Source organism: Mobilitalea sibirica (genome assembly GCF_015999265.1).
GTDB lineage: Bacteria > Bacillota > Clostridia > Lachnospirales > Lachnospiraceae > Mobilitalea > Mobilitalea sibirica.
Genome location: NZ_JAEAGR010000014.1, coordinates 57,672 through 115,342 on the forward strand (window position 1 = coordinate 57,672; position 57,671 = coordinate 115,342).

The 57,671-nt window shown below is 36.1% G+C and carries 55 protein-coding genes (2 of these 55 cut by a window edge); 4 read left to right on the forward strand and 51 right to left on the reverse strand.

Going from position 1 to position 57,671, the window contains the following annotated elements:
- On the forward strand, nt 1–748 hold the 3' portion of the coding sequence (locus I5677_RS12880; protein ID WP_197662040.1) for a LysM peptidoglycan-binding domain-containing protein. Its footprint begins 5 nt before the window's first position; 748 of the gene's 753 nt are visible here — the last part of the coding sequence; its start codon lies off the left edge, out of view; its stop codon occupies nt 746–748.
- Nucleotides 749–932: 184 nt separating this feature from the next.
- On the opposite strand, the gene I5677_RS12885 is transcribed toward I5677_RS12880, so the two are convergent.
- The 15 genes from I5677_RS12885 to I5677_RS12955 form a co-directional block, all read right to left on the reverse strand.
- Entirely contained in the window at nt 933–1,553 is a 621-nt protein-coding gene (locus I5677_RS12885) for a 50S ribosomal protein L25 (RefSeq protein WP_197662041.1), read from the reverse strand.
- A gap of 537 nt (nt 1,554–2,090) precedes the next feature.
- On the reverse strand, nt 2,091–3,233 hold the full coding sequence (locus I5677_RS12890; protein ID WP_197662042.1) for an aldo/keto reductase: 1,143 nt from the start codon (nt 3,231–3,233) through the stop codon (nt 2,091–2,093).
- 265 nt (nt 3,234–3,498) lie between these two features.
- Nucleotides 3,499–4,401, reverse strand: a complete 903-nt coding sequence (locus I5677_RS12895) for a dihydrodipicolinate synthase family protein (RefSeq protein WP_197662043.1) — start codon at nt 4,399–4,401, stop codon at nt 3,499–3,501.
- Between the two features lie 31 nt (nt 4,402–4,432).
- Nucleotides 4,433–6,151, reverse strand: coding sequence for a dihydroxy-acid dehydratase (gene ilvD / locus I5677_RS12900; protein WP_408632542.1), 1,719 nt, complete (start codon nt 6,149–6,151; stop codon nt 4,433–4,435).
- Between the two features lie 449 nt (nt 6,152–6,600).
- Nucleotides 6,601–7,293 (reverse strand): DUF421 domain-containing protein, encoded by a 693-nt coding sequence (locus I5677_RS12905; protein ID WP_197662045.1) that lies wholly within the window; start codon nt 7,291–7,293, stop codon nt 6,601–6,603.
- Nucleotides 7,294–7,529: 236 nt separating this feature from the next.
- The gene (gene purE, locus I5677_RS12910) at nt 7,530–8,036 is read right to left on the reverse strand and encodes a 5-(carboxyamino)imidazole ribonucleotide mutase (RefSeq protein WP_197662046.1); all 507 of its coding nucleotides are present in this window, start codon (nt 8,034–8,036) and stop codon (nt 7,530–7,532) included.
- Nucleotides 8,037–8,057: 21 nt separating this feature from the next.
- Entirely contained in the window at nt 8,058–9,218 is a 1,161-nt protein-coding gene (gene purK / locus I5677_RS12915; RefSeq protein WP_197662047.1) for a 5-(carboxyamino)imidazole ribonucleotide synthase, read from the reverse strand.
- A 142-nt stretch (nt 9,219–9,360) separates the two neighbouring features.
- Nucleotides 9,361–10,542, reverse strand: a complete 1,182-nt coding sequence (locus I5677_RS12920; RefSeq protein ID WP_197662048.1) for an MFS transporter — start codon at nt 10,540–10,542, stop codon at nt 9,361–9,363.
- 407 nt (nt 10,543–10,949) lie between these two features.
- The gene (locus tag I5677_RS12925; protein ID WP_197662049.1) at nt 10,950–11,591 is read right to left on the reverse strand and encodes a DUF3793 family protein; all 642 of its coding nucleotides are present in this window, start codon (nt 11,589–11,591) and stop codon (nt 10,950–10,952) included.
- Between the two features lie 36 nt (nt 11,592–11,627).
- Nucleotides 11,628–12,059, reverse strand: coding sequence for a flavodoxin (locus tag I5677_RS12930; protein WP_330617921.1), 432 nt, complete (start codon nt 12,057–12,059; stop codon nt 11,628–11,630).
- A 21-nt stretch (nt 12,060–12,080) separates the two neighbouring features.
- Nucleotides 12,081–12,377, reverse strand: coding sequence for a DUF2325 domain-containing protein (locus I5677_RS12935; RefSeq protein WP_197662050.1), 297 nt, complete (start codon nt 12,375–12,377; stop codon nt 12,081–12,083).
- A gap of 276 nt (nt 12,378–12,653) precedes the next feature.
- Nucleotides 12,654–13,610: an alpha/beta hydrolase family protein gene (locus tag I5677_RS12940; RefSeq protein ID WP_197662051.1), complete on the reverse strand. Its 957-nt coding sequence runs from the start codon at nt 13,608–13,610 to the stop codon at nt 12,654–12,656.
- Complete coding sequence (locus I5677_RS12945) at nt 13,600–14,160, reverse strand: helix-turn-helix domain-containing protein (RefSeq protein WP_197662052.1); 561 nt, start codon at nt 14,158–14,160, stop codon at nt 13,600–13,602. Before I5677_RS12945 ends, I5677_RS12940 begins: the two co-directional genes overlap by 11 nt.
- Before the next feature lie 305 nt (nt 14,161–14,465).
- Nucleotides 14,466–15,344, reverse strand: a complete 879-nt coding sequence (locus I5677_RS12950) for a DUF1295 domain-containing protein (protein WP_197662053.1) — start codon at nt 15,342–15,344, stop codon at nt 14,466–14,468.
- A 372-nt stretch (nt 15,345–15,716) separates the two neighbouring features.
- Complete coding sequence (locus tag I5677_RS12955) at nt 15,717–16,265, reverse strand: flavodoxin family protein (protein WP_197662054.1); 549 nt, start codon at nt 16,263–16,265, stop codon at nt 15,717–15,719.
- A 129-nt stretch (nt 16,266–16,394) separates the two neighbouring features.
- Between I5677_RS12955 and I5677_RS12960 the strand changes: the two genes are divergently transcribed.
- Entirely contained in the window at nt 16,395–16,736 is a 342-nt protein-coding gene (locus I5677_RS12960; RefSeq protein ID WP_197662055.1) for a winged helix-turn-helix transcriptional regulator, read from the forward strand.
- 82 nt (nt 16,737–16,818) lie between these two features.
- Here I5677_RS12960 and I5677_RS12965 read toward each other — a convergent pair whose 3' ends face one another.
- The 7 genes from I5677_RS12965 to I5677_RS12995 all read right to left on the reverse strand — a co-directional run bounded on the left by I5677_RS12965 (nt 16,819) and on the right by I5677_RS12995 (nt 23,554).
- On the reverse strand, nt 16,819–17,676 hold the full coding sequence (locus tag I5677_RS12965) for an SDR family oxidoreductase (protein ID WP_197662056.1): 858 nt from the start codon (nt 17,674–17,676) through the stop codon (nt 16,819–16,821).
- Between the two features lie 83 nt (nt 17,677–17,759).
- Complete coding sequence (locus I5677_RS12970) at nt 17,760–18,356, reverse strand: TetR/AcrR family transcriptional regulator (protein ID WP_197662057.1); 597 nt, start codon at nt 18,354–18,356, stop codon at nt 17,760–17,762.
- 47 nt (nt 18,357–18,403) lie between these two features.
- Nucleotides 18,404–19,243 (reverse strand): EFR1 family ferrodoxin, encoded by an 840-nt coding sequence (locus I5677_RS12975; RefSeq protein WP_197662058.1) that lies wholly within the window; start codon nt 19,241–19,243, stop codon nt 18,404–18,406.
- Between the two features lie 980 nt (nt 19,244–20,223).
- Nucleotides 20,224–20,826: an ABC transporter permease gene (locus tag I5677_RS12980; protein ID WP_243456600.1), complete on the reverse strand. Its 603-nt coding sequence runs from the start codon at nt 20,824–20,826 to the stop codon at nt 20,224–20,226.
- A 143-nt stretch (nt 20,827–20,969) separates the two neighbouring features.
- Nucleotides 20,970–21,707 carry an ABC transporter ATP-binding protein gene (locus tag I5677_RS12985; protein WP_197662059.1) on the reverse strand — a complete coding sequence of 246 codons (738 nt, stop codon included), beginning with the start codon at nt 21,705–21,707 and terminating at the stop codon, nt 20,970–20,972.
- Entirely contained in the window at nt 21,704–22,624 is a 921-nt protein-coding gene (locus I5677_RS12990; protein WP_197662060.1) for an ABC transporter substrate-binding protein, read from the reverse strand. Before I5677_RS12990 ends, I5677_RS12985 begins: the two co-directional genes overlap by 4 nt.
- A gap of 354 nt (nt 22,625–22,978) precedes the next feature.
- On the reverse strand, nt 22,979–23,554 hold the full coding sequence (locus tag I5677_RS12995; protein WP_330617922.1) for a uracil-DNA glycosylase family protein: 576 nt from the start codon (nt 23,552–23,554) through the stop codon (nt 22,979–22,981).
- Between the two features lie 243 nt (nt 23,555–23,797).
- Between I5677_RS12995 and I5677_RS13000 the strand changes: the two genes are divergently transcribed.
- Nucleotides 23,798–24,394, forward strand: a complete 597-nt coding sequence (locus I5677_RS13000) for a winged helix-turn-helix domain-containing protein (RefSeq protein ID WP_197662061.1) — start codon at nt 23,798–23,800, stop codon at nt 24,392–24,394.
- 395 nt (nt 24,395–24,789) lie between these two features.
- Here the strand turns inward: I5677_RS13000 and I5677_RS13005 are convergent, their stop codons facing one another.
- From I5677_RS13005 to rlmD, 11 genes are all read right to left on the reverse strand, one after another.
- Nucleotides 24,790–26,007 carry a hypothetical protein gene (locus I5677_RS13005; RefSeq protein WP_197662062.1) on the reverse strand — a complete coding sequence of 406 codons (1,218 nt, stop codon included), beginning with the start codon at nt 26,005–26,007 and terminating at the stop codon, nt 24,790–24,792.
- 851 nt (nt 26,008–26,858) lie between these two features.
- Complete coding sequence (locus I5677_RS13010; protein WP_197662063.1) at nt 26,859–28,301, reverse strand: M20/M25/M40 family metallo-hydrolase; 1,443 nt, start codon at nt 28,299–28,301, stop codon at nt 26,859–26,861.
- Nucleotides 28,302–28,376: 75 nt separating this feature from the next.
- Nucleotides 28,377–29,033 (reverse strand): hypothetical protein, encoded by a 657-nt coding sequence (locus tag I5677_RS13015; RefSeq protein WP_197662064.1) that lies wholly within the window; start codon nt 29,031–29,033, stop codon nt 28,377–28,379.
- Nucleotides 29,034–29,044: 11 nt separating this feature from the next.
- Complete coding sequence (locus tag I5677_RS13020) at nt 29,045–29,770, reverse strand: DUF5058 family protein (RefSeq protein WP_197662065.1); 726 nt, start codon at nt 29,768–29,770, stop codon at nt 29,045–29,047.
- A 316-nt stretch (nt 29,771–30,086) separates the two neighbouring features.
- On the reverse strand, nt 30,087–30,875 hold the full coding sequence (locus tag I5677_RS13025) for an APH(3') family aminoglycoside O-phosphotransferase (RefSeq protein ID WP_197662066.1): 789 nt from the start codon (nt 30,873–30,875) through the stop codon (nt 30,087–30,089).
- A 106-nt stretch (nt 30,876–30,981) separates the two neighbouring features.
- Nucleotides 30,982–31,587 (reverse strand): lactate utilization protein, encoded by a 606-nt coding sequence (locus I5677_RS13030; RefSeq protein ID WP_197662067.1) that lies wholly within the window; start codon nt 31,585–31,587, stop codon nt 30,982–30,984.
- A gap of 443 nt (nt 31,588–32,030) precedes the next feature.
- Nucleotides 32,031–32,564 carry a nitroreductase family protein gene (locus I5677_RS13035; protein WP_197662068.1) on the reverse strand — a complete coding sequence of 178 codons (534 nt, stop codon included), beginning with the start codon at nt 32,562–32,564 and terminating at the stop codon, nt 32,031–32,033.
- Nucleotides 32,565–32,836: 272 nt separating this feature from the next.
- Nucleotides 32,837–33,478 (reverse strand): HAMP domain-containing protein, encoded by a 642-nt coding sequence (locus I5677_RS13040; protein ID WP_197662069.1) that lies wholly within the window; start codon nt 33,476–33,478, stop codon nt 32,837–32,839.
- 283 nt (nt 33,479–33,761) lie between these two features.
- On the reverse strand, nt 33,762–34,484 hold the full coding sequence (locus tag I5677_RS13045) for a DUF4386 domain-containing protein (RefSeq protein ID WP_197662070.1): 723 nt from the start codon (nt 34,482–34,484) through the stop codon (nt 33,762–33,764).
- On the reverse strand, nt 34,468–35,355 hold the full coding sequence (locus I5677_RS13050; RefSeq protein WP_243456601.1) for a helix-turn-helix domain-containing protein: 888 nt from the start codon (nt 35,353–35,355) through the stop codon (nt 34,468–34,470). Before I5677_RS13050 ends, I5677_RS13045 begins: the two co-directional genes overlap by 17 nt.
- 336 nt (nt 35,356–35,691) lie before the next feature.
- Nucleotides 35,692–37,308: a 23S rRNA (uracil(1939)-C(5))-methyltransferase RlmD gene (rlmD, locus tag I5677_RS13055; RefSeq protein ID WP_197662072.1), complete on the reverse strand. Its 1,617-nt coding sequence runs from the start codon at nt 37,306–37,308 to the stop codon at nt 35,692–35,694.
- A gap of 416 nt (nt 37,309–37,724) precedes the next feature.
- Here rlmD and I5677_RS13060 point away from each other — a divergent pair, with 416 nt between their 5' ends.
- Nucleotides 37,725–38,354, forward strand: a complete 630-nt coding sequence (locus tag I5677_RS13060) for a formate/nitrite transporter family protein (RefSeq protein WP_197662073.1) — start codon at nt 37,725–37,727, stop codon at nt 38,352–38,354.
- Nucleotides 38,355–38,440: 86 nt separating this feature from the next.
- Here the strand turns inward: I5677_RS13060 and I5677_RS13065 are convergent, their stop codons facing one another.
- The 18 genes from I5677_RS13065 to I5677_RS13140 all read right to left on the reverse strand — a co-directional run.
- Nucleotides 38,441–39,226 carry a hypothetical protein gene (locus I5677_RS13065; RefSeq protein ID WP_197662074.1) on the reverse strand — a complete coding sequence of 262 codons (786 nt, stop codon included), beginning with the start codon at nt 39,224–39,226 and terminating at the stop codon, nt 38,441–38,443.
- A 3-nt stretch (nt 39,227–39,229) separates the two neighbouring features.
- Complete coding sequence (locus I5677_RS13070; RefSeq protein ID WP_197662075.1) at nt 39,230–39,949, reverse strand: ABC transporter permease; 720 nt, start codon at nt 39,947–39,949, stop codon at nt 39,230–39,232.
- Entirely contained in the window at nt 39,949–40,806 is an 858-nt protein-coding gene (locus I5677_RS13075) for an ABC transporter ATP-binding protein (protein WP_197662076.1), read from the reverse strand. Before I5677_RS13075 ends, I5677_RS13070 begins: the two co-directional genes overlap by 1 nt.
- Nucleotides 40,806–41,447, reverse strand: a complete 642-nt coding sequence (locus I5677_RS13080; protein WP_197662077.1) for a TetR/AcrR family transcriptional regulator — start codon at nt 41,445–41,447, stop codon at nt 40,806–40,808. Before I5677_RS13080 ends, I5677_RS13075 begins: the two co-directional genes overlap by 1 nt.
- A gap of 21 nt (nt 41,448–41,468) precedes the next feature.
- Nucleotides 41,469–41,594 (reverse strand): hypothetical protein, encoded by a 126-nt coding sequence (locus I5677_RS17365; RefSeq protein WP_279380765.1) that lies wholly within the window; start codon nt 41,592–41,594, stop codon nt 41,469–41,471.
- Between the two features lie 306 nt (nt 41,595–41,900).
- A complete protein-coding gene (locus I5677_RS13085; RefSeq protein WP_197662078.1) occupies nt 41,901–42,755 on the reverse strand; it encodes a DUF368 domain-containing protein in 855 nt (284 codons plus the stop codon).
- Between the two features lie 76 nt (nt 42,756–42,831).
- On the reverse strand, nt 42,832–44,034 hold the full coding sequence (locus I5677_RS13090) for an aldo/keto reductase (protein WP_197662079.1): 1,203 nt from the start codon (nt 44,032–44,034) through the stop codon (nt 42,832–42,834).
- A gap of 257 nt (nt 44,035–44,291) precedes the next feature.
- Nucleotides 44,292–45,317, reverse strand: a complete 1,026-nt coding sequence (locus tag I5677_RS13095) for a threonine aldolase family protein (RefSeq protein ID WP_197662080.1) — start codon at nt 45,315–45,317, stop codon at nt 44,292–44,294.
- A 185-nt stretch (nt 45,318–45,502) separates the two neighbouring features.
- Nucleotides 45,503–46,363, reverse strand: a complete 861-nt coding sequence (locus I5677_RS13100; protein WP_197662081.1) for a cell division protein FtsX — start codon at nt 46,361–46,363, stop codon at nt 45,503–45,505.
- A gap of 29 nt (nt 46,364–46,392) precedes the next feature.
- Nucleotides 46,393–47,067 carry a cell division ATP-binding protein FtsE gene (locus I5677_RS13105; RefSeq protein ID WP_197662082.1) on the reverse strand — a complete coding sequence of 225 codons (675 nt, stop codon included), beginning with the start codon at nt 47,065–47,067 and terminating at the stop codon, nt 46,393–46,395.
- A gap of 124 nt (nt 47,068–47,191) precedes the next feature.
- Nucleotides 47,192–48,331 (reverse strand): coiled-coil domain-containing protein, encoded by a 1,140-nt coding sequence (locus I5677_RS13110; RefSeq protein WP_197662083.1) that lies wholly within the window; start codon nt 48,329–48,331, stop codon nt 47,192–47,194.
- Between the two features lie 165 nt (nt 48,332–48,496).
- Nucleotides 48,497–49,573, reverse strand: coding sequence for a GGDEF domain-containing protein (locus I5677_RS13115; RefSeq protein WP_197662084.1), 1,077 nt, complete (start codon nt 49,571–49,573; stop codon nt 48,497–48,499).
- A 483-nt stretch (nt 49,574–50,056) separates the two neighbouring features.
- Complete coding sequence (locus I5677_RS17450; RefSeq protein ID WP_330617924.1) at nt 50,057–50,545, reverse strand: DsrE/DsrF/DrsH-like family protein; 489 nt, start codon at nt 50,543–50,545, stop codon at nt 50,057–50,059.
- Nucleotides 50,546–50,565: 20 nt separating this feature from the next.
- The gene (locus tag I5677_RS13120; protein WP_330617925.1) at nt 50,566–52,548 is read right to left on the reverse strand and encodes a CoA-disulfide reductase; all 1,983 of its coding nucleotides are present in this window, start codon (nt 52,546–52,548) and stop codon (nt 50,566–50,568) included.
- Between the two features lie 23 nt (nt 52,549–52,571).
- Complete coding sequence (locus tag I5677_RS13125; protein WP_197662085.1) at nt 52,572–52,874, reverse strand: ArsR/SmtB family transcription factor; 303 nt, start codon at nt 52,872–52,874, stop codon at nt 52,572–52,574.
- Between the two features lie 187 nt (nt 52,875–53,061).
- The gene (locus tag I5677_RS13130) at nt 53,062–53,313 is read right to left on the reverse strand and encodes a YkgJ family cysteine cluster protein (RefSeq protein WP_197662086.1); all 252 of its coding nucleotides are present in this window, start codon (nt 53,311–53,313) and stop codon (nt 53,062–53,064) included.
- Nucleotides 53,314–53,734: 421 nt separating this feature from the next.
- On the reverse strand, nt 53,735–55,771 hold the full coding sequence (locus I5677_RS13135) for an NADH-dependent [FeFe] hydrogenase, group A6 (RefSeq protein ID WP_197662087.1): 2,037 nt from the start codon (nt 55,769–55,771) through the stop codon (nt 53,735–53,737).
- A 49-nt stretch (nt 55,772–55,820) separates the two neighbouring features.
- Nucleotides 55,821–57,671, reverse strand: partial view of an NADH-ubiquinone oxidoreductase-F iron-sulfur binding region domain-containing protein gene (locus I5677_RS13140; protein WP_197662109.1) — the 3' portion only. Its footprint extends 1,188 nt past the window's final position; 1,851 of the gene's 3,039 nt are visible here — the last part of the coding sequence; its start codon lies off the right edge, out of view; it ends in the stop codon at nt 55,821–55,823.

The window sequence follows — 57,671 nt, forward strand, 5'->3', positions numbered from 1 at the left end:
CATTATTAAAAAGTCTCTATCCGTTGCAGCAAGTGTTCTTCTTTCCATTACTATATTTTCATCGACTGCGCATGCTGCTGTTTACACAATCGTTCCTAATGACTCATTATATAAGATAGGCCAATTATTTAATACATCCATCAGCACCCTAAAAACAGACAATAATCTTAGCTCAGATTGGATTTTTCCGGGCCAGACCTTAAATGTAAGGGCAGAAAGCTATACGGTACAAAACGGCGACTCAATCTATCTGATAGCCAAGAAATTTGGTGTTCCTGTTACTTCCTTAAGACAGGCAAATAATAAATGGGACAACTTAATTTACCCCGGGCAGCAAATCACCATTCCTACTGTCAAACCGGTTGGTGGTACCGTAATCCCCTACACAAATGCTGAGGTTGATTTATTAGCCCGTCTAATTATGGCAGAGGCCGGCGGTGAAGAATATGCTGCTATGGTAGCTGTCGGCGGAGTTGTAGTTAACAGAGTTCAAAGTCCGGATTGGCCATCTACCATTACTTCCGTAATATATCATGTTTCAGGTGGTTATCATCAGTTCACTCCCGTAAAAAACGGTTTTATTGAGAAACCTGCTTCAGATGCTTCAATTCGAGCTGCATGGGCTGCACTTTATGGTAGTGATCCAAGCAAGAACGCAATGTTCTATTTTGATGACAGTTCAACCAATCAATGGTTATGGTCTAAAACTATAACTGCTAGAATTGATAATATGGTTTTCGTAAAGTAAAATCAGATATCCTGCCTTGAAGGCTTTTTATGTAAAACATTAAAAGAGGCTTGAAAACATCTCACCGAAAGTTATCATACTAATATTCATAACTTTCCTACAATGTTTTCCAAGCCTCTTTTTATTGATATATGATTCGGACGAAATTTTATTCAATACTTTTTATTGAAAATTGCTTTATTAATTACTCACTGATACTCATAGCAATTTCACTGGTTACTAATGTTTCCTCTTCTTCTGTTTCTTCTTTCATCTTAGATTCACTTACCGTTGCTACTACATGGGTAGAATCCACTTCGGTTGTAATACCCGAATTAAGTTTCAGATCACTCACATGGATGGTATCACCAACGTTTGCATGTGAAATATCACATTCGATTGCTTGGGGAATGTCCTGAGGTAAACCTGATATTAGAAGTGAATCCATATGTCTGTTTAAAATCAGTCTTGTGTTTTCAAAATACTCTAATCCAAGGAATTTAATTGGAACCTCTGCCTTCACTGTTTCTGTAAGGGATACCTGTTGAAAATCCACATGATAATATTCATATTTTAGGGGAGTTGTTTGGATATTCTTTATCATTACATTATAACTCTTCCTGCTTACTTTTAATTTCATCACAGAGTTTCTGCCATTTTCCTTCATGGTTTTCCTAAGATCTTCTTTCTTAACTGCCACAGGATTGGATTCCAAACCTTTACCGAATATAACTCCGATTATATATCCTTCTCTCAATAACCTCTTGTTCTCGGCCTTTGTTACATTCTTTCTCATTTCACATTTTAATGTAGCTGCTTCAGTCATCCTAAGTATCCTCCTATTTTCATATTAATATGAGTTCATTTACATTTTTGTATGATTAATATACGTTAAGCAAAACACATTATCACTTATCAAGTACCGTATATCTTATCTGCTTATATAACATTATCAATACAATTGTAAACAAACCTTTATATTTATTGTATATAAATATAGACAAATGTCAAGTTTTTAGGATTTTATTGTGAAATATATTGATTTTAAATATATTTTTACATCAATCACAACATTGATATTTAATTTGTATGTAAATATCAGATTAACATTCTTTATTATAAATTTGGTATGTACTATTACAAATACAATATTGTTTAAAGCATATACATTTTAGATAAGTAACCATAACCATCTTAACCGAATATATACATTTCTACTTTTGTTTCTCAAAACCAAAACCATATTTTTAAACAAAAAAATAACCTCCTATAAGTTAGATTTCTAGATCTAACTTATGGAGGTCGTTTCAATTCCCAGCATATCCTTTAACACTTTTATTAATATCTTTTATTTGTTTTAGTACTATGATTGTGTAAAAGCCAGATGAGCTTCCTTAAGAACGTCAGCTATCTGTATATTCTGAGGACAATGGCTTTCACAAAGTCTGCAGGCGGTGCAATTGGAGGCATCCTTACCGGAAGTGGAAGCTATCAGGTGATAGAATGTCTTTCCAAATTCTGACCAGTCAGTAAGTTGAGAATCATTATAGATCTTAAATATCTCCGGAATATTAACATCGGATGGACAGGGCATACAATAACCACAACCGGTACAGCCTACCTTTACTTTTCTGCGATAGATATCCTGAATTCCGGTGATTAGTTCCATGTCTTTCTCGCTCATAACACCACTTTCAGCCTTGGAAAAGATTCTTAAATTATCCTCCAGCTGCTGCATGTTACTGACACCACTAAGGATCACTTTAGCTTCTTTATAATGATAAAGCCAACGAAATGCCCATTCGACCAGACTTCTCTTATCATCATAATTATCTAAAAGCTGATCTACTTCCTCCGGTACCTTAGTACCGATCATGCCACCCTTTAAAGGTTCCATTATTACTACCGAAATCCCTCTATCTGCTGCATATTTAAGCCCCTTTAATCCGGCTTGATGGTTTTGATCCAGAATGTTGAGCTGTATCAGACAGGTATCCCATGAATAGGCATCAACAATTTCGGTAAACAACTCATAATCTGCATGAAAGGAAAAGCCTATATTCTTAATTTTTCCTTCCTTTTTCAGCTTTTCCATGAATTCAAAACCACCGTTTTTCTTGACTTTCTCCCAATTACTACGGTCAAGACAATGAAAGAGATAAGTATCAATATAATCTACTTGCAGACGTTCTATCTCCTCATCAAAGAATTTTTGGAAGTCCTCAGGGCAATTAATTGCCCAAGATGGGCTTTTTGTTTCAATCATAACTTTTTCCCGATAACCATCCTTTAATGCCTTTCCTAAAACAACTTCACTACCGGGATACGAATATGCTGTGTCCATATAATTAACACCATGATCTATCGCATACCGAATCATCTTAATTGCTTCTTTTTCGTCAATGATTTCAGAGCCGTCTTCTGCCTTCGTTCTGGGAAATCTCATACATCCCATTCCGAACCTTGATATCTGCCTATTTGACTTACCAAAGTCTATGTATTGCATGATTATCACTCCTTCTATTACATTTACTGTATAAGTTACCATATTATACCTGTGTAGTCAATTTTATAAATAAATCTCTACAATTTTATAGATAAGTGTAATAAATAGTAATATATCAAAGACTACCTCATGATATAATTGACAGAGCATAGGGTTTCACTAACATTCGAATACATCCCTATATTTCGGCTCGTATCAGCAATACATATTTTTTAATCATTACGTATCTTAATCCATTCAACATTTTTTAACTTATTTTATTCCGTTACTCAATAAATGTTATATTAACTTTACGCAAAATCTCTTTGATCTTTACCGTCTGCTCCTCACTTGCCCTTAATAGTGGAGGTGTACAGTAATCCTCCATCTCTATTCCACGTAACATCATGGCTTTTTTTACAAGTGGAACAAAGGGTACCCCAAATTCAAACAAACCGGCTAAGATATCCATCTGCTTTTGAAAAAATGCCATGCCCATGGCATCATTATTACGAAAAGCCTTTACCCAACCGGTGCTTACTTCCGGTGCAACGTTTGATAAGCCACCTATGGTACCGCTGCCTCCGCTTAAAACATTGTGAGCAAAAAAATCATCATAGCCAGATAAGACTTCAAACTTTGGGAAATCCGGTAAAACCTTTTTTATAATTTCTCTGGTATGTGCCATATTTATGACAGTATCCTTACAACCTACGATATTTTTGTTCTTTCTGCATAGGTTTAAGATGACATCCGGTTTCAGATCATAACCGACCCTTTCCGGATAGTTATACAGATAAATGTTAATATCAACTTCCCTAGCTATCTGACAAAAGTAATCTTCAACGCATTGATCCGGTAAAGAAAAATAGTAAGGGGGAACTAATATAACAGCATCTGCCCCCTGTTCCTTCGAAAACTTGGTTAACTCTATGGTCTCATTAAGTTGCATGCAGCTTGTGCCAACAATCAAGGGAACCCTGTGATTAATATGCTTTGCTGCCGCTATAATTAATTCTTTTCTCTGCTCTAAAGGCATAGCAAAAAACTCTCCGGTACTACCCATCAGAATGATTGCATCTACGCCACCTTTAATAACAAAATCCCATATATTTTTATTCGCCTGTAGATCCAGATTACCGTTCTTGTCAAACGCTGTAACAACAGGTGTGATAAATTTCGCTTCCATTGATACCCAAATCTCCTTTGCTTATTTTGATTTATTCGTAGCCTGCTCCTTTCATGGCAGAAAGAGCTAAAGAGGTATATCTCTTTAATAAACCTTTTCTATCCGGTCTCGGTATAATCCCTTCTTTCGATCTCTCTTTTAGTATCTGTTCTACTTCTTCCGGAGACATTTCCTTACCGGCTATTCCCACACAGTTAATTGTTCTTAGGGGAATGTTATATTCTATAATGTCCCCGTCTTTCAGAAACGCAATCGGTCCGCCCACCGCTGCCTCAGGGGAGATATGTCCGATCGCCGCACCTCTGGTGGCTCCGGAGAATCTTCCGTCGGTAATAAGAGAAACCTTGCCGTTTAATCTTTTATCGCATACAATTGCTTCCGTGGTCATAAACATCTCAGGCATACCGGAGCCTCTGGGTCCTTCATAACGAATGACTACCACATCCCCTGGATTAATCTTACCGGTTACTACTGCCTTATGGGCTTCTTCTTCTGAATTGAAGACTCTTGCTGGCCCTTTATGAATATGAAGTTCTTTTACGCATGCGGAATATTTTACAACAGAACCCTCCGTTGCAATATTACCCTTAAGGAACGCAATTGACCCTTTTTCCTCCGCTTTCTCCGGCGGAAATATCACTTGATCTCTAGTCAATCCGTAATTCGCCAGATAACCCAGATTACGGCCATAGAAATTATCTTTTTCCATGTCTTCAAGATTTTCACCTAAAGTCTTACCGGTTACGGTAAGGACATCTAGGTTAAGATAATCTTTTAACAGATATTGAACCATAGGTACGCCACCTGCAAACCAGAACGCTTCTGTTTCATGCTCTCCGCTGGGTGTTACATTACCCAGATGAGGTATCTTATGATTAATTTCATCAATTTCTGATGGATCTATTTCGATTCCTAATTCTCTTGCTATGGATGGAAGATGTATCATGGCATTTGTTGAGCCTCCAATGGCACTATGTATAATAAAGGCATTCATAAATGCATCTCTTGTCATAATTTTTCCGGCAGTAAGATTAAGTGAAATCAAATTCATAATCTTACGTCCCGCATCTCTGGAATACTGCAGGATATCTCTCATGGTAGCTGGTGCCAGTGCAGAACCGGGTAACGCTAGTCCTAAGGCTTCCGCCATACATTGCATTGTACTGGCTGTTCCAAGAAATGCACAAGCTCCACAGGAAGGGCAGCCGGTGATCTTATAATCTCGAATTTCCTGATTGGTTATCTCCCCTTCTCTTTTTTGCCTTAGGGAGATATCTCCTGCAACCATAGAAGTAGTCATGTATGGACTGGGACGCATGCTTCCTCCCGGTATAAATATGGTCGGGATATCTAATCTAGCTGCAGCCTTAAGATGAGCCGGAACGGATTTATCACAAGAAGCAGATAAGATCAATCCATCCCATGGGGTTACAGACCCATGTAACTCAACCATATCACAAATAGCTTCCCTGGAAGCCAGAATATAGTTCATTCCATCATGCCCCTGCGCACAACCGTCACAAAGATCTGTTGTATGAAATTGTGCAGGAAAACCTCCACTTTCAAACACTCCGTATTTTGCCTGTTCCGTCAGCTGGTTCAAATGTACACTACCCGGATGGCTGTCTCCATAGACATCTTCGATTAGTATCTGAGGTTTTGTAATGTCTTTCTCATCCCATTTCGTACCCAGCTGAAGGGCATCAAACTGAGCCCATAATAGTCTCTCCGGGGTACTTTTTTGTTTTATGTTATGCATCATATCCTCCTAGCTGTAATCACATTCTGTATATCATCTGTCATCAGACAATTATATACAAAAAATTATCGTTTTTGTTTGTTCAGAAACTAAATCCATCTTATTCAGATATTTGATTGTATATTGTACTAAATATCGTTGAATATTAGTAACTCTGTTTATTACAGGGATACTATAATACTAAAAGTATATCATATCAGTAGTTTAAAATATAGGTGTTTTTCAACTTGAATGCAGATATTTTATTTGCTATATTGTTAAAAAGGTGGTTAAATATCTTAGGAACGAAGGGATATGTTCGATTACATAAAAATCTCTGCAATAAGTAAGTAAAACACGTTCAAAAAAACCTAACTCTTTTTATGAACGTGCTCCACTTATATCCATTTTACTATCTTTTATTCTATTACATCTTAATGCTATTTTCTTATTATACACAGTTACATCTTGTTTCTTGGTACTACGTGTATACCCTCATCCTTTTTCCACTCCGCATAGAATACATCTTCTATTCTTTGCATTCCATACTTATGCAGCTGCTTTATTAACCAATCCTCATCAAAACCTATAGCTTTTAAATTATCTTTTAAAACCTCTCCATCAAGAATTAGATTAGTCGGAAGGTTTACCGATTTTGTTGGTAAATTCATATCCTCCAATGTAGGTTTATCATACTTTGGTTTTTTAATTATACTTAATGCACCGTTTTGTTCTAAAATACCATACTCAACTTCTCTTACGGTAAAAACATCTTTTTGTCTCAACATACTCTGCAGTTCATTAATATCTAATTTTTCTCTTTTCATTACTTGATAATCAAACTGCCCGTTTCGAATTATGATTGCAGGCTCACCTTCAAAAACTTTTCTAGACTTTCTAAACTTTTGAGTAATTAATTCAATTAATAGCATTAGTATAGTCCATAAAATGAAGGAATAAAGAATACTCCATATCTTTACCTTTTCATCATATACTGCATTACCAAGTAATTCTCCTAATACAATTGAGGATATAAAATCAAACGGAGATACCTGATTAATTTGGGTTTTTCGTATCACTCTGCTTACAATAAATAATCCTACAAGACCAAAAACAAGATCAATGGTATGTTGTATAAATCCTGATGATAACATACTTCACTCTCTTTCATTTTATTTTTTGATAAATTGAGATATCTAGTTTTGGTATTCCCTTTTTATCGCAAAATATTAGTGAATATTTTATATGACCTTTCGTATTTATCATCATGTTACGGGCAAAGAAAAAAAGCCAAACAAAATCTTAAGTGTATTCATTAAAACACCATCTTTGATTTGATTATGGCTTTTCTTATATTTTTTATTCGTTCTATTGTAACTCGTCTCGTTCTCTACAACTTAACTTCTGAATGGCTTTTTTCCATAGCCTCTGCTTTGCCTAGAACCATTGTTTCCAGTTCCTTTTTATAATTACATACCGTATTATATAGATGTTCATCAGCTATTCCAAGTATCTGTGCGGCTAAAATACCTGCATTTTTAGCTCCGTTAATCGCTACGGTTGCAACCGGTATACCCGGTGGCATCTGTACAATGGAATATAACGAATCTACGCCGCTTAAGTTACTACTTTTTACAGGTACTCCTATGACCGGTAGAGATGTTAGAGATGCTACCATTCCCGGTAGATGAGCTGCTCCGCCGGCACCGGCGATAATCACCTTAACTCCTCTTCCCTTTGCCTCCTTTGCATAGGAATATAGCCTGTCAGGTGTTCTGTGTGCTGACACAATCGTTATTTCATAGGGAACTTTAAATTGCTTTAAGATATTTTCTGCCTCCTGCATAACCGGCAGATCCGAATCGCTCCCCATAATAATTCCAACTAAAGGGTTCATGTAATCATCCTTCCTTTTTCATTACTGTGATATTATTCTAACCAAAGCACCGGCTTCTTTTGCTTTTATCTTAGCTTCCTCCAAAGAAGGGGCTGTAACAGTCAGATGTCCCATTTTTCGTTGATACTTAGTTTCTGTTTTTCCGTAAATATGAAGCTTTAATCCCTCTATCTTAAGAGTCTCCTTCACTCCCTGAACATAAGGTTGACCCTGATATCCTTCTTCACCCAGTATATTACGCATAACAGTCGGTCTGATTAAAGCCGTACTACCTAAAGGAAGACCTATAACCGCCCTTATATGATTTTCAAATTGGGATGTAACACAGCCTTCAATGGTATAATGACCCGAGTTATGAGGTCTTGGAGCTACTTCGTTAACCAGAATTTCACCTGTTTTAGTTAAAAACATTTCCACACAGATAATACCAACACTTTTAAATACAGCACAAACCCTTTTCGCTATATCTAATGCATCTTTTTCATTCTTTTCTGTGATAGCTGCAGGTACACAGGTTTCAAAAAGGATACTGTCTTTATGAACATTTTCCGCCACGGGGTATACAACGATTTCACCATCGATGCTCCTACAACATAGAACCGATATTTCTTTTTCAAAGGGAATAAATTTCTCTACGTATAATGGATTTTTATCTCCTTGCAGTTTTTCATAAGCGGCTTCTATATCCTCTAAATTTCGGATTAAATAATTCCCTTTCCCATCATAACCCCCCAGGCTACTTTTTAACATAATTGGATAACCGTATTGTTGACCTGCAATTTTAATACTGTCAACACCCTCCACTTTCATAAAATCACCGATAGGAATATTATGATTTTGTAACTCTTTTTTTTGATGAAATTTATTCTGAATAATACTTAAAACCTGGGAACCGGGATATACCTTATGTCCTTTCTCTTCAAGAGTTTTTAATGCTTTGGTTGATATATGTTCGAATTCACAGGTAAGAACATCTACCTTCTGTGCCAACTTGATCAGGGATTTCGTATCATCAAATCCTGCAACTATTTTATCATTCGCCAGATAGCCCGCCGGACACTCAATACTTGGATCTAAAATCATGGTATAAATTCCCATCTTAGCAGCCTCATTAATCATCATCTTACCTAATTGTCCACCGCCGATAATGCCAACTTTTTTTGATAGTAAATTATTATCCATAATTTTTAATCCCTTTCTTTCTCTGTTGTAATTATTCAAGTTGAATTTTTATTCATTCTAATTTAACAACTTCCATATGTCAATACTTTTTAGGATTTATTGTCTAATTCATGTTATGCAGTGCTTCTGTATTAAATAACAACTAATTTTCCATTTTACGACTAGCTATCATACGATTTAACCTCTCAGTCATAATTAACATCAAAACCAGTAACATACCTAAATAAATTGGGTATATAGCAATTGTAGTATAATCCGCTAACAAGCCAAAGATAGGTGGCATAAATGTGGTTCCGGTATAGGCACTGGCCATCTGAATACCAATGATTGCCCCTGAATTTTCCGCTCCAAAATTGCTTGGTGTCTCATGTATAATACAAGGATAAATAGGTGCACAGCCTAAACCAATGAAAACCAAACCAACTAAAGTTACAAAACCTAAGTTTATGGGTAAAATCACTGCAATCAGTCCAATGCCTATGATCGCCAATCCAACCCGTATCATATTGCGGTTTCCGAATCTATCCGCAACAAAACCATTTAAAAAGCGTCCAAACGTAATGCCTAAATAGAATAAAGAAGCCCATCCGGCTGCAGTTTCAGCTTCAATCCCCCTGTGCAAGACTAAATAACTACTCGCCCACAAGCCTGTAGTCGTCTCAAGGGCACAATAAGCGAAAAAGGCCAATAACACCTGCTTTACCCCTTTGATACGCAGTGCCTCATGAATTTTCAAATGTTTAACTGTACCCGTCTGACTTGTTCTCTTATTCTGAGCCTGCTTTTTCCATACAGGTAAACTAATCATTAGAATGATAGTTAATATAATTTGAAATACTCCAACACTAGAATAACCGCTCTCCCAACTATTCTTTACCGCTAGACTATAACTCATAATATAGGGCCCGATGGATGCTCCTACACCCCAAAAACAATGCAACCAACTCATATGTCTGGAAGCATAATGTAGAGCAACAAAATTGTTGAGAGCTGCATCTACTGCACCGGCACCAAGACCATAAGGAATAGCCCACAGGCATAGCATCCAAAAAGAGTTTGAAACGGAAAAGCCTAATAGCGAAATCGCTGTCATCAATACACTTATTGCTGTCAAAAAGCCCGTACCAAATTTACTAGTTAGCCGGTTCGCATTTAAACTTGATACAATCGTTCCCCCTGCAATAATCATAGAGAGAATACCGGCATAAGAAACAGGTACATTAAGTATAGGATACATGGTCGGCCAGGCCGAGCCCAAAAGCGCATCCGGTAATCCCAGACTGATAAAAGCCAGATAAATCAATGCTAATAGCAACGAATACATAATTTGCTCCTTTATATTTACTTTTTAACCCTTATAGCAAATTATACCACAGGTGTGTTTTTTGTCTATTACTGTTTCCATGTCCCACCAACAATATAAGATGTACAGGGAAAGCCCTAACATTCCAAGAAGATTCAGACTTAAATAATTAGCATAATTTATAGTATTGATTGTTCCATTTCCTACTTCTTCATATCACAAAACAAAAAGTGTTCCAAAACATCCCTTCTAAGCTTTAGCGGAATGTTTGAGAACACCTTATAATATTTACCCGATGACAAAGATTAGGCTCATGTTTATTGGTTTTGCTTTAGGTTAGTTTGTATTTAACAATATGTCAATAGCAATCAGCTTCGAATTATTTTCGTTAATCATTTTAGGGACGATTGCTGATTAATAATAATTCTCTAAGCAGATTGTGATGTTTTCCTAGTCATTGCAACATTTTGGAATAGATTTTGTGGATTTACCCCCCTCTCAAGCGATTTAATAATGTGAACATGGGTCTTATCGTATAGCTCAAATATTTTTTTTGCTCTTGGCATATTAGAGTAGACTTTCCAATAACCAACACCAAGGCAGTCTTGATTACTACCATTAGAAAATGCAATTACATCAGATAATGGATACCCTAAAAAAATACCGACCTCATGAGGGCATCCATTCTTAAAATGTTCACTTAAAATATCAAGGACTTCCTCTATCCCTTTTGTCTCAGTGTACCCCATATCGTTCAAATATGTGGAATTCTTTTTATTATTAATAATTCTTTCCATCCAATCCTTCCAATAAAAAAGCACATTTACTCCCTTGTCGCATCTTTTCACTTCCCTGAATTGAAAGGGAAGTAATTCTTCAATGGAATGTTTATATTCATCCCACATATCCTTAAGTCGAACCGTTTGACTGTTATAAAAACATATCAGCGAAGCAGGCTTCACACGATGAATCGTAGGTGCTGCGTGAAAACATATTTTATATAGTATGAAATCTATTTCAGTGTAAATGCTCATTCTTTCTAAATATTTAATTGCTGTCGATTTTGTCATTCCTAGTTCCTCTTTTCGGTAGTCAACAGTTAGTCTTTATTCAATAGCCTTTGCTAAAGTTTTCCCCAGTTCTTTACACTTTTTGATTCCTTCCTCATCAGGCATTTCATTTATAATAAGACCTTCTGTTATTAACTTAGCTCCAAGATCCAACATGCGATCTTCCCAATCTGCCATCCATTCACCATTGCCCCATCCGTAAGATCCAAATAAAACGATCGGCTTATTTACAACGTTATCTGACAAGCTCGCAATAAACGGTTCCATTTCTGTATCATCTAACTCTTCTGATCCCATAGCTGGGCATCCGAATGCAACCGCATCGGCTTCTGCTACATGATCCACAGAAGCTTCACTTACCTGTAATAATCGAACCTCCATATCCGTGCATCCTTCTGCCACAGCTTCTGCCATCGCTTTGGTATTACCTGTTCCTGACCAATATATAACTACAACTTTTTTCATCATTTTATCCTTTCTATTATGATTTTATGCCATACATACTAAACCATCGATTTCTTCAAGAATATTTTTCAGAGCAGATTGACTGCTGGTATGACATTTTATTATTGCAACATCATTCTTCTTCGCTGCGCTCTCAGCAGCAATCACCATTTTGTGGGAAACTTCGTTCGTAAAGATAATAATAGCATCCGGATTTCCAATCCTCTTTGAAAAATCTGTCTTCATTTTGCTCATTACCTTTAACTTATGCCCTTTCTCTTTTCCTTTTTTTATATAAATATTCTCCATTCTCTCATGTCCGCCAATTAAAAGAATGCTCATATTCATCATCCTTTCTTTATCTGTTTTTGATATTGGTTATCATTTTCATATATATGGTAGCAGAGTTAAGTATTTTTGTCAAGCTGTTAACCACAAGATAAACCATAAGAAAAAGACATAAAAATACTGACCTCCAATCGTTAGATTTTTAAGTCTAACTTTTGGAGGTCAGTACACTCTCATGTCTTTATTTAATTTGATTTATTCTTATCACTTAAAAAGCTACCAATTAAGGAATATCTCCTCATATTGATAGCTTATATATAATACTTGTATCTAATAATACTTATGCACCCACTCAGCAATCGCCTTCACTAAACCATCATGTAAGGGCTTTGAAAACTCAGAAGCATATTGTTTTCTCACATTTAGAACCGATAGTGCACCCTCATGTTTTCTTAAAATATGATCCATACCCGGTATAATCTGGGTTGTTACATGGGGTAATTCTAATTTCTCTATGTTCCGAATATCTTCATAGGTAGCCTGGGCATCTTTATCCCCTGTAATTGCTAATATAGGAATATTAGCATTTTTTATTATGTCTATAATCCTTTCATCCGTTAAATCATTATGCTCTCTGATCCATTTTGCAGACATCTTTTTGCCCATAATTCTAACAGTATCCTTGTTAGTTTCACAGCATTTTTTAAATAAAGTGTTAACATTTTTCATATAGTTCTTTTCAGTGATTAACTTTCTTAATATCATACCTTTTAATCCGCTCATACCTTGAATTTCTTGAAACACCAACCAGTTTTGATACCTTAACGCTGATTTCAAAGATGTCCCCGCTCCGGATAAAAGTATCATACCTGCTATATTATATCTGGTACTGACCAAAGTCGCTATCATTGTTCCTTCACTGTGTCCACATAATATAATTTTATTTGGATCAACAAAATCGAGGCTTTCTAAGTACTTTATATTAGATATTACATCCTCAACAAGGTCAAGCAATCCCGTATTGCTAAAATCGCCTTTACTTTCTCCAACCCCTCTTTTATCGTAGCGTATAGTAACAAATCCTTGGCTTGCGAATATCTCAGATAACTCTTTATAAATATTAGATTGGAATTTTTTCATATTGCCATCTCGATCAGAGGTTCCGGTACCGGCTATCAGAACCACTGCAGGCATCTTTTGCTTGATACCTTCCGGTATAGCGACCGTTGCTACTAAATCAAAGGTACCCTTAACTGTAACCTTTTTTTCTTTATAATTATGATTCATTGTTATTCCTCCTTTTTTGATGATAAGGTATTGTAATCGTAGATAATTTTCTAAGCTTTCTATCAGAGGATGGTTTATTCTCTAATCTTTTTTGAATACTTTCGTGAATTTCCCCCATCATCTCCATAAACTCATCATCTGTTAAAAATAAGGGATAGCTTCGAAAACCGGCTTTATCTTCAATAATATTGATGCTTTTTTTACCTGACATATAATGTTCAAAATCTGATAATAGGCTAATAATAAACTGCGTAAATAATTCTGTAACCTCTTGTTTACTCAACTCATTTACCCTTTTATCAATGTCTTCTTGTGGATTTTCTTTGATTGCATATACCTTTTCAAGAATTCCTCTTACTTGATTTTCAGAAACAACCTCAATAATATTCTGTTTTAAAAGAGCATTTAAATGTCGGTATAGGGTTGCCTGTGGAATGTCTCCGCATATTTGTGCAATCTCTTTCGTCGTTGCAGTTCCTTTTAAGGAAATCTCCTGTACAATCTTAAGTCTTATGGGATTCATCATACTTTTTAATGCTTCTGTATTCATATTGTTCACCTTCATTTCAATATTATCATATTTGATTATGTTATCGTTAAATATAATATTATCATTAATGATAATATTAGTCAATACAGTAATTAAAACTTTTTTCTTTTATAAAAATTTATTAAATTCTTATTCGGATACCCCTAATAATACAAAGAGAAAGGGGTAAACGCCCCTTTCTCTTTGTATTAACTTTCATTACTTTCATTTTATTATAACATCAAACAACTCTTTATTCATTCTATTCAACCTGGTAAACCACTTGATGTGTACTAAATTATCAATCAAATAACCCAACTACTATGCTACTGTTTTTTAGGAAACGGAAGTAGCATCCTGGTCTCTTTCTTATATTCCTCATAGTGCTCTTTATAGGCAGCCAGATGCTTTTCTGCCATTGGTATACTAATAAATCTAAATAAGAGTGTATTCATAATTGCTCCAAGAGACAGATACCAAAGTTCATTATGATTTGGAAGTATCGTCAGATAAACACCCCACCACATAAGAATCTCTCCAAGATAGTTCGGATGCCTGGAATATCTCCATAAACCGGTACGGATTATTTTACTCCTAACTACATTCCTATTACGAAAAGTATGCAGCTGCAGATCAGCTATCATCTGTATACATGTACCCAAGGCACTGATTGATAGACCGATTAAAGAGACTGCATGGAAAGTGCTCCTAAGTTCGATATAATAAATTGTTGGTAGTATACATAAGTATACAATGAAAGTTGGCATAAGTTGAATTCCCAGAAGGTTCACGATCTGGTAAAGCCGTCCTGTTCTCTCCTTTATAAGATCATATCGCCAATCCTGTCTACGAAATCCTTGGAAAGTATAGGCCCAGTTCGATGTAAGCCTGATGCCCCAGAACATTATGATTGCGTAAATTAAAATTGCTCCAACACCGTAGTTACGGCTATGTACCATAAAGAGAGTAAGTATCACCATGGGCTGTACACTCCAATATGGATCATAAATAGATGCATTTTGAAATAATAAGCTTATAATCCATACGAAAAGCGTTGCGACGACATCTGCAACCAGTACCCTCAGCCATAAAGCACCGTCTATATGTATATATACAGTTACACCGATCCATGTAGCAATTACATAGCACAATAATATAATACAATAACCCATCCATATTTTATCCTTGAAGTATACCTTACCCATCCTTATATATCTCCCCTTACAGTTTTTTATTCTCTACCAATATTGTACTAATTTTTTATGTAAATGAAAAGACATACCGCATAATAAAATTCTAATGTTAATTTATTTGAATTTGGCATACAGTATTAAAAATACCAAACCGAATAGATCATCCCAAAACAAAAAGGTCATTTGACATCTACGTGAGTTGTATTCCCTAAAGAAAACTCAAGTATGATTCAAATGACCTTAATATCTTTTTGATAAGGAGAACTTCCAATTAAGCCCAATACACGGAGCTTTTTATCAAAGGTGTTGCACCAAGTAAATAAAATTGTTAAAAGAGGCTACACTTCACACAATTATGAATGAAGTGCAGCCCTCTTTAATCCATCAAAGTATGCTTTTCCCTAATAGTTCAGCTTTCATTAGTGCGTCTGTTTTCAAGATATCATCTTTATCATAAACTTCTGGTGCAATGATGATACCTTTATCCTTCCATTTTAAAAAATCAGCTATCAACTTATAGGATTTTACAATTCCCTCGTATTGAACTTCATCTTTGTCGCCTCCACAGACTAGAAGTACACATTCCTTTATCTTCAGTGCTCTATTCCCGATAATAAAAGAATAAAGCTTGTCAATTGCAGCTTTTAGCTGTACCGGAAACGAGTACCAATATAATGGTGTAGCCAATACAAGCATATCAGACTGTTCCAGTAACGGCGCCAGTTCATTAAAATCATCAGGAACAGAACATGCGACCCCTTTACTAAAACAAGTCTTACAGTCTATACATCCCTTAATGTTTTTTTCTGCGGTCGAATATTTTATTGTCTTGTGTCCTGATAGGCAGGCGCCTGCAATAAATGCATCTGCCAACTTATCACTATTACCGCCTCTTCTGGGGCTGCCAGTTAAAACGAGTATATTTTTTGACATATGTAGAAACCTCCATAAATTAATGTTGTTTTTATTAATTATATGTGATATTCTTCCATATGGAAAGTATGCACTTTTCTGATAGATACTATATATCAAGTAAGATACTATACAAAAGGAGAGTATGAAATGAAAGAATGTAAGCTAAATCTCTACGATTGCCCCGTGACATATACTTTATCTGTGCTCGGTGGCAAATGGAAATGGTTGATTATATACATATTATCCGGAGAAGGAACCTTAAGATATGGGGAGCTTAGGAGAAACCTTTCAGGTATTACCCATAAAATGCTGAGCCAACAACTTAAGGAACTTGAAGCCGATCAATTGATTAATCGCAAAGAATATCACCAAATCCCACCTAAAGTTGAATATTCTCTAACTCAAAAAGGACAGACACTTATTCCTATTTTAGATCTTATGTGTTACTGGGGCGAAACAAATTGGTCCAAGGTTAATCCTGACAATTAATAATGTAACAAATCATATATTCTTCGACTCACGCTAATAATGCACCATAATTTTTATAATTATAGCATTTCACCCTATATTTCTAACAGCTTGAAGTTTTAAGCACTTCCCCTGTAATGTTCTCACTAAGGTCAAACAAACGCTTAGCATCCAATCTGGACTTAGCAGCTTTTGAAGTTTTTGCCACTTTACAACGATAAAAATATTTACCTGTTATTTTGCTTACCTCCGGACTGGTAGCTAAGTAAATTGCTGTTTTTGCTCCTTCTTCCGGTGTCAAAAATATCGGCTTTAATAACCCGGTTATGGTCTTACCAAAGCCTGTTTTCCGATCAACTCCCATGGATGTTGCAACGGCTCCCGGATGGCAGCAATTCACTGTTATTCCTCTGCTTTTTATTCTTGTAGCTAATTCTCTGGTAAATAATACATTAGCCAGCTTAGATTGACTGTACGCTTTTAATACATTATATCCTTTAGACAGATTATAATTATTGAAATTGATCTTTCCAACTTTATGCGCTCCGGAAGACACCACTACAATTCTACTACCCTGTTTCATCAAATCTAGAAGTCGTAGTGTCAAAAGAAAATGTCCTATATGATTAACCCCAAACTGTTCCTCTAATCCATCCACCGTTTCTCTTCTATCCAAGTAGATTACACCAGCATTGTTAACCAATACGTCTACTCTGAAATATCTTTGTCTAAACTCATCGGTGAACTTACGGATACTCTCCAAACTATCGAGGTCACACTGCATAAGTTGAATATCCCTTTTCGTGCCTATCATCAGTTCCTCTAAAGCAGCTTGTCCCCGCTCCTTATTTCTACATAGCATGATAACTGTATAATCATAATCAGCAAGTGCTGCGACCGTTGCTTTACCCATACCGGCATTTCCTCCGGTAACAATTGCTATTTTCTTATTTACATCCATTATTAACCTCCATTATTATAAAAAAATATAGTAATTCGCTATTTGAAGGTCTTATTACTATAAGATCCTTCTCAATTCATTAACTATTTAATTGAGTTGCATATAAATTCAACCTGTAGCTTCCATACCTTCAAATATTCATTCTTATCTCCCTTCATAAGAAAATGGAGTCCTATGCCATCTAAGGTTGTAAGAATAAGAGTAGAAATAGTATTGGCTTCTTGATCTGTCAAAGATTTACTGGAATATCTTTTTATTTGCTTCGTCATATCAGCTTTCGAAGCATTGAGATACTCTCCCAAGATTTTTTGATATGTCTCATTAAACATACTCTCATGATAAAATGAAAAGAAAGACTTATAGATTTTCTTATACTCATCAGAAATATTAACAATAGAATAGCCTAATGAATTTAGATAATCATCTAGACTATTAGCATTGGGTCCACCGATTGGCTTCATCAATTCCCGAATAATCATGTCCAGTACTGCCTTAGGAATCTCGCTAGTAGACTTAAAGTGATGAAATATATTGCTTTTACTAACATTAGATACTAAGGATAGCTTTGAGGCTGTTATTCCACTTATACCGCTTTCTGATATTATTTCGATGGCGGAAAGGAGAATTCTACTATAGGTTTCTTCTCCTTTTATTAAACGCAAATCGGTATTTAATTTCATGATTTCACTCCCCATTCCTAAAAAACTATTATATTATTCTTACTAAATCATTTAATGTTTTCTATTAAAATATTAATGTTGAAATCTTCTCCAGGTCCTTTATAGCGTGGATACTTAGTCTTGTTTTTTGTACCTTCGCCTATGAGTATTGCAGATACTGGACATTGGCTATAACAACGTAAACATAAAGCACATTTATTTCCAAACTGGTATGTACCTTGTCTCATGCTTATATTATGTGTTGGACATATACGTTCGCATCTTCCACATTTAATACATTGCTTTGAATCCACTTTAAATTCATTACCTAACTTATTTATTGTTTTGTCAATATGTTTTCTTTGTAAACCGCCTAATAGATGTCCAAATAAATTATTTCCAATTATATGCTTTTGGTTATTACTAATCTCTTCTGCTAGTCTTTCCACTTTTGGTAGAACTTTTTGGAGTCGTAGATCAAGACGGTAATCATTCTTAGGTTTATAAAATCTAAACTTTGGTAAGTGAAAGTTATTCATCATTACAAAATGCTCTGTTTGATTAAGCTCATAGCCTTTACGAGTGAAAAATGAACCAATGTAATATGCGCTATCACCAGAAGCCATTGCATGAGTCGCGAAGATACTGATTAACTGATTATTGGTAGCATTCGGGAACTGTTGAATAAAATCTAGCATTGGTCTTGGAGCAGTTGAACCATATACTGGAAAGCCTAACACAATATGTTCTGCTTCATTTACTTGTTTTATTACATCTTCTGTTGAGAGCTTTTCAATAGAATAACATTCAACGGGATGCTTAAGCCCTTTTAATTGTAGATAAAGTGCATTTGCTATCCACCATGTGTTTCCAGTACCACTAAAATAATAAATAATTATTTTTTTCATTCTAAAGTCCTCCAAATTCATCGTAATAATTGTCAACTAATTATTAAGTATTAAACAATTCAAAATATATAAGTCTTAGTCTTAAATAACTTCTTGCAAGCTATCAATTCTATTCATTATAAGATTATTATATTGATGACCGATCGGTCTGTCAATTAATTTCTTGTTCAAAGCAACGACTATGATTGCTCTATCGGGAGCACTTTGACACGTACTACGTGTAATTTTTATTTTACTTGTGGTAACGTATGGTATGATTTTAATGCTTAGAATCTTATTATTTTTAATTATGATGTTAATCAATTATGTGCTAGAAATATGTTATAAGTAAAATAAAGTAATCTTTATTAATAATATCTATTCATATAGGATTATAGATATAAAAAGCACTGTCACACTAACTACTTTATACTAGTTAGTGTGACAGCCATATTATTTTAACATTATATTGCATTTAATATTTCTCCACAATTTTCTTTATATCATCACCATACTTATTGACTTTGACCTCACCAAATCCGGCTACTGTCTGCAATAAAATAAAGAAACATCTATAGATGTGAAGCAACTCTATTTTTTATATTATCCAATATCCACTTTCGTGTATATCGTTTATTCTAGAAAATTACTTAGGTTGTCCAGCTATTATGCTTGAATATGAAATTGACTATATCAATTTACAGGGATGATATAGTTCACCGCAAGTGGGACATTTATACTCAGTATTATTATGTTTATAAGAATACCTTGAAACCAATATACTTTTGTTACAGTTAGGACAGACTACATCCCGAAATTTAATCAATTTTACTGTAATTTCTATGATTAAATTTGTATTGCTTCCCATTGTTTATCTCCCTATCCTACTCTTACTCTTCTATATATCTATCTTAATAAATCCATCAAGCAGACTTTCATGCTTTACATTCTCACTATCTATGGCATACCATTGTCTAGTTATTTTACAATAAAACCTGTTCTCAAATCCAAGGACAAAGTTTCCTTTCCATCAAGTCAATTGCTTTAAAAATGACAATTCCCATAATACTCATAGCTAGAATTCCGGCAAACATCTGAATATAATCGACCATGACCCAACAATTCATGATAAAATATCCGATACCGTATGTTGTTGCAAAGTTTTCGCTAAAAAACAGTGTTGCAATACTAACACCGATACTAACCCGTAGCGCTGATATAATCTTTGGAAATACAGCGGGTATTACCATATTTCTATATATCTGCCATCGATTTAATCCTAAAGTTTTGACGGAATAATAATACTCCGTAGGGATTTCTTTTACTCCATCTCTGACAGTCAGAATAATCTGAAATACAATGATGGATATGATAAGTATAATCTTCGAGCTATTACCCAATCCAAAAAGCATCATAAATAAGGGCAAAAAAGCCACCTTGGGAATAGGATAAAGGATATAGGTAACCGGTGAAAGAACGGCATCTGCTCTTTTCGAAAGTCCCAGCCATAGTCCAATGGGTATACCAATGCCTAGGGAGATTACGATAGCTGTAGTAATTCGAAATATGCTAATAATTATATGTAAAGAAAGATCCCCTGTCATTATTAATTTACCAAATGTAACTATTGTCTCATATGGCGCCGGAACTATATTCGAGTTTAAAAAGATATGTAAAAGATACCATATAATAAAAACAATGAGACTACCGAATAAGGTTTTGTAGCCTTGTACATTCTTTTGCGTTCTTATTGTTCCTCATCCTCCCCTCTTAACAATTCCCTTACTTCCCGGCAGACATTGTAATAGTCGGACTTAGAACGGATATCCTCATCACCAAAATAAGGATTATTAATCTTATGATTGATCTTGGCTTGCTTCATAATAACAATGGTCTGTCCTAGGAATACTGCTTCTTCTATACTGTGGGTAACCAATACCATAGTGATGGGATTTTTCTTATATAGCTTTAAAATCAAATTCTGAATAAGCTCTCTGTTGATGGCATCAAGGGCTGACGAAGCCTCATCCATCAGAAGCAGATCCGGTTCCAACACAAGTGCTCTCGCAATAGCTACTCTCTGTTTCTGTCCCGCAGAAAGTTGCGTCGGATATTTATTCCTATGCTCTAAAATCCCTAGTTCCTCTAAGATAGCAGCAACTTTTTGGTTAATGGCAGACTTATCAAACTTTCTTACTTTCAGACCAAGGGAAACATTATCCCAAACTGTCTTCCATGGAAAGAGTCCTCCATTCTGAAGAATAACTCCAGTTTCTCTACGGGCTCCTTGCACCTCTTCATCATTAATCAACACTTTTCCGGCAGAAGGCTTAAGAAGCCCTGCTATTGTATATAGCAGGGTCGTCTTACCACATCCGGAGGGACCGATAATTGCGCAGGTTCTATTCCCCGGAATATCCAAATCAATATTGTTTAAAGCAAGCTCATTACCGTAGTTTACTCCCAGATCCCTCACATTTATCATGGTTCTACAAACCTTCTTTCGACTAAGTCATCTGCTTTAACCTTTAATTCTTTGTTCATTGCCTCAGATGTCCATTGAATAATCTTATCTATGTATTGATCATCAGGAATCGATACCTTTGTATATTCGGGAAGGATTATGTTATCCTTGATTTCAGGTTTCAAGTTAGGGATTTTCTCCATAATAATATCTATTCCCACCTGTGCATTTTGATTTAACTCATCAACAGCCTTGTTATATGCTTCGTGAAATAACTTAACTGCTTCCTGTTTTTCTTTCAAAGCCTTTCCGGTGAAAACGATGACATCCGGACAAAAACCTTCTTCGGGTTGATACAGCTTCTTTTGAAGTCCATTCAATTCTCCCATGGACGCCAATGGTTCAGGAAACAGCCCCATATCAAGTTGACCACTTCCAATTGCCGCCAGTCTTGCAGGAATGTCATTGATAAAAACCTTCTCAATCGTATACTGATCGCTTAGCCATTCATCAATCAAAAAATTGGTTACGCTGACCTCCATCATACCCACCTTAATGTTCTGCTTGCTATCGGCTCCTTCCTTCAGAAGAACAGGAAATACACCATTCGTCATTGTAGTGGCTTTTATATCAAATCCTCCGTCCACATTCGCAGCCACCGCTATCAAATCTGTTATTGCACCGTCAATTGACTGTGTCTGTAGAGCGCTCTGTCTATCCTGTCCATTGTTGAATATCTGTAATTCCACATTTAACCCCAGTTCTTTAAAATACCCGTTCTTTTCAGCCAATAAAACCGGAGCTGCATCTACCGCCGGCATAAGCCCCACCTTCAATGTCAAATCCTCAGATTCCTTTTTTGCTAAATTGCAGCCTAATGTAGATAAGGCTATTGTGACTACCATAATAGTCAGCATAAAAATCCTTCTTTTTTTCATTCTTTCTTAAGTCCTCCTATAAAGTTAGTTAAAAAATAGTCAAATCGGAAGAAACACGCTTCGCGGTTCACCTATGTCTATCTACTATACAGACATGATACGCAGTACGTGTTTCAGGATAGTAATCAAGCTAACTATGTTCACTTTGCTTTTGTGTAAACAAGATGAACCAGTAAGCCGATTTATCATGAATACTATCATGAATCAAAAACATGCATATGTTTCTGTTAACTATGACTGGAAAATACTAGCATCATTACTTTCTACACTATTTATCATTATAACATAATGATAAAATTTTTAAAGAAAATATTACTTGGTGTTTCATAATCAGAGTATGATCTCTATGATTACTCATACATTCCTGTCTACTATATCCTTCAAAATAGGTAAAACATCACTTTCAAACCATGGATTTTTTTTCAACCAACCAAGGTTTAATGGGGAAGGATGAACCAACGGAAAATAATCCGGTAAATATTTCTTAAAGTTTTTCACTGTTTCCGTTAAGTTTTTCTCTCGCCGACTATTTAAATAGTATTCCTGTGCATAGCTTCCAATTAGAATTATGACTTCAATATTCGGCATTCTATCTAGTAAACAGGGATGCCATTTTTCTGCAAAGCCTTTTCTAGGTGGGGCATCGCCGGTCTTAGCTTTTCCTGGATAGTAGAAATCCATAGGTAAATGAGCAATACGGTCCGTTTTATAAAATTTCTCACGGGATATTCCCAACCACTCTCTCAATCGGTCACCACTTAAATCATTCCAAAACAAACGAGTTTTTTCTGCTCTACGACCTGGTGCTTGTCCAACTATGGCAATGCGTGCTTCTACAGAAGCTTTGAATAATGGTGGGATTCCTTTTTTGGTATATGCCTCATTCATTGGGTCAGCCATGATTTCTTGCTTAATCTTTTCAAATATCACCTATAACACTTCCATTCATTTTAAATATAATATTTCCCAATTTATACCGATAAACTTCTTTAAAATTTTTTATTAAATGTAAAGCGAGTAGGACCAATAAATATGGGTGGAATTTGTGTGTTTATAATTTCATTTATTTCATCTTTATATTCATTAAGCTCTTCCGGATTTAACACGCTATCACGTATATAATTTGCATTGCGTAATTACGTTTTAATAAAATAATAGGATGAGGTGGTATATTTGGCAAGAGATTATGGTGTAGAAATTGATTCACTAAAAGATGAATTAAGCGAAATCAAACAATTATTACATGCTTTTACGAATCCAAAAGTAACATCGAAGGAACCACAGAAGAAAACAGGGCGTATTCATAAAATGGTGAATATGCATCCAAACCCTGCCATTATGAATATTCTTTATAACCTTGAAAACACTTGCGAACAAAATGAACAAAGCGGCGCGATAACGTATCTAGGTGTATATGAATCCGGTGGTCGTCAATCTACATGGATAAGAAACGAAGTAAATACAGATGGTTTACTGTCCCTTATCGAAAATAAAATGGCAGGTAAGGTTTTAAACTGTATCGGAAATAGTGACCGTTTGAATATTCTTCTCTACATTCTTAAAAAACCAATGACCGTAGCACAATTAGTTGAAGAATGTGGATATAGTTCAACAGGTCAAGTTTATCACCATCTTAAGCCACTGATAGCTGCTGACTTAATTGTAGAAGATGTTAAAAATGAAGGAAGAGGTGTGTACATTGCTCAACCTCATAGGGTTCAAGGAGTTATTATGTTACTTGCTGGTATCAGTGATATGATTGATCCGTAGTATACACAAGGAAATTGGGAAGTTATTGAATAATTATTTTTTATTTGAGCAACAAAGAGCAGCTTTTTCGAAATATAAGGTAAATGGTATAATCAATCTATTGTAGACCATATATTTGCTGGGAATTTGCTTGGTTATATATAATTAAATTTAATAATCAAACTAAAAGAACTGACATACGTGATATAATCACATTGTCAGTTTTTTCTATCTGAATGAATCAGGTTCTCTCTTTTTTACAATTATATTTTTATTTATATGTTTCAAAGTGTAAGGCATAGTATAAAAATCTCCTGAATCTTGATTTATATTTATTAAAGAGCCAACTAATAATTCTGCAAGAAATTGATGTAATGGTACTTTTTGTTCAAGATCAGTTTTTAAACTTATCTAATTCAGGAAATATAATCTATGAACTCATCCATATTGTGTAGTGCAATGAATAACTGAATACAATCCCTTTTTCTAACACTTCTAATATTCATACCATGATCCACATAATTCCTATTAATAGTTCCCGGTTCGGAAACAAAGTTATTTCCTTTAGCAAAGTAAACTTCTAAACATGTCACAAAATTAATACCATATAGTGAAGTAAACAAAAAATGCTCATCCGCTAATTTATCTTCCAATTTACTCTTTAACTTTGAAGTCCCTCCAAGTCCAACTGAACGATTTGTGTGTTTGGGTTGTAGTCGTATCATTTTCGAATCCAATAAACTAAAAATAAGTAATGCACACGCCTTATATTGCCTATTTTTGTAGCAAAAAATTGCTGAGTCCAAATCAGCTTTCTTAATTTTTTGACCATGCATCCTTTCAAATAAGTCTTCCATTGCTTCCGTACCACAGAATTCCATAGCCATTTTATTTGCTATCTTCTTGTCTTCTGGGAAGCAATTATAAAAATCGAATGGTGCATCTGGGTGAATAGCCCAACCTAATTTTCCCCATTTTATATAACTTTCTTTCCAGCGTTCTATCTTCTTTTGTGAGATGTTCGGAATTTGTATTTTAGATATTGTATTCGCTATGGAAACCGCTATCTGCTGAAAAGGTTGTAAGCTTTTTGCAATATTTTGGACAATACGATTACTCTGTTCAACTACATCAAGAAAAACTGGACGCAGTTTGTTCGCCAATTCTTGCATCTGATTCATCCAGCCAAAATCAACACTCTGTTTATCACGATTCAAGCTTTCAACTAAAGGACGCATCGACTCTGCCAATCTTTTTGCAATGTGATCTGTATACGTTCTATACGCAATAGCAAATTTCTCCCTAATTGGCAGATTATTATCTATATCATCGAATATTTTTTTTAATTCTTCACTATCGGAAATTATTGCACAAATATATTCACTGAATGCTTCATCCTCTACGTCAATGATATCTTGTAATACCGGTATTTCATCATACTCAGCCTGATGAATCTTATCACTTATAATGATTGCAAGTGACTTTTTATAGTTATTTTCTTTTACCAATTCTTTGATATAACGTTCTCCATCATTCATGGAAAAATGAGTTGGAATCAAATATGCTTTCTTATTAATGATAACAGACACTTTACGATTATCTGGTCTAAAAAGTTCTATATTATTGTCATCCATCATTATGCTCCTCTATCTTTATATTTTGCAAAGTCTCTTTCATTCACACCCTCTAACATTTACACTAATTCTAACCATACTATAACATATTTTGTATTGGTTTAGATTGGAAGTTCACGATATATAATGTTAAAAAGAAACTCGAATATAAAAGGAACCCATCAAAACCGACATGCTCCCAAACACTAATTTAAGATTTGCCACAACCTCATTAAAGCATTTTTGGCCTACAAAATCTGTTTACACTTCTTCTACTCACATTTCTTCCGTTGAAGGACTTAACAATGATTAATTGTTTCTGACACTTCATATCCTCCATACGTTTTTCTAATCATTTTATTTTGCACTATACTTCTTATTTTTACGTTGTTCCCATCTTCACCTTTAACCACATTACTGCGAATTGCTTTTTCAAGCTTGCACTACATCGAAACTTTCTTTGCCTCTATAATACCTACTCCTGCAACAAGATTTAGATTTCGCATATCTTAGACTATCCAGCCAGATTGAATTAACCTTGTATCAATCGTTTCACGTGCTTTTGTTCTGGATGCATATAAGATATCCCCTTTAATTATATCATTACACAAGGGGGATATAGTTGTTCCTACTAACCGCTACAACTTTACCCCACCCTACTCTGCCCATCCAAACGGAGTAATTAACATATTAAAAGCAGATCTCAAACTCTACCTTTATTACGTGAAACCCACTATTAATTCTATCCTATAAGTAACCAGTTCACTAATATTCTATCTTATTTTTTCCATTTTACCAAATGTTATTTTACCTTTGACGTCAATACTACCAACTCAATATGCTCCGTCCATGGAATCAAATTCACCAAAATACTATATATTTTTCATAAGTCTTACATAGAACTCTACTGTTTTTAATAAGGTTGTAATCTTAATCCTTTCATTGTGTCCATGAATCATCCCACGCTCCTCTTTCGTAAGCTCCATAGCAGAAAAGCGATATACATGATCGGTAATTCGACAATAATGCCTGGAATCGCTGCAGGCCATCATAAGATATGGTGAAACAATTGCTTCCGGCCAGGTATTATGAATCACCTCTTTTAGATTATTCCATTCCTCACAATTCGTGTCTGAATAGATAGAGGGGTTCATACCATTTACGATATGAAGTTGAATTTTATCATTCTTAATGACCTTACTAAGGTATCTCATAGTTGATTCCATAGTGTCGGAGCCTAACAGGCGAAGGTTTGCACCGATCTTAGCTTTCGGAGGAAGAACATTAAAAGCGTCACTGCCTTCCATTCTTGTAATTGCACAAGTCGTTCTCATCATTGCATTTAATTCACCGCCAGATAGTCTGCATATTAGATTTAATAATGGTCTAAAACACCATAGATTAGCAAATAGAATGCGGTATGGGAAAGCGGAGTGTCTTCCTAAGGCATCAAACATTTCTGCAACCGGTTTTGTTAGCCTGGAGGGAAATGGCTTCTTTTCAATCTTCACAATAGCCTTAGCTAATTCTCCTACGATGGTATTGAGCGGTGGTGCGGAAGCATGTCCTCCCTGACTTTCAATTGAAAATTCCATATTAACACTACCTTTTTCACCGATACCAATCAAAGCACAGGGTTTTGTTACCCCCGGGAAAACCTTATCTACTACCGCTCCGCCTTCATCTAAAACGAAAGCAGGTTTCACATTTCTTTTTTCCAATTCCTTCACGATATCAGCACAGGTATCACCGTCAATTTCCTCTTCTCCTGAAAATGAGAAGAAAATATCCTGCTTTGGTACATATCCATTCTGTATCAGATATTCAGCAGCCTCCATAATTCCACATAAGGTTCCTTTGGTATCCAGAGTTCCTCTCCCCCAGATACTTCCCTCTTCGATAATTCCTTCAAAAGCAGGCTTACTCCAGCTGGACTCATCAACCGGAACCACATCGTAATGAGCCATTAGAACAGATGGTTTATCGGAGGCTTTACCCTTCCAGTGATACAATAATCCTGTTTTACCTACCAACTGACGGCTACAGGTCTTATGTACATTTTGGAAACGTTCCTCAAGAAGTGTAATGAATTTATCAAATTCTTTTTGGTCCACCTTACTAACATCACGATAAGATATCGTTCTGCAACGTATCATTTCTACCATGTCTGCTGCTATTTTATCTTGATCAAGCTGATAGCTTTCATGTATTACGGGTTTATCCTGAGCAGGTCGAAACATTGCAGCCCTAAGTAAAATAACAGATAGGATTATGATTAATATACATAATAAACCCATTCCTAAATAAAATCCCATCAACCCACCTTCTTTCTCAATTGTTCGTAGTATTTGGCTCTGTTGTGTGAAAATGAAACTAAAACACATCATCCCTTAAATCATATTCTTCTTATATAATATCCTTGCAGCTCCAATCGAGATTAGTGCCCCCACAGGTACAAGAATTCCTACCGAGCTTGCAAGTGAAGGTACCAACAAAAATAATACAATCATAAATAGCAAGGGAGCCAATGAAAGCTTCCAGTTCTTACTTACATATACAACCGCCAATCCTCCAAACAAAGATGGAAGAATATTTTCAAAGGCAGGCTTTAAGGCCGGCGAATTAATGATCGGTGCGAGCTGTGCAAGCAGAAGAACTCCAATTGCGATAACGATTGTAGTCACGATAGAAGAAGTGGCAATCGCAATGGTTGAAATTACTTCTCCTTCCTCTGTTCCGGATTTTACCCCGGCATTTTCCATTGCATTTAGTGCACTGGGAACCTTCAGATTAGTAAGATTGCCGGTTACAAAACCCAGATACGAACCGCTTGTACCTAACATTGGAGTATAGGTAATAACTTCAATTGTACCTACCGTCCAATAGATCGGTGCTACACCAATTAATCCCTTTAAGACTGGCGTAAATCCAGGCCATGCATTGTAATGAATACAGATTGCTATCGGAACACAGAAAAGCATAACCACAGCTGTCCAGATCCATAACCTTCCATAATAGTGTGACATATCATCATATGATTTTTTCATACTTCTCCCCCTTACTTCACTATAATAGGCGTAATGACCGCTGCAAATGCCATGGCACCGAGCATACTAAACGGTAATGCATAGTTTTGCAGCCATTTCATTTTACATACTTTAATTAATAATCCGCTTATTCCCATTAATAATGCTGAGAAAAGAAGAACAAATATCGGTATCCACCCAACAAGTCCATTTCTAACATCAGAAAAGACCATCCCAAGAAAAGCCGCAATCATTCCCAGAAACATTGCTGTAATAAACAAATCTCCCCATTTACTATCTTTGTTTTTAATAGAGAGTATCCCTTTTTGTATTCGTTTTAATAAGATCGGAACCAAAACAATACTTGGAATAATACCTAAGGTCATTACCCAGGCTATAGCCGAATACGCCCGAGGATCAACAATTGTCTCGGAAAGTGAGATACCCAGAGCATTAGCCGTCGTGGTTGCAGCTGGAAGCTCATAGGTAATGGCACCTATTACGCTAAGTCTGATCCATGGTAATGGTAGTCCAATGAATTTTGATAGTGTAACCACACCCAGTAATATGGATACTGCCGGTGCTATCGTAAAGATAGCCGTTGATATGATTGTCTTTCTGACTTGTGCCATATCCATTCCTATAGTTCTTGCTCTACGATAAGCCCTGATTAGAAAGAACAGAGACTGCGCTATAACAAACAAAATCATGATTACAGCAATTATGTACAAAAAGCCGCTATTCGGGTTAAAAACCATAAATCCTCCTCCTGGCAATGATTGACTGCCATCTAACATAATAGTAACTAATCATACTATAGCATCCCGATTAATAATGTTCAAGAAATCCTTCTTATCTAAACCTATCCAACTCGGTAGATTTAATCTGGGAAATGTAAATAATTTAGAATAAAGACAAGACACCCTACTGAATTGGTGTAAGATGTCTTTTCTTTTATGGCTTTTGTTATTAACTTCCTTAAATATAATGATGTTCGTTTAGATCACAAGTAACTGTAGAATTCAAACAAGATAATTTAAACCAGTCATTTCGTCCAGACCAGATAAATAAATTCTAAAAAAGTTCATCCATAAGAATATAATAACGAATCTTATCCCATTTAGGCTCTATTCCTAGCTTTTCAAACAGCATATCTGCAACAAACCCCTGATATTGCTTTCCAGTATACTTCCCATCAAAATTATGAATCAAACTACGATAACATAGAGCGATATCCTGCCATTTATCTGCTATTCCTGTCTTACCTAAATCAATGTATCCGGAAACTTTTCCATTTGATAAAAATATATTCGGAAGACAAAAATCTCCATGGGATAATACTAGCTCTTCCTCTGGCTTGTTATTGTTAAGCCATTCAAGAAGAAGTTCTGGATTTTCAAATCCATTTTCACCGAAGGTATCAGGCTCTACATCGTCCATATCCACAAGGTTGTTTTCCACTGTATATTTTGCCATCTGCAATTTTTTCTCTAGATTACATGTGTATGCGCAGTTACTGATATCTACCTTCCAAAGCATTTGCAATCCTTCGGCCAATATGGTGATTAATTGCTCTGGATTTTTCATATATTGGTCAGCACAGGACATTTCTCCAGGTACTTTTGTCATCAAGAGATAAGTCTTCTTTTCATCTCTTTCAAATCCCAAAACCATAGGCACTGGCAGCTTGTTCTGCAACCATTCCATAACATGGTATTCATTCTCTGATTCTTCACTTATTGTTTGGATTTTAAGGATTTTATCATGAAACAGAATAACTGTAGAATCCGACATCCCCACATCGTCAATAGAATAATTCTCTTCATTAATTAGGCTCTTAAATTTATCAGGTATATCAACCATTCCTCTCAATCCCCTTTTAAATAGCTATTATGTTTCAGTTCTTTGTCTATACCTCTATATGGTTTCAAAATCCAATAACGTAGAGAAATTATACTACAGGTGTAGTTCAAAAACCAAGTCGCTCATTAATTAAAACGATTTCCATATCAATATCATTCATTTTTTTAAAGTGAATCATCATGCCATTACAAATCCGATCCGGGCTAGAGCAATCATAACAACGTTCTCCCTTTTTCGCACAAGGTGTTCTTAGTTGTAATCTCATAGCATTTTGGGGAGCCACAATATTTCGTGCACGCCAAATGGCGTCTTCAAGTGTGGGCACTATTTTGTTAGAGCCTGTAACAAAGTAAACCTTCTCATGACCGAATAGGGCTCCAGCTACGCGATTACCAGTACCATCAATATTCACTATCTCCCCTGTTTCTGATAATGCATTTACTGACGTAAGGAAGACTTTTGTTGTTAAAGATTTTTTTGCAGTATCAATGAAGTTCATTCCAATTGGGCAATGTTGCGGATCGAAAATTTCATTATGAGAAGAAAGTCTTTCAAATAGTTTCATACCCAATAAAGTAGCTGAATCTCCAAAACCAACTGATTTATTATCTATTATATTGTTTAAATATACAGCGGCATCTTCTTTATTTTCAAAATAAGAAACGGTATAACCTTTATGCTTTAGCGTTTCTATAACTTTTATAATATCCATTTTAATTTCCTCCACAGCAAGATATAAAATATTTACTCTCATAAGCCTCCGCTAAACAGTTCAGTGAAGTAAATGGAGTAAATGGGAGCAACCCGATAATTTAAAACAAAAGCATTTATTCCTATTTGATTCATCAAACCATCTCTAATAAGCTTACTCATATTTATCAGAGCAGAGTGGAACTACTAAAGCCTGAAGTTAAGTACTTACTATCAACTATTAAATCCTTGATACTCTTTCATTTTCATTCCTCGAAGAAATATATTTTTCATTAACTTTAATTCTCACACTAAGGGGCCGCATAAGAAAAATATGCTTAATGAATCATATTCATTTTATGTGTTTTAACAATATTATAGTGGTTGTAGACATTACCAAAGATATTAATGCTGTTATAATAGAAGTAGAAGAAACCAATATTCTGTCCGCAATTCATGCTACTTCTACAAAAATCGCATATCTATAGATCTTGAAGCATGCACTCTTTGTGTATCATATTTTTGCCAGTAAATTGCTTCCTCCGTATATTGTGTTCTTGCTGACTTCTGTTCAGCTGGGTAACCAAAAAGCACTATACCATTCACTGCAACATGACTTGGTATATCAAAATTCCTACGAATACTATCCTCATCAAAGGCACCAATCCACACAGTCCCAAGTCCCATAGCTGTGGCTGCCAATAGAATATTTTCAATTGCAGCACTGCAATCCAGCTCCCCCTTACCTTCCCAGGGAAGATAGCTTGTATTACCACAAACTATAAAAGCAGTCGGTGCATTATAATATCTGCCATTGCTGTTATCAATACACTCTTTAAGCTTATTTACACTGTCCTTCTCGTTAACAATAATAAATTCCCATGGCTGCAAATTACATGCTGATGGAGCCGCCATTGCAGCTTTCAGTAACATAATAATCTTATCATGCTCAACCACTTGTTCCTCTTGATAGCAGCGTATACTTCTTCTATTATACATTATTTCATAAAGGCTTTGTACTATATCCACTATTGTTTCTCCAATCTGTATATAGCAAACTTTGGTTTTGTAGCTAGTTTGCACAACGTTTACAAACACTCTGCTGGCTTCTACCTTCCATTATTCTTGTCCATAATAATTTCACTCCTGTACGTTTACACACAGGACAAGTGCCACGCCAGTTTGGAATTTCTTTAACATGTTTACCTCTTTTAGGTTTTGACATATAATTACCTCTCATCTACTTTATGATAAAAATAATTATATCGCTTTTATTTCATTTTGCTGTTCATTTCATGCCCAATGGCTTTGCTTTCTGCAACATCTGATTCACGTTCTACTTGGCTTAAACCATCATTTGCACTTTTAATACTCATTTCTAGTTCCTGCAGAGATTTTAAAATACCTTGAAGATGCTCTACTTGGCTTGTAGCCCCTTCCGCAACTTGTTCCATCGTATTGGCTAGTTCTTGTGAAGTTGATGACATTTCTTTGGATGTTTTAGATAAATTTTTTGCACCCAAATCAACTTCGCTTGATTTAGTGATAACTTCACTAATAATATTAGAGACCTCTGACTGCATTTGGATAAATGCCTTTGCAACAACACCAAATTCATCTTTCTTTTTACTGATCATTTTAGGTACCGGAACACTAAAGTCTCCTTGTGCCAAATTAAGAACATGCTGCTCTACTTCTTTAATTGGCTTAATCAAATATATCCTAATTATATTAAATGAGACTACAATACCAAGAAAAAGAGCCACACCCATTGATAAATATGTAGTAAGTGCCACGATGAGTATCCCATTCAATTTCTTTCTTGTAAGTCCAAGACTTCTAATAATTCCCAGAGATGAAATTCTTTCTCCTGTTATTAACCCAAACCCGGTATAAATGATAAAAATACTCATCACCAAGATACGAATTTGCCTTACGCTAATCTTTTTTATCCTTCTAAATACCTTAATTAATTCCTTTTTCCTTCAATTTACCACATAGAAATATAAAACTCAATTTATTATTCATTTTAATGAATTATAAATTGAGTCAATTTGAAATTATATTATGCTTTTCATAATAATGAATTGGATCCTATTTTAGAATAGAAAAAGTTAAAATCTCTGAAGATAAAATCCCAATAGCAACAATAAATTTTTTCAGACCTTTGTTCATCTACAGATGAACTTGGTGACCTTAACTATGTTTAATAGCCCTAATATTGGCTGCACATACACCCTTAATTAGTAGCCAAAGAATCAATGAAACTTCAGCAACAGTCTCAATTACCGTAAAAAAAGGATCCATTGAAACAGAAACTTCAGGTAATAAATAGAACATTAAAAACTCAACAAGATAACATATACCTGCACTGATTAACATAATACTAATCACTTTGGGCATCATGTTAGATTTTATCATCAGCATGGCTAGTGGCAGAAGCCATAATCCCCAAAACACCATTGCTAAAATCTCCCCACTTTTATGGATATTTAAAAATAACATAACCACGCTTTGAACGGCATTTACATCAAAGGCGGCATGAATTAAACTATCCTCTAGTATTAAAAATGCACCTAATTGGTTCACCCTATTTAGAAAGGCAATGGCTACGCCAACGATAATAAATATAACCATTAATCTTGCTAATCCTCGATTAACTTCCTCAAATAATTGATATAATACATTTGCTAAAAACAAAAAACTTATGTGACCGGCTAAAGCGCATATAAACCCAATATAAAATATGTTCTGGGATGTTGTCATACGTTCAATAGTCAAGCTAACATTCGTCGGTTGATATATAAAGCTATCCACAAATATCATACTAATAGAATAAAATATAGCCATTATTAAGTAAAAAACGCCGGCTTTTCTTGCAATTATCTTTTTAGCTCTTAATTTATTTTCTAAATTCATTGGGGGACACTCCTATCTTCTTTTTAAATAATACGGATAAGTGCTGAGGATATTTAAAACCTAATTCATAAGCAATTGTATTCACTGGTTCACTTGTTCCAAGCAGCATATCTTTAGCTTTTTCAATCAAATAAAAATGAATCTGCTCCTGGGCATTTTTCCCTGTTTCTTGTTTTAATACATCACTAAGATAATTGGCAGAGTAACCTAATTGTTCAGAACAATACCTAACACTTGGCAAGCCAAAATTCTTAGGTTCATCAGAATCAAAATAGCTTTTCAACAACTTTTCAAACCGCTGTACGATATCTTGTGATTCATGCTTTCTTGTTAACATTTGACGCCCATAAAAGCGTTTACAGTAATTCAACAACAATTCAATGTTTGATACAAGGACATCTTGGGTATAGATATCAATATTCTGTTGATACTCAGCACAAATGCTATCCACAACCCCTGATATCACCTCTTTTTCATGATCTGAGATATGTAATGCTTCATAAGACTCATAATAAAAAAATGAATAATCATTAATTTTAGCTCCTAGATTAGTACTTCGAATTAAATCCGGATGAAATATCAAATTCCAACCTTCAAATTCTTTTATTTCTGCTCTACTGATTGGTTCAATTATTTGTCCCGGAGCTAAGCAAATTAATGTCCCTCCTTGAAAATCATACATCTTCCTTCCATACTTTATTTTGCATTCTGAGCCATCTTTTAGACTAATACTGTAAAGATCTACACATATTTTCTCTTTTATTTCCGGAACTATTTTTGCTTCATTCGGTCTTAACAATGTAATAAGTGGATGTTTTAACTGTTCATTTCCAAACAATTCATTAATTTGCGAGACATTTGTAATACGCATCATCTGACACTCCTCTCTAAGGATAGATTACTTATCTCTTATTATAAAGTACTAACTATGAAACATATATAAACAAATCACAGATTGTTGTATATATATTACAGATGTCCTATTTTCAACACCTTCTACTCTCCCTTCACTACATAAAACTCTAATACGTCTATCACAAATTCCACATTTTTTACTTGCTTCTCTTACACTAATATAATTCATATACTTTTCTTCTTCTTTTTTGGGAATATACAAATTAAAAATAGAGATTAGCAAGCTAATCTCCACAAAATTATCTACACATGTCTCGACCTATGATATAGGCAATACCTTGAACCCCATATTCTACATACGTTTCAGAAGACAGCACGTCTCCACATGCTCCGTCCAAGGAAACATATCTACAGGCACTGCTCTTACAGCTTTATATCCTTTTTTTGTGAGATAATTTAAATCCCGTTCCAAAGTTACCGGATTGCAGGATACATATACGACCTTCTCCGGATTTAAGGTACATAAGGAATTTAGAAACTTCTCATCACTTCCTGCTCTAGGAGGGTCTAAGAACACAACGTCTATACTCTCCTTTTGTCCTGCCAGCTGGCTCATGAACTCTCCAGCATCCTGTTGATAAAATTCTACGTTAGTTACTTGATTTCGTCTTGCATTGGTTTTGGCATCCCTTACTGCATCGCCGTTTAACTCTACTCCAATGACCCGCTTTACATGATCGGAAGCTATAATACCAATTGTTCCTATTCCGCAATACGCATCAAGAATTGTTTCTTCACCTGACAATTTAGCAAACTCTATTGCCTTATTATATAGAATATCTGTCTGCACCAGATTTATCTGATAGAAGGATTTTGGTGAAATTCGAAATACCCTACCGCATAGAACATCTTCGATATAGCCTTTGCCGTATATTGTCTGTTCCCTTTCACCCAAAACCATGCTGGTTTTTTTATCATTCACATTTAATACAATGGTTGTAATCTCCGGATGGAGCTTTCGCAAGGCTTTCACAAAATTATTCTTAGACGGGAAGATTGGGGAGGATACAACTAGCACTACCATAATTTCACCGGTTTGAAAGCCGGATCGAACTAGTACATGACGCAGCAAGCCATAACCGGTATCTTCATCATAGGTTTTAATTTTAAATGACTTTAAAAGCCCACGAATTGCTACAATGATTTCATCGGCCTTCTTGTTATGAATGATGCAGCTGTCAATTGCTATTACCCTATGGCTCCCTTCCTGATAGATTCCTGAGATGGGATTTCCTTTTCGATCGTGATCAAATACTGCATGAACCTTATTTCGATAATGATAAGGATCTTTCATACCAATGATAGGTTCTACTTTGCAAAATTTACTTATTAATTGATTCACTTCCGTTTGTTTATTCTTAAGCTGTTCTTCATAGCTTCCCTGTTGTAGTCTGCAACCACCGCAGTTTTTTAGGTATCCACACATCTGTTTTTTGCTAGAAGATACATTACTACTATCTTGCTTCCTTGTAGACTTCGATATCTGACTTCTATTTCCTGCTTTGTATTCAGCACTGTTAGAAGCTCTATAATCTACTCTATTATCTGTTTTGCTTCCTTCTCTGTTTATTATTCTTCTCTCTTCATTTTTATCTGCATCTTTTTTCTGATGATGCTTCTTCTCTTGTTTATGAGATTGCTTATTGTTCCCTGGTCTCCCCATCTTGGCAGTACGGTTATTATTAACTGTTGTTAGCTCCTGATCCAATATATCCTCCAAGGTGCTACGGCTATTTGATTCATTACTATGTTTTGATTTTCGATGTTTTTGTTCGGTTTCTCTTTCATATAACTGTACCAGCTTCTGAGCGGAATGTATGCCTTTCTCTTGACTTTTCTTTTGCGATGACTGCCCGGCTGATAACCCTTTTCTATGGGTCTTTTTATTCTTATCCTGTATCTGTTTCATGTATTCTACTCCTTATCGTGTTAACTCTGATTAATACTTATTGCTTCCGTATTGCTTTAGCAAGTCAGAACCGCAAATGTAGATTTATAAATGTATTTATATAAATAACTGCAATAAGCATTCCATATTAAACGAACTTATATATTTAATTAATGTGACCTTTATAAATTTAGTATATCCTAATCCCATTATAATTCTTTTCTTTTATATACATATTACCATTGATACATTTCCTAATTTTACATGAAGTGCTAAGAAAACACAATTTATTTTTCTATCTTAAAATCCTACTACTGGAATATAAAAAAATCTTTCTACTGGAATATATATTAATCTATACAACTTACAAAAACCATGTTATAATAGCACGTATTGCTTAAAAACAGACACAATTGTATACAAAAGGAGATTTTTTTATGTTTAAGACATTTATCAGAGCAACTATGGCAGGAGTCGCTGTCAGTATAGGAGGAGCAGTTTATCTTTCCGTTGAAAATCAGATTATAGGAGCATTCTTGTTTACGATCGGATTGTTTACCATATATACCTTTGGCTTTGACCTCTACACCGGTAAAGTATGTTACATACCTAATAAGAAATTAAGTTATTTAAATACTGTTTTCACCGTATTTCTTGGTAATGCCTTAGGAACGATAGGAACTGGATATCTGTTTCGTCAAACAAAGCTCATTAAATTATCAAAACACTCTGCAGAAATTGTTAATAATAAGCTTTCAGACGGACTTTTCAGCGCGTTTATTATGGGTTTTTTCTGCGGAATACTAATGTGCGTTGCGGTAATGGGTTATTTAACGATAAAAGACAGCCTTGGTAAATATCTTGCAATGTTCCTTCCAATCATGGTTTTTGTATTAATCGGCTTCGAACATAGTATTGCCAACATGTTTTATTATTCCATAGCAGATATGTGGACTATAAAGTCTTTCGCTTATCTTATTATCATAGCTTTTGGTAATATGATGGGCGGTGCTTCCATCCCCTTTGCAAAAAAGATAATGGATAAAGAAGCAATCGGCTGCAATTAAAGTTAAAAAGAGCGTTATACAATCTTATAAAATATAAGATGTATAACGCTCTTTTTATGCATCCTTAGCCTGATAATCTTCTATTCCTAATACTGTACCTTTTTTAAGAAGAAGCGATAGGCCACAATTAAAATGAATATATTATATGCTGCTCCTATCAATAGATACAGCGGATAATTAAGATTCGCACTGTTTTCAATCGGAAACAGCTTAAGCAACAGACCTTTCACAGCCCAGAAGTTAGGGAAAATACCGAGAATATATTGCAATCCTCCCTCAAAAGTATCCAATATCATTAAGATCGGAATCATAGCTACCATACCGGTACCCTTAATAAAAGCAAAGCCCTCAATCTTATTCTTGGCAAAGGCCGATTGGACTAGTGCCAAGGCCGGTGTGAACAGTGCACCCACTAAAGCAAAACCTATAATATGAACTATACCAATCCGGTCAAAAAGTGATACCCCCTGAATGGCATATCGATTGCCTGCAATTAGTTTCGTACCCAGTAATACAACGATTGTACTAATCACCGTCATGATGTAGATATAAGTCATCTTAAACTTTATATATCCGGAGGCTCCAACCGGTGTTACGGCTACAGTATTAAGTGTATTCTCATCCTTATTATCCAGTAGTAAGAAGGTTGCCATAGCTGCTAGAAAGAAGCTTCCAAAGATCAGTACCACGATCAATAGGATCAACATGGTAACCTCCAACCCCTGACCCTCCTCCATGGTTTCAAATATCATCGGAAATACATAGGAAGCTAGAAGAAGAATGATGATCGGAAACATACACATATATAGATTTATGGTATCCCGTAGTATGGTCTTAGCTTCGTATCTTAGTAAAGACAGATATTTTTTCATATATTACCCCCTTACCGCATTGCTCTTAAACTTCGAGTATACGAAATACCGAAATAGTACAATGCTTAAAAACACGAGATACAGGCATCCAATTAAAACTTTTAACGCATCATAATCCGAAGACACCGCAAAGGTTATGAGACTGCTGGCTGCATGGGAGGGCGAGAACATCAGTAGCCATTCATATTCTTTCTCAATGATACCAAATGTAAACAACATAGAAGGAAGCTGAAATGGTAGAATATAGGCCATCAGCAAGCCCAGGGATGAGGTAAAATCCTTACTGTTCAGTGCAAGAATAAATGCTATGGCTGCATGAGCTACTCCGGCTATGATGATAAATATTAATAAAACCATGTAGTTAAAGGTAACCCCGTGAATAAAATACAAAGCGGCAGAAGTTACGATTGCCGATTCTAATCCCAAAACCATAGAGGAAAGAACCTTAGCCAGTAAAATATCCCCCATGGATACAGGCATCATCATCATAGATTTAATGGTACCCTCCTGTTTTTCAAAATGATGGGATGCCCCTATTAATATAATTGACATCATGGATACATCCACAAAAATTAATAACGGAGCAATGTTTCGTGCTTCCTCTTCGGACAGGAATAAAAAGATAATAATCCATATGATTGCTGTAACGAGGCTGATGGGAAGTATCTTATAGTTAATCAGTCTATGCAATTCACCCAAAACCAGCTTTTTTAGGTTTCTCATTACAGAACACCTCCTGTCACCTTAATGAAAATATCTTCCATCGAGGTTTCACCGCTATGGATGGTTTCAATCTCCTTAGTTCTTAAGATGTTCTGGAACTCCTCATTCAGGCCTATGCCTTCCAGTGGAAATATTCTATCAAGGGTTGCTCCCTCTTCCTTATATTCGATTTTTACTTCCCGTTTACCATACTTTAGTTTCAGATCCCGGGGCGTAGAGATCTCATATAGCTTGCCATTCACACAAAAGGCGATTCGGTCACATAATTGTTCCACATCATTCATCAAATGGGTTGTAAGAAATACGGTACCGCCTCGGTTACGGTAATCTGAGATAATGTCTTTTAATATTCTGGCATTTTTAGGATCCAGACCGTTGGTTACCTCATCGAGAAAGAGTACTTTGGGATTATTTAACATCGCTCGGACAAAGTTTAGACGAACCTTCATACCCTTAGAATAATCCCCAACTTTGACATTACGGTGCTCCCATAGGCCAACCTGTTCCATTAGCTCCTGAACATTAGCCGTCTGCTTATAAAATCCAGAAAAGAACTTCATATTTTCCATAGCTGTCATCTTAGAAAAATGTACCGGCATCTCAAAGCCTACACCAACCTCTTCGTAAAAAGATTTACCTATGGATTTTAAATCCTTTCCAAAATAGCTAATTTCACCTGAATAATCCTCTAACAACTTTATTAAAATTTTCTGCGTGGTGGATTTACCTGCTCCGGATGGTCCTAAAAGTCCAAAAATCTCTCCTTCCATCACATCAAAGGAAACACCTTTAATAGTATCCTCCTTAGAACTTTTATATTTAAAACGTAAATCCTTTACCTGAAAAGCATTACTCATTACGAATCCTCCTTTTTTGCTGCAATTCCGTATTGCATCATTGTAACCATCTGATCTATTGCCTCGATTGCCTGTTCCGGAGTAACCTGCTGCGGAAGTAGCTTATGAACATTGGAGAACATAATTTCCAAGATCTTAACAATAAACTCAGGTGAGTATTTTTTGTCGATTTGACCGGATTCTATTGCTGAGCATATGAGCTTATGAAACCATGCTCCATAATTGTATGGAAAATACTGTATCAGCTGCTCAGTCAGCTCTTTCCCCGCTTCCATATTGCGGTTAAACAGATGATGTAATCGTTCATCTGCAAACATGAAATCCGATGTACCTCTAATTACATCCCTTACAGTGTCAAAGAAGTCACCGCTATCTTCCCGTTTTTGCAAAAACGGAACAAAGAATGATACCTTCTTTTTTATGATGATATCCATTAAGGCCAGATAAAGTCCGAATTTATCGCCAAAGTGATGATAAAGGCTTCCTTTACTCATATCAGCTTTCTTTAAAATATCATTTAAAGAAGCATCCTCGAATTTTTTCTGTGAGAACTCATCAATGGCTGCTTCGAGTAGTTGAGGGTAACGCAATAGTGGGTTACCCTCTCCAATCAGTCCATGGTAATCAAAATTTTTCTTCAAGTATTACACCTACCCTAACCATTAATCTTCATCCGTGAATTTTTTTTTGGCTTCCTTGCTTTGCTTCATCTTCTTAAAGATTGCAAGCTTGATTGCTCCCAAAGCAACAACACCTACTCCAATTAGTACCCATGTCCACCATTCCATACAAATCCTCCTTTCATGATAACCACAAAATGCATATAAAATATAAAATTCATCTATTTAATGCTACTAGACTAGGTGGTCTAAACTACCTGGTCTAATAATAACATATACTTATTTCTATGTCAATATATAACAAAAAATATTAGATTAAAATTCAATTAGAAGACCCGTTGTTATTCGTGGTACACCTACAGATAAAAGGCGCTGATGCAAATTATTGCTTAATAATCTACATCAGCACCTTAATATAATTTAGATGTTTTCTATCACTATATGTTAACCATCTTGCTTTATCATTTAATTTTCTTATTCATCACCTAACAGCATTGAAGTTGCAAACCCTATACAGAACAACACTATTGTAACGATAACAGAAATGATGCTTACAGAACTTATTCCAATCTTATATATAATCGCAATCGGTGACCCAAAAATCAGTCCAAGAATTGCACAGTAAGTAATTCCCGGAACCTTTTTAAATAACATCTCTATCAGCTTAGCGATTACTCCTATCCCCAGGAGCAATCCGATACCGAAGGGAAACAATACGCCGAAGCCATGCATCAGAGCGGGTAGATCAAAATCAGTAAGGGCACTGATAAAATTGCTGATATTACTGATGATAATCCCATAAAAGCCTAATATCATCATTACCAAAGATCCACTAACTCCGGGGATAATCATAGTTGCAGAAGCTATCATACCAACAAAAAACAACTGAATTATCGCTCCGATATTAATTGTGATATCCGTTGCAGCACCTTCATTACCATTTAAGAAGGCCATTCCTGTAACTAAAAGAAAGAATAACAAAAAAGCTGTAATATTAGGAAGATTTAACCTTGTTCCCTTCATTTTATTCGTAATAACCGGAATACCTCCGATAATTAAACCAATAAACAATCCGCTGGTTTGCATGGGATAATTACTTAATGCTCCTTTTACGATAAAGGAAAGGATACCAATACCGGCTACTGCTCCAATTCCATAGGGTAAAAGTGTAATTACGCTTAACTTAAAATTTTTTCGTATACCGGTAATAGACATGATAATCTTATCATATACACCCATGGAAACAGCCATGGTACCTCCGCTAACTCCGGGTATAATATTAGCTATACCGATTAAAATCCCTTTTAAAAACTCTTTGATCAGTCTCATTTCGTTTCCTCTCCGATTTAGTTCTATTTGATTCATTCTATTATATCTCATTCGTACATAGCGCATTTATAAAAAATTATGCCTTAAATTTTCTCAGTTTCAGGTATGTTCTTGCTCCTTTTACTATTGTTTTAAATAATACGCCTTCCATTTCCTTTCGAACTACCTTTAATTCCTTACGAATTTCTATATTCTGAGGACAATGACGTTCACATTTTCCACACTCTGTACATACAGAAGCAAATGCCGGTTGCTTCGATAAGACGCCTAAGGTCTGTAGATATTTAAAGCGAGCATTCTTATCCTCTAGTAGGTACTTACTGTTATATGCCGCAAAGCAGCCCGGTATATCAACGCCATACGGACAGGGCATACAGTAACCACAGGCGGTACAGGGTACCTTCGTCTTCTCATGCATAATAGTCTTAACCTGATCAAATATATGAAGTTCTTCCTCTGATAGAGAATTCGGTGGGGCATCCTTCGCGACACAAATATTTTCTTCAACCTGTGCTTCATCACTCATTCCGGATAGTATCACATGTACCTCAGGATGATTCCAGATCCATCTGAGCGCCCACTCAGCCGGGGATCTGTCCTTATCATAATGCTGAAAGGTTTTTAATACCTCCTTTGGCAGATTATTCACCAATCTCCCACCCCGAAGGGGTTCCATAACGATGACCGGTATTCCTAAGGAATGTGCCAGCATAAGTCCTGATTTTGTTGCTTGGTTATTCTCATCCAAGTAATTATATTGTATCTGGCAAAAATCCCAGGGATATGCCGTTACTATTTGCTCAAAGTCATTTTTACTTCCATGAAAAGAAAATCCGATGTTTTTAATGGTTCCTGCTTCTTTCAGCTCTTCCATCCATTTTAATACGCCCATATCTACCATGCGATCATAGGAAGGTTTATCCGTAAGCATATGGAGAAGATAATAGTCAATATAATCAGTCTGAAGTCTTGACAATTGAGTATCAAAAATCTTTTTTGCTCCCTCCAGCTTACTAAGCATAAAGGGCGGAAGCTTTGTAGCAATTTTAACTCTTTCACGATAGCCATCCCTTAAGGCTTTCCCCAGAAGGCTTTCACTCTTCCCTCCATGATAAAAGTAAGCCGTGTCAAAATAATTAACACCTTTCTCTATGGAATTACGTATCATGGCAATGGATCTTGTTTCATCGATACCGGTACCCTTCATAGGAAAGCGCATACATCCAAAGCCTAAGATGGATAATTGGTCTCCGTTTTTGTGATTATCACGTGTCATCATGATTTATATCCCCCTGTTAATTCTGTAATAAGAAATATCTACTCATAACTTCTATAACAGAACATTAATTTACCAAATCAACACTATTCTTTATGAAATTCTGTCACAAATTTCGTTCTTAATTTGGTTTTTGGTGTTTCATGTTAGATTTTTTCACTATATTTCATCTTTAGATGCATTGTATCTTCTAAATCATTTAAAATTTTATTTTGAAAATATATTATCTTATGAATCATGTCAAACTTCTCATTTTATAATTATGAGATGCTTTTTAGGAATTCGCAAAATGCAGCAACACTATCCTCCGTAGTAGCCCAAGAGGTAACCAGACGCACTATACTACTGTTGTTATCCGCTTTTTCCATCACTATGAATTGAAAATGATCTGTTAATTTATTCAATATTTCATCCGGGATGATAGGAAATAGTTGATTCGTACAGGTTGGAGCGAAGAAGGTATACCCGCATTCTATTAGAGCCTTAGCCAGTTTTTCTGCCATTTTATTAGCGTGGCTTCCAAGCTCAAAATATAAATCATCCTGAAACAAAGCCTCAAACTGCATTCCGATGACAAAGCCCTTAGCAAGCATGGCACCTCTTTGCTTAATGAGATATCGAAAATCTTCTTTAAGTTCATCCTTACAGATAACCAAAGCCTCTCCAAGAAGCGCACCATTTTTGGTCCCTCCGATATAAAACACATCAACAAGACGAGCCATGTCTTGTATAGCAAGATCATTCCTTTCACAGGTTAACGCAGATGCCAGTCTTGCTCCGTCTAAAAATAAAAGAAGGTTATTCATCTTACATATATCATGAATCGCTTCCAGTTCCGCCTTTTTATAAATAGTTCCCAACTCTGTTGAATTGGAGATATATACCATCTTAGGCTTCACCATATGCTCATCTTTATGATAATCCAGTGCTTTTTGTATATCTGCAGGAGTAAGTTTCCCCCCAGTAGCCGGAACGGCTACGACCTTATGACCTGTGGCTTCAATCGCTCCGGTCTCATGAACATTAATATGTCCTGTATCTGCTGCGATCACACATTCATGGGGTCTTAAAAATGCAGATATTACAATTAGATTCGTTTGTGTTCCTCCGGGAATGAAATGGATATCAACATTTTCTCTATTTAGATGTTTTTTTATATATTCCTTTGCTCTTTTAGAATAAACATCATCTCCATATCCTGTATTCTGTTCATAACTGTTTTCCATCAGTAGCTTTAATATTCTTGGGTGTGCCCCTTCACTATAGTCATTCACAAAGCTGTACATTAGATTCCTCCATTTTTATTCTGCAATGTATTTGATGCATTCTCTTAAAAAAATAATTATTATTTATAATCAAATTATATATTTATTAACTTAATATATACCTATATACCTTTAGGCAGGTATTAAATAAGACTTAGCTTATGGTACGCAGATCAAAAATCCACTTTGTATTTTAGCATATTAAATCATCCTGAAACCTTTTTGACAGATGATAGCCCGAATAAACTGCCGCTAATACCAAGGAAAGCACTTACAGTCGGTATCCATAGAATGATTCCGGATGTCAGTTCATTCTTGGATGGCAGGGGAAGAAATGGAAGTAATCCGTTCATCTCACCATAGGCTCCGTCAATGAAAAATACTAATAAACCGGAAGCTATTAATCCCCCTGTCAGTGTTAATAATAAGCCTACAGTAACAAACGGAAAACCGATAAAAGCATTCGGAGCTCCCAGAAGCTTCATGGTATGAATCTGTTCCCTGTTATGATAAATTCCCTGTCTTATTAGATGGGACAGAATAATCAGAGTCGTGATACTTACTGCCAAAAAGATAAAATATCCTAATATCTTTAACCCCTGGGTGATCCCTCTCATCTGCTCCAACACCTCTATGTTATCCCTAACATAATCAATTCCTTCTAAGGCATTTACCTTTTCTATGACGGTGTCCATTGCTTCCATATGTATTCTTATTTCTATAAAAGCTTCAAAGGGATTATTCTCAAAGAGTTCTAGGATACCGGCTTCCTCTCCCAAAACCTTCTCCATTCTGCCATAGGCCTGTGTCGCATTAATATAAAAGGCATCCCGAACCCCCTCCAGTTCTTTTATTCTGCTTACTAAGTCCTCAGCTTTCTCCATATCGGTAAGATCTGTAAAATATGCACTGATCTGAGCTTCTTCTGATAGCAGCATTACAATTCGGTTGCCTATAGTTCCTCCGGTAATTACCAATCCAAATAAAAATAAAATCAAACCCGTACCAACCAGTGAAAACAGATTGGAAAGGAGATTCATACGTAACATTCGAAATGTTTCTTTCACGAAATATCCTAGATTATAAAAGAAGCTCCTCACTCTTTTCCCCTCCGTTCTATGGAGACACTTCCTTTGTTTACATATAGAAAGGTTGCATCCTTCTCATCTTCAATTAAATGTGTTGCATGGGTTGTAATAATAACCGCTGTCTGATCACTTCGAAATGACTTCAATAGTTCCAAGATCTTAACCGCATTGTCATGATCCAAATTTCCTGTGGGCTCATCAGCTAAAATCAGATGAGGCTTTCTGGCTACAGCCCGGGCAATCGCTACTCTTTGTGCTTCTCCCCAGGATAGTTTCTCAACTGGAGATAATTTCTTATGAGCAAGGCCTACCCGATCTAAGGCAGTAGTTGCATACTCCTTCATTTTTCTTGGTGACATCCCAAGAAATCGCATGCCAATGTATACATTCTCTAAGGCTGTTCTGCCTTCGATTAGTTTAAATTCCTGAAAGACAGGGCCGATTTTTCTTCTTATTCTACTTATCTTTCCTGATCTGCCTTTTTTCATAGGCTGACCTAATACCTTTAAGGTTCCTGCAGTAGGATATTCCATTCCCATAAGCAGCTTAAGTAAACTGGTTTTGCCGGAGCCGCTGGGGCCTGTGATAAATACCAGTTCACCGGGATTGATCTTTACATCAACCTCATTCAAAGCCAAGGTATTGTCTGCATAACGCAAAGAAACTTTATTTGCCTCTATCATATTGACCCTCCATGTTACTGCATTCTGTAGATGAAACCGGAAGAAACACACTCTTTGAATTTCCTTTTTTTCTTTAATGTGTACATTCATCTGTTATGTAGATGATTTTTACCATTCCCGTATACTAAAAGATACGCAGACTTGTTTTTAATATAAATTCAAGATACCCATCTACGGTTTTCACAGTATCCAGATTAATATCAATTAGAACCATATCCCCTACAATTGTTTCAAAATCAATCAAAAGCGGACCTTGCTTAAACAATTCATCAATAGAAGCCTGTTCCAAGGGCATTTGATAAAAACTTCCACTTTCCACCTCGAAAACCAGTGTACTTTTTCCTACGATAGAAAATTTTCCTTTCAGGATCAGATTTTTCTCAGGTACTTCAAGCAATACCTTATCTGTGTCAAAATGAAATACAATTTCAGGAAGTGTGGAGTGTTCTTTAAGGATAGTATTAAAGGTATCCTCATGTAATGCTCCCTTAATGGATAAAAATTGAAAGCTGATATTCATATCCTCCATAGTAAAATGGCCTTCCCCAATAATTCGGGTGAATTCACCTACGATCTCGGAAAATATTATTTTTAAATCGTCCCACATCAGCTCTAAATTAGATAGATGTTCTGAATAACGTTCCTTTTCCTCTTCCAGTCTTTCCAGATATATCTCTTGTTCCTTTCTTAGCCTTTGCTTATTGGCAATTGGTTCTTTGAGCTCTTCTTTCTTCACTTCTAATTGCTGCATATTATAGGTAAGCTTCTCTTTTTCCTCAGTTAAAATCAGTTTTCCTTCATCAATGGAAGCCAGCAGCTCATCCAAATTATGTGATATGTCTTTCATTAGATTTATATTCATTAAAAATGTAGTAAAATCTTTTGAACTTAATAACATTTCGAAATATGAAGCCGGACCACCCTTTTGATAGCTAATCAAAACTTTTTCCAGTACTGATAACTGATGATCAAATTCCTCCTGCTTATCATTGATTTTACGCTCCAGTTCTTGTATCTGAGCTTCCAGAGTTTTGATTTCATCGGTAAGTCTTAATTCCTCCCGTTCCATCTCTTCTATTTCCTGAGTAAGGGCAAATAATGTTTTTAAAACCTCCTGTTCCTCCTCCGATATATCCATTAATTTTTCCTGGGTTTGAGTAATTGGTGCTACTTCACCGGATGCTTGGTTAGGAAAAATCAAAATTATAAGGCTAAACATTGATAAATAAATGAAACATTTTTTTAATTTCTTATTATGTAACATAAACTCCCCCCAAACAAGCTATGGCTATCAATAAATCTACATAAGATCAGTTATAGTATAATATAAATAAAGTCCGTCGTAAATACTGGGATTACCACTTTTACTCTAATCGGTACCCCTTATCTTTACGACGGCTTTTATTAATAACAGGTGTTTGGTTAATCTTTATTCGCGATAGAATCGAATATTGTTCTTACCACTTTTTTTTGCTTGATACAAAGCGATATCAGCATTTATCAGTAATTTGGTAGTATCACATCCATCCTTCGGAAACTTGGCTATTCCAAAACTAGCTTTTATATAAAATTCATGCTGTTCAATGACAATCGGCTCTTCTAATGCCTTTTTAAAGCTTTCCGTATATTCGAAAAGTTCCCTATCAACTAATTCACGACGAATAATCAGAGCAAATTCATCTCCGCCCAAACGGCCTAACATATCCATTCTATGTAGCTTGTCTTTCCATCTACAAATAACTTTTTGTAGAACGATATCACCTACATTATGTCCCATGGTATCATTTATTTTTTTGAAATCATCTAAGTCTATATATACAAAGATAAAATTCATCTTATTTGCAAGCGGTGGCTGTGTAAGAAAATCCAACTGATCGATCGTCATTTTACGGTTCGGTATATCTGTAAGTGAATCGTAATAAGCGATATGTTGTAATCTTTCTTCATTTTCTTTCATAATACGGTTATAAATTCTAAGCTGATCATTCTGTTGTTTAAGTTGTTTATTATTAATTAAATCCTTTTCATATAACTTTTTTATTTCTTCCTTTTGCTTAGTCACTTCATGGATCCTGTAATTTAATTTTATCCAGTAACGCTTTATTATCATTATAATGAATATAGCACTTACTGGTACAACAATACCCGGGATTGCATCTGTATTGCCTTCGAAAACAAATGCTCTGATTGCACCAAAGGAAGCTAATAAACATAGAGAGAATGCAACAGCGAAACTATTCTTAATGGGATTTAATACAATCCATATGGCTAACATTACCTGAATCTGAGCTAATACTCCATTAAGAACACTTCGATAAAAGTATAGTCCAAATACTTTCACCCAGATTCCTTTCACATTAGCTAAGCGCACGATAAGAATCATCATGATAAGATATAAACTAACGGCAAGAATCAGATTAATCCTGTGTATGACAATTCTGCTTTTCATACCTATCTGCTCATTGTTCTCATTATTTACGTTTTTCTTTCTAACTTCTACTCTCATTATTTATCCTTTGTACGAATCCATATTAGATTTTTACCAACGCAAACTTATAGTCCGGATATTAACATAATCCTCGTGTATTATCCATATAGTGTTTTACTAGACTTTTACTTATATATACATTTTAATCCATTTTATATATGGTAATTATAACAAAAGAGCTGACACAAAACAATAGATAAATATTGTGTTTCCAGATAAATATCTCCTGGATGTTTTGTGTACAGCTCTTTTCATATTCATTTTATTATAGACAACAATCCAAAGGTTTGTAGCATAAAAAATTTAAGAAAGTATTGCTTACCTCACAGCCTATAAATAATGCAACAGGCCCTTTTAGTTCCGCATAACACGCGGTCTAAGCACCAATGACATCATAACAGTTGCTCACTAAACTATAGTTGCATCATTCTGAATAAAGAATGTGCAAGTTCAAATTTACAAATCCAAGTATGAATAAAGGCTTATGACATCCCAATCCTACTATATAAATAAATTTACGTTTGAATCCTCCGCCTCACTCAGATAATAGCCTACACCGCCTATTTTAACACCATCAATCAACTCTTCTTTCCGAAATCCCATTACATCCATGGACATCTGACAGGCAACAATTTCAATTCCACTATTGATTGCTGCCATAATTAATTCTTCCAGAGAGGATACATTTTTATTCTTCATCACTTTACGTATCATTGGAGCGCCCATACCCATCATATTCATATTAGATAGCTTGAGTTTTTTACTGCCTCTTGGCATCATCATACCAAACATTTTATCCATGAAGCCTTTCTGGACTTTTACTTTATCAGGCTTTCGTAAAATATTGAGTCCCCAGAAGGTAAAGAACATCGTAACCTTTTTTCCCATAGATGCTGCACCATTGGCAATAATGAAGGATGCTATAGCACGATCCAAATCTCCGCTGAATACTACCATGGTCTTATTATCTTTGGTTTCAAATGTGTGCATATTCTGATTAAGTGAATCATTCATTCGTTTTTTTTTATAAAAGCGGTGATATTCCCCCCTGATTTTTCTAAATCCATCAACTCACTATTCGTTCTCTTGCACCAGGCCTTGATGTCTTCATAAAAACCCGGATCAGAGGCTGATACCTTTAATATCTGACCTTCTTTTAAATCATTCATGGCTGATTTAACCTGCATAAGAGGTCCAGGACAACACAATCCGCAAGCATCTAACGTCATATCATATTTTCCTGTCCCATCTGCATCTTCTTTGACAGCCTGAGTATCCGGATCAATCACAACTCTTTTATCACCATTATTTTTATCACCGGGATCACTGGTTTTAATATGATTGTTTGAGTCCAATTGCAGATACATTGCTGATTTATATCCACCGGTCACATTTTTCACCTGATATCCATTCTGGGTTAAAATTCTGTCAGCTACATATCCACGCAAGCCTACCTGGCAATATTCCACAATCAGCTTATCTTTATCAAGCTCGTTAAGTCTGTCTCTTAAACTGTCTACCGGTATATTAATTGCACCTTCGACGTGTCCGTTTTCATATTCCTCCTCTGTACGGACATCCAGCAGGATATAATCCTCTTTCGGCATCTGTTCAATTTCTAACCATGTTGTCATATGGGATCTTCCTGCCAGAATGTTTTGTGCCACAAAACCTGCCATGTTAACCGGATCTTTCGCTGAGGAGAATGGAGGTGCATAGGAAAGTTCCAATTCAGTTAAATCATCTACCGTACCATTCAATCGAATTACCGTTGCTATAACATCAATTCTTTTATCTACTCCATCATAACCAATTCCCTGAGCTCCTAATACTTTGCCATCTTCTGCAAAAATTAATTTTAAGGTCATTGGTACAGCTCCTGGGTAATAAGATGCATGGGATACCGGGTGTACGAACGCTACTTTATATGCTATATTTGCTCTTTGCAGTGTTCTTTCATTCGCTCCGGTACTAGCCGCAGTTAAACCAAATACTTTAATAATCGAAGTACCCTGAGAACCCTCAAATCTCACATCCAAACCGGCAATATTATCCGCTGCTATTCTGCCTTGCTTGTTAGCGGGTCCTGCTAAAGGGATTGCTGTTTTCATTTTAGTTACATATTCAACAACTTCAATCGCATCACCAACAGCATAGACACCGTCCGCACCGGTTTCCATCTTATCATTCACAACAATATGACCTTTAGGACCAAATTCAATTCCACTTTCTTTTAAGAAACCGGTATCCGGAGCAACACCGATCGCTAGTATAATCATATCCGTCTCTAGTTTCGTATCGCTGTTTAAGGTAACCTCAACCTGATTTCCGATTTCTTTAAAAGATTTTACTCCGTCATTAAGGATTAGTTTAATTCCATATTCCGTTAATTCCTTCTCTGCAATTACTACCATATCAGAATCAAACGGGGCCAAAATATGAGGAGCTGCTTCCACCAAAGTTACATCCAGCCCTCTTTCTTTCAGGTTTTCTGCCATCTCTACTCCTACATATCCACCACCGATGACAACTGCTTTATTAATTCCTTTTTTATCAACATAGCTCTTTATTGAATCCGTATCAGGGATATTTCTTAAGGTGAATATCTTATCACTTTCAATCCCCGGAATGTTCGGCCTTAATGCTTTTGCTCCCGGTGATAAAATTAGATAGTCATATGTTTCTTCATAAACTCCTTTTGATTTACTGTTAACAGTAACCTTTTTATTCGCAGTATCCACCTTTGTAACTTCGCTGTTAATTCGTACGTCAATCTTGAATCTGGCATACATTGACTCCGGTGTCTGAACTAATAATCTATCCCTTTCCTTAATTGTTTCCCCAATATAATAAGGCAAGCCACAGTTAGCAAAGGAAATATACTCATCCCTTTCAAACATAATTATTTGGGCATTCTCATCCAATCTTCTCAATCTTGCGGCAGCAGATGCTCCACCCGCTACACCACCTACAATTAGAACTTTTTTACTCATTGTAATCCTCCATTCAAAATTAGTCAGTCTACTTCGTTTATATTGCTATTGTTAAAAAGTATATTAACAATATCGAAAGCCTTTTCATTACATACCTGATAATAGATCTCCAAGCCCTCTCTTCTGCCTTCAATAATTCCGGCAGATTTCAGCTTCTGCAAATGTTGTGATACTGTGGACTGAGGTGCATCCAAACAGGATTGCATATAGGATACATTACACTCTCCCTTCATAATTAAGCCTCTGACAATGCAGAGTCTTACCGGATGAGCCAAAACCTTTAACAGTTCCGCCAAATCCGAATATTCTTTATGAACCTTCTCCATATTTTACCCGCCTTCCGTATTTTGCTTATTATGCAAGATATTATTACATATAAACTCACACATTATAATATTGCTTTCTTTACACTGATATATCATAATATTCATATATTACGATATACAGATTATATTGTCAAGAATTTATAATAGGTTACTCTACGGCTTGGTAGGGACTTATTAAGAATAAAAATTATTTCGTTACTCTCTCCAGTTCTTCAAGATACTGCATAGCCTCCTGCAAGTTTTCCCCACACATCTCGATGGAAGGTTTCAGACTTATGCAAACTGCAGGTCTTTCTTTTGTCCCGAATAGCATACACTTGTTATCTGCTGTTAATTGAACGCATCTAACACCTGCCGGTTTTCCATCTGGCATTCCTGGTATCTTTGACGATATTGATGGTGCAATACAGCATGCTGCACATCCAATTCTACATTCCATATAATGTTGTTCTCTCATTCTCTCTATTATGGTTTATATTATACTTAATTCTTCAATATATTTACAGTGATAAAATCACACATAGATATAATCATAACGATGTAATATGATAACTAAAACGGAGATTTTCTATACCATTTAATCCACTGTTCATTCTTCTGATAATAATAAGAAAAAGATAATAGAAAGGGACCAAAAAGAATTAACAGCAATCGTTAAGGTGATATCCTCCTTAAGTATTAAAGTATCTTCTATTGGTCCCATTCTATAATATCTATCTAAAAATATTTAACAAGCTATCCAATTTCATAAGTTTCTTCATAACAGGCCCTCCTTAGTATTAACTCAATAATGTCATAAACTTACTTTATCTGCATCGGTTTGCTATCATTCGTAGTACAAACCAATGCAGATTATTTGATTAAATAATATGAATCTTTAGGTCTCTTTTACTTATATTTTCGGCAACCACCTGTTTATAGATATCTACTGTTTCCAGAGCATCCTCCAGTTCACTCTTAAGCCTTGCATTCTCTGCTTCCAGGGCTAAGATACGGATATCCACCATCTCTTCCCGTTTTCTTCGTACATCAGACTGAGCCGTATGAGTTTTTTCTTCTTCCACACCCTTTTTGTTTACCCTTTTCACCGGGATGTTAGGTTGCAAAACAAATCTTTCCTTAGTAAGTTCGTTAAACTCGCCTCTCATCACATAATGGGTGTGTAAGAGCTCGTGAGACTTATGACTGCTGGGGTATTCCAGATATTCTTCATAAATGGCTGTTATATAAGGATTTTCATGGGACTTGCGTAGCACCTTGCCCTCATCTTCCATGTATAAGCCTTGTAGTCTCTTGCTTCTGACATCAACATCATCAGACCTAGGCTGACCTCCTCCGGTGATACATCCACCCGGGCAACCCATTACCTCGATAAAGTGATACGGAGATTCACCTTTCGCTATCTGTTCCATTAAAAGCTTCGCTCCATTTAACCCACTGGTTACTGCTACCTTTAAGGTTATCCCATCAAGATAATCATATGCTTTTAATGGGTTTTCAATTTTTATTTGGGCTGTCTTTACCTGATCAAGCCCGACAATAGGAGTAACATGAAGCTTGTCAAAAGGAAGCTCTCTTCCGGTTACAAGTTCATATACCGTACGAAGTGCCGCCTCCATAACCCCTCCGGTCAATCCGAAGATATCTGCGGCACCGGTGGACATTCCCAACGGATGATCAAAATCTTCCTCAGAAAGGGACATAAAATCAATACCTGCCTCCTTAATCATAGCAGCCAGCTCTCTCGTCGTTAGTACCGCATCAACGTTTGGTACACCCTCATTTTTCATTTCTTCTCTGGCGATTTCAAATTTCTTCGCTGTACATGGCATAACGGAAACCACAAACATATCTTGTGATGATCTATCAATTTTTTCTGCATAATAAGATTTAATCAAAGCTCCGAGCATAGTGTGGGGAGACTTACAGGAGGAAAGATGCTCAAGTTTCTGCGGATATTGATGTTCAATATATTTAATCCATCCCGGACTACAACTGGTAATCATCGGTAGTACATCTCCTACACCGGTTAAAGCATTTTTTAATCGGATTAATAGTTCGGTTCCTTCTTCCATGATTGTTAAATCCGCTGCAAAATTCGTATCAAATACATCATCAAATCCCAAAGCATGCAAAGATGCAGCCAATTTGCCTGTAACTATTGTACCTGGCTCGCAGCCAAATTCTTCTCCGATTGCAACTCTGACTGCCGGGGCCACCTGTACAGCAACCCGTTTCGACTTATCATGAAGCGCATTCCAGACGGTATCAATAGCATCTGTTTCCTTAAGGGCCCCTACCGGACATACGACGGTGCACTGACCACAGAAGGCACAGTCAACCGTTCCAATGGGTAGATCCATCGCCGGACTGATTACCGTATCAAAGCCTCTGTTTTGTGCATTTAACACGCCGGTACCCTGAATTTCGTTACACACCGTAACACAACGCCGGCACAGAACACATTTTGACATATCACGAACGATGGATACAGAAGCATCAATCGTCCTTTCCGATCTAGTCCCCTCAAAGCGAGTTTCCTCAACACCTAATGTTTTTCCAAGTTCCTGTAACTCACAATTTAAGTTTCGCTTACAGCTTAAACATTCCTTATTATGATCAGATAAGAGAAGTTCATACAATACCTTTCGTGCTTTTCTTACCCTTTCTGTGTTGGTGTTTACTTCCATTCCTTCTGAAACCTTTGTCATACAGGAGGCCTGTAACGTCTTCGCTCCTTTCACTTCAACAACGCAGATTCTACAGGAACCTATTTTATGAATACCTTCCAGATAACACAGATTTGGTATACTGATATGATTTTCCTTAGCAGCCTCCATAATAGTCATATCTTCATCTGCCACAATCTGTTTTCCATTTATTATTAATTTAACCATACTCTACCTCCAATCTATCGATTTTAGCTTATTAATCGATAATCTGTACCTATCTCCTATCACAATGCAGACATCGCATCGCTTCCGCCATAGCATTTAATTTATGAAACCCTAATACCACCTCATCAAAGGAATGCTTTCTATCCTCTTCATTCAACATCTCCTGAGGAAAACGCTTATGTGCAACCAACTCATCCTGATCAAAGATATCTGGAATATCAATCGGGTTCCCTTTGTTTAATATTCCCTTTCCTCCGAGATATTTATCAATCGAAATTGCAGCTTTCTTCCCATCTGCAATAGCCTGAATAACCGTATCCGGACCTCTTGTTACATCTCCACCTGCAAAAACACCTTCCATGGTAGTCATCAGGGTATCATCATCCACCACAAAGGTTCCCCAAGAGGTCACGTTAATTTCATCCTTATGGATAAACGGAAGATCGGAATACTGACTTACCGCGGGTATTACCGTATCTACTTCAAGATAGAAATTTGAACCTTCAATGGGTACGGATTTTCTTCTTCCGCTCTTATCAAACTCACCCAATCTCATCTTAACACATTCAATCCTATCGATATTACCATCTTTTCCTTCAATAAATTTTACTGGTGCTGTCAGTTCAATAATATCAATGCCCTCACATACTGCTTCATGTATCTCATATTCCGATGCCGGCATTGCATCGATGGTTCGTCTATATAGGATTAGAACCTTCTCTGCTCCCAGACGAAGAGCAGTCCTTGCAGAATCAATGGCGGTATTGCCTCCTCCGATTACTGCCACTGCTTTACCAAGTTTCACTTCCCGTCCAAGATTTACATCCTTCAGAAAATCCAAACCATGTATGACTCCCGGCAGATCCTCTCCCGGGATATTCACTTTTTGTGGGAACTGGGTACCGGTTGCAATATAGATAGAATCGTACTTCATCTTAAGCTTTTTAAAGTCAATGTCCTTACCAATCTCTGTGTTAAGCTTAATATTTACACCGGCTTGTTCTATTAATTCAATTTCATGAGCCAAAACCTTCTTCGGAAGACGATATTCCGGAATTCCAAATGCCAGGACGCCTCCGGCAACCGGCTGGATTTCATATACATCTACCGCATACCCGATCCTAACCAGATAGTAAGCACAAGTTAAACCGGATGCTCCTGCACCGATAACCGCTACACTCTTACCGTTTTTGGGAAATACCACATCATTCTTATAGGGTGCTTCATTCTTATGGGCATAATCGGCTACAAAGCGTTTTAGATCAGCGATTGCTATCGCTTCATCCGTTGTACCCCTTCTGCATTTCATCTCACAGGGACGGGTACAGATACGACCGCAGACGGCCGGGAATGGGTTTTCCTGCTTAATAAGATGATAAGCATCCACGAATCTGCCCGCTGCTATTAAAGAAAGATATCCGGGAACATTTACATTGGCCGGACAGGTATTCTCACAAGGAGATATAAATAACTCCGAGCATACTCCGGCTCGGCAATATTTATTCTTAATATGTTCTTCAAATTCATGTCGAAAATATCTTATGGTGCTTAAGATAGGATTAGGTGCAGACTGACCGAGACCGCACATGGCTGTATCTTTGATCGTTTCTCCCAGTTCTTCTAACAGCTCTATATCTCCTTCCTCTCCTTCTCCTCTGGTGATCCGTTCTAATATCTCCAACATTCTTTTCGTTCCGACTCTACAGGCAGTACATTTACCACAGGATTCATCCTGAATAAAGTCCATAAAATATCTGGCCGTGTCTACCATACAGGTGTCCTCGTTCATACCAATCAGCCCACCGGATCCCATGATGGCACCCAGTTTTGTGATTGATTCATAATCTGTTGAGACATTTAAGTTATCCTGGGTAATACATCCACCGGAGGGACCACCGAT

Bases quoted from the DNA above. Each gene is read 5' to 3' on its own strand.
- I5677_RS12885 (WP_197662041.1), bottom strand. From the start codon at position 1,553: ATGACTGAAGCAGCTACATTAAAATGTGAAATGAGAAAGAATGTAACA.
- I5677_RS12890 (WP_197662042.1), bottom strand. From the start codon at position 3,233: ATGCAATACATAGACTTTGGTAAGTCAAATAGGCAGATATCAAGGTTC.
- I5677_RS12895 (WP_197662043.1), bottom strand. From the start codon at position 4,401: ATGGAAGCGAAATTTATCACACCTGTTGTTACAGCGTTTGACAAGAAC.
- I5677_RS12905 (WP_197662045.1), bottom strand. From the start codon at position 7,293: ATGTTATCATCAGGATTTATACAACATACCATTGATCTTGTTTTTGGT.
- purE (WP_197662046.1), bottom strand. From the start codon at position 8,036: ATGAACCCTTTAGTTGGAATTATTATGGGGAGCGATTCGGATCTGCCG.
- purK (WP_197662047.1), bottom strand. From the start codon at position 9,218: ATGGATAATAATTTACTATCAAAAAAAGTTGGCATTATCGGCGGTGGA.
- I5677_RS12920 (WP_197662048.1), bottom strand. From the start codon at position 10,542: ATGTATTCGTTGCTATTAGCATTGATTTATCTGGCTTTTATCAGTCTG.
- I5677_RS12925 (WP_197662049.1), bottom strand. From the start codon at position 11,591: ATGACAAAATCGACAGCAATTAAATATTTAGAAAGAATGAGCATTTAC.
- I5677_RS12930 (WP_330617921.1), bottom strand. From the start codon at position 12,059: ATGATGAAAAAAGTTGTAGTTATATATTGGTCAGGAACAGGTAATACC.
- I5677_RS12935 (WP_197662050.1), bottom strand. From the start codon at position 12,377: ATGAGCATTCTTTTAATTGGCGGACATGAGAGAATGGAGAATATTTAT.
- I5677_RS12940 (WP_197662051.1), bottom strand. From the start codon at position 13,610: ATGAATCATAATTATAAAGAAAAAAAGGTTACAGTTAAGGGTACCTTT.
- I5677_RS12945 (WP_197662052.1), bottom strand. From the start codon at position 14,160: ATGAATACAGAAGCATTAAAAAGTATGATGAATCCCATAAGACTTAAG.
- I5677_RS12950 (WP_197662053.1), bottom strand. From the start codon at position 15,344: ATGGGTAAGGTATACTTCAAGGATAAAATATGGATGGGTTATTGTATT.
- I5677_RS12955 (WP_197662054.1), bottom strand. From the start codon at position 16,265: ATGTCAAAAAATATACTCGTTTTAACTGGCAGCCCCAGAAGAGGCGGT.
- I5677_RS12960 (WP_197662055.1), top strand. From the start codon at position 16,395: ATGAAAGAATGTAAGCTAAATCTCTACGATTGCCCCGTGACATATACT.
- I5677_RS12965 (WP_197662056.1), bottom strand. From the start codon at position 17,676: ATGGATGTAAATAAGAAAATAGCAATTGTTACCGGAGGAAATGCCGGT.
- I5677_RS12970 (WP_197662057.1), bottom strand. From the start codon at position 18,356: ATGAAATTAAATACCGATTTGCGTTTAATAAAAGGAGAAGAAACCTAT.
- I5677_RS12975 (WP_197662058.1), bottom strand. From the start codon at position 19,243: ATGAAAAAAATAATTATTTATTATTTTAGTGGTACTGGAAACACATGG.
- I5677_RS12980 (WP_243456600.1), bottom strand. From the start codon at position 20,826: ATGACAGGGGATCTTTCTTTACATATAATTATTAGCATATTTCGAATT.
- I5677_RS12985 (WP_197662059.1), bottom strand. From the start codon at position 21,707: ATGATAAATGTGAGGGATCTGGGAGTAAACTACGGTAATGAGCTTGCT.
- I5677_RS12990 (WP_197662060.1), bottom strand. From the start codon at position 22,624: ATGAAAAAAAGAAGGATTTTTATGCTGACTATTATGGTAGTCACAATA.
- I5677_RS13005 (WP_197662062.1), bottom strand. From the start codon at position 26,007: ATGGATGACAATAATATAGAACTTTTTAGACCAGATAATCGTAAAGTG.
- I5677_RS13010 (WP_197662063.1), bottom strand. From the start codon at position 28,301: ATGGGATTTTATTTAGGAATGGGTTTATTATGTATATTAATCATAATC.
- I5677_RS13015 (WP_197662064.1), bottom strand. From the start codon at position 29,033: ATGAAAAAATCATATGATGATATGTCACACTATTATGGAAGGTTATGG.
- I5677_RS13020 (WP_197662065.1), bottom strand. From the start codon at position 29,770: ATGGTTTTTAACCCGAATAGCGGCTTTTTGTACATAATTGCTGTAATC.
- I5677_RS13025 (WP_197662066.1), bottom strand. From the start codon at position 30,875: ATGGTTGATATACCTGATAAATTTAAGAGCCTAATTAATGAAGAGAAT.
- I5677_RS13030 (WP_197662067.1), bottom strand. From the start codon at position 31,587: ATGGATATTATAAAAGTTATAGAAACGCTAAAGCATAAAGGTTATACC.
- I5677_RS13035 (WP_197662068.1), bottom strand. From the start codon at position 32,564: ATGTATAATAGAAGAAGTATACGCTGCTATCAAGAGGAACAAGTGGTT.
- I5677_RS13040 (WP_197662069.1), bottom strand. From the start codon at position 33,478: ATGAGTATTTTTATCATTTATACCGGGTTTGGGTTAATAACAGGAGAA.
- I5677_RS13045 (WP_197662070.1), bottom strand. From the start codon at position 34,484: ATGAATTTAGAAAATAAATTAAGAGCTAAAAAGATAATTGCAAGAAAA.
- I5677_RS13050 (WP_243456601.1), bottom strand. From the start codon at position 35,355: ATGCGTATTACAAATGTCTCGCAAATTAATGAATTGTTTGGAAATGAA.
- rlmD (WP_197662072.1), bottom strand. From the start codon at position 37,308: ATGAAACAGATACAGGATAAGAATAAAAAGACCCATAGAAAAGGGTTA.
- I5677_RS13060 (WP_197662073.1), top strand. From the start codon at position 37,725: ATGTTTAAGACATTTATCAGAGCAACTATGGCAGGAGTCGCTGTCAGT.
- I5677_RS13065 (WP_197662074.1), bottom strand. From the start codon at position 39,226: ATGAAAAAATATCTGTCTTTACTAAGATACGAAGCTAAGACCATACTA.
- I5677_RS13070 (WP_197662075.1), bottom strand. From the start codon at position 39,949: ATGAGAAACCTAAAAAAGCTGGTTTTGGGTGAATTGCATAGACTGATT.
- I5677_RS13075 (WP_197662076.1), bottom strand. From the start codon at position 40,806: ATGAGTAATGCTTTTCAGGTAAAGGATTTACGTTTTAAATATAAAAGT.
- I5677_RS17365 (WP_279380765.1), bottom strand. From the start codon at position 41,594: ATGGAATGGTGGACATGGGTACTAATTGGAGTAGGTGTTGTTGCTTTG.
- I5677_RS13085 (WP_197662078.1), bottom strand. From the start codon at position 42,755: ATGAGACTGATCAAAGAGTTTTTAAAAGGGATTTTAATCGGTATAGCT.
- I5677_RS13090 (WP_197662079.1), bottom strand. From the start codon at position 44,034: ATGATGACACGTGATAATCACAAAAACGGAGACCAATTATCCATCTTA.
- I5677_RS13095 (WP_197662080.1), bottom strand. From the start codon at position 45,317: ATGTACAGCTTTGTGAATGACTATAGTGAAGGGGCACACCCAAGAATA.
- I5677_RS13105 (WP_197662082.1), bottom strand. From the start codon at position 47,067: ATGATAGAGGCAAATAAAGTTTCTTTGCGTTATGCAGACAATACCTTG.
- I5677_RS13110 (WP_197662083.1), bottom strand. From the start codon at position 48,331: ATGTTACATAATAAGAAATTAAAAAAATGTTTCATTTATTTATCAATG.
- I5677_RS13115 (WP_197662084.1), bottom strand. From the start codon at position 49,573: ATGAGAGTAGAAGTTAGAAAGAAAAACGTAAATAATGAGAACAATGAG.
- I5677_RS17450 (WP_330617924.1), bottom strand. From the start codon at position 50,545: ATGCACACATTTGAAACCAAAGATAATAAGACCATGGTAGTATTCAGC.
- I5677_RS13120 (WP_330617925.1), bottom strand. From the start codon at position 52,548: ATGAGTAAAAAAGTTCTAATTGTAGGTGGTGTAGCGGGTGGAGCATCT.
- I5677_RS13125 (WP_197662085.1), bottom strand. From the start codon at position 52,874: ATGGAGAAGGTTCATAAAGAATATTCGGATTTGGCGGAACTGTTAAAG.
- I5677_RS13130 (WP_197662086.1), bottom strand. From the start codon at position 53,313: ATGGAATGTAGAATTGGATGTGCAGCATGCTGTATTGCACCATCAATA.
- I5677_RS13135 (WP_197662087.1), bottom strand. From the start codon at position 55,771: ATGGTTAAATTAATAATAAATGGAAAACAGATTGTGGCAGATGAAGAT.